The 43,761-nt window shown below is 48.1% G+C and carries 43 protein-coding genes and 3 pseudogenes; 27 read left to right on the forward strand and 19 right to left on the reverse strand.

Translation table 11 applies throughout. The annotated features are described in order from the left end of the window. Positions 1-92 precede the first annotated feature (92 nt). The 14 genes and pseudogenes from V4C51_RS05820 to V4C51_RS05875 all read right to left on the reverse strand — a co-directional run bounded on the left by V4C51_RS05820 (position 93) and on the right by V4C51_RS05875 (position 11,943). The gene (locus V4C51_RS05820; RefSeq protein WP_330925196.1) at positions 93-914 is read right to left on the reverse strand and encodes a hypothetical protein; all 822 of its coding nucleotides are present in this window, start codon (positions 912-914) and stop codon (positions 93-95) included. 122 nt (positions 915-1,036) lie between these two features. Next, on the reverse strand, positions 1,037-1,792 hold the full coding sequence (locus tag V4C51_RS05825; protein ID WP_330925197.1) for an amino acid ABC transporter ATP-binding protein: 756 nt from the start codon (positions 1,790-1,792) through the stop codon (positions 1,037-1,039). Continuing rightward, positions 1,789-2,874 (reverse strand): amino acid ABC transporter permease, encoded by a 1,086-nt coding sequence (locus tag V4C51_RS05830; RefSeq protein ID WP_330925198.1) that lies wholly within the window; start codon positions 2,872-2,874, stop codon positions 1,789-1,791. The genes V4C51_RS05825 and V4C51_RS05830 overlap by 4 nt, the downstream gene beginning before the upstream one ends. A 4-nt stretch (positions 2,875-2,878) precedes the next feature. After that, positions 2,879-4,003 (reverse strand): amino acid ABC transporter permease, encoded by a 1,125-nt coding sequence (locus tag V4C51_RS05835; protein ID WP_330925199.1) that lies wholly within the window; start codon positions 4,001-4,003, stop codon positions 2,879-2,881. 36 nt (positions 4,004-4,039) lie between these two features. Further along, entirely contained in the window at positions 4,040-5,059 is a 1,020-nt protein-coding gene (locus V4C51_RS05840) for an amino acid ABC transporter substrate-binding protein (RefSeq protein WP_330925200.1), read from the reverse strand. A gap of 267 nt (positions 5,060-5,326) precedes the next feature. Further along, positions 5,327-5,623, reverse strand: coding sequence for a hypothetical protein (locus tag V4C51_RS05845; protein ID WP_330925201.1), 297 nt, complete (start codon positions 5,621-5,623; stop codon positions 5,327-5,329). Positions 5,624-5,794: 171 nt separating this feature from the next. Next, positions 5,795-6,067: pseudogene (locus V4C51_RS17905) on the reverse strand (C2H2-type zinc finger protein); the annotation flags it as partial. A gap of 199 nt (positions 6,068-6,266) precedes the next feature. Then, positions 6,267-6,581 carry a hypothetical protein gene (locus tag V4C51_RS05850; RefSeq protein ID WP_330925202.1) on the reverse strand — a complete coding sequence of 105 codons (315 nt, stop codon included), beginning with the start codon at positions 6,579-6,581 and terminating at the stop codon, positions 6,267-6,269. Between the two features lie 186 nt (positions 6,582-6,767). Beyond that, positions 6,768-7,025 (reverse strand): annotated as a pseudogene (locus V4C51_RS17910) (C2H2-type zinc finger protein); the annotation flags it as partial. A 253-nt stretch (positions 7,026-7,278) separates the two neighbouring features. Continuing rightward, a complete protein-coding gene (locus tag V4C51_RS05855) occupies positions 7,279-7,812 on the reverse strand; it encodes a DUF4765 family protein (RefSeq protein ID WP_330925203.1) in 534 nt (177 codons plus the stop codon). A gap of 504 nt (positions 7,813-8,316) precedes the next feature. Next, positions 8,317-9,090 (reverse strand): C2H2-type zinc finger protein, encoded by a 774-nt coding sequence (locus V4C51_RS05860; RefSeq protein WP_330925204.1) that lies wholly within the window; start codon positions 9,088-9,090, stop codon positions 8,317-8,319. Positions 9,091-9,239: 149 nt separating this feature from the next. Beyond that, positions 9,240-10,016 (reverse strand): C2H2-type zinc finger protein, encoded by a 777-nt coding sequence (locus V4C51_RS05865; protein ID WP_330925205.1) that lies wholly within the window; start codon positions 10,014-10,016, stop codon positions 9,240-9,242. Between the two features lie 452 nt (positions 10,017-10,468). Next, positions 10,469-10,990 (reverse strand): C2H2-type zinc finger protein, encoded by a 522-nt coding sequence (locus tag V4C51_RS05870; protein WP_330925206.1) that lies wholly within the window; start codon positions 10,988-10,990, stop codon positions 10,469-10,471. A gap of 209 nt (positions 10,991-11,199) precedes the next feature. Then, positions 11,200-11,943, reverse strand: a complete 744-nt coding sequence (locus tag V4C51_RS05875) for a C2H2-type zinc finger protein (RefSeq protein WP_330925207.1) — start codon at positions 11,941-11,943, stop codon at positions 11,200-11,202. Positions 11,944-12,092: 149 nt separating this feature from the next. On the opposite strand from V4C51_RS05875, the gene V4C51_RS05880 reads away from it, so the two are divergent. From V4C51_RS05880 to V4C51_RS05915, 8 genes are all read left to right on the forward strand, one after another. Next, the gene (locus V4C51_RS05880; RefSeq protein ID WP_330925208.1) at positions 12,093-12,707 is read left to right on the forward strand and encodes a phosphoribosylanthranilate isomerase; all 615 of its coding nucleotides are present in this window, start codon (positions 12,093-12,095) and stop codon (positions 12,705-12,707) included. 35 nt (positions 12,708-12,742) lie between these two features. Beyond that, positions 12,743-13,927, forward strand: a complete 1,185-nt coding sequence (gene trpB / locus V4C51_RS05885; RefSeq protein ID WP_330925238.1) for a tryptophan synthase subunit beta — start codon at positions 12,743-12,745, stop codon at positions 13,925-13,927. A 15-nt stretch (positions 13,928-13,942) separates the two neighbouring features. Further along, on the forward strand, positions 13,943-14,743 hold the full coding sequence (gene trpA, locus V4C51_RS05890; RefSeq protein WP_330925209.1) for a tryptophan synthase subunit alpha: 801 nt from the start codon (positions 13,943-13,945) through the stop codon (positions 14,741-14,743). A gap of 532 nt (positions 14,744-15,275) precedes the next feature. Then, a complete protein-coding gene (gene accD, locus V4C51_RS05895; RefSeq protein ID WP_330925210.1) occupies positions 15,276-16,226 on the forward strand; it encodes an acetyl-CoA carboxylase, carboxyltransferase subunit beta in 951 nt (316 codons plus the stop codon). Next, a complete protein-coding gene (folC, locus tag V4C51_RS05900; protein ID WP_330925211.1) occupies positions 16,223-17,524 on the forward strand; it encodes a bifunctional tetrahydrofolate synthase/dihydrofolate synthase in 1,302 nt (433 codons plus the stop codon). Before accD ends, folC begins: the two co-directional genes overlap by 4 nt. A gap of 23 nt (positions 17,525-17,547) precedes the next feature. Beyond that, the gene (locus V4C51_RS05905; protein ID WP_330925212.1) at positions 17,548-18,051 is read left to right on the forward strand and encodes an SPOR domain-containing protein; all 504 of its coding nucleotides are present in this window, start codon (positions 17,548-17,550) and stop codon (positions 18,049-18,051) included. 89 nt (positions 18,052-18,140) lie between these two features. Further along, entirely contained in the window at positions 18,141-18,689 is a 549-nt protein-coding gene (locus V4C51_RS05910) for a cobalamin adenosyltransferase (RefSeq protein WP_330925213.1), read from the forward strand. 3 nt (positions 18,690-18,692) lie between these two features. Beyond that, positions 18,693-19,298 (forward strand): cob(I)yrinic acid a,c-diamide adenosyltransferase, encoded by a 606-nt coding sequence (locus V4C51_RS05915; protein WP_330925214.1) that lies wholly within the window; start codon positions 18,693-18,695, stop codon positions 19,296-19,298. A gap of 120 nt (positions 19,299-19,418) precedes the next feature. Here the strand turns inward: V4C51_RS05915 and V4C51_RS05920 are convergent, their stop codons facing one another. Beyond that, positions 19,419-21,701, reverse strand: a complete 2,283-nt coding sequence (locus V4C51_RS05920) for a hypothetical protein (protein WP_330925215.1) — start codon at positions 21,699-21,701, stop codon at positions 19,419-19,421. A 41-nt stretch (positions 21,702-21,742) separates the two neighbouring features. Beyond that, positions 21,743-21,928: a hypothetical protein gene (locus V4C51_RS05925; RefSeq protein ID WP_330925216.1), complete on the reverse strand. Its 186-nt coding sequence runs from the start codon at positions 21,926-21,928 to the stop codon at positions 21,743-21,745. Between the two features lie 136 nt (positions 21,929-22,064). Between V4C51_RS05925 and rapA the strand changes: the two genes are divergently transcribed. From rapA to V4C51_RS06005, 16 genes are all read left to right on the forward strand, one after another. After that, complete coding sequence (gene rapA, locus V4C51_RS05930; RefSeq protein ID WP_330925217.1) at positions 22,065-24,944, forward strand: RNA polymerase-associated protein RapA; 2,880 nt, start codon at positions 22,065-22,067, stop codon at positions 24,942-24,944. Between the two features lie 598 nt (positions 24,945-25,542). Further along, positions 25,543-26,385 carry a hypothetical protein gene (locus V4C51_RS05935; RefSeq protein ID WP_330925218.1) on the forward strand — a complete coding sequence of 281 codons (843 nt, stop codon included), beginning with the start codon at positions 25,543-25,545 and terminating at the stop codon, positions 26,383-26,385. 626 nt (positions 26,386-27,011) lie between these two features. Further along, the gene (locus V4C51_RS05940; protein WP_330925219.1) at positions 27,012-27,236 is read left to right on the forward strand and encodes an AbrB/MazE/SpoVT family DNA-binding domain-containing protein; all 225 of its coding nucleotides are present in this window, start codon (positions 27,012-27,014) and stop codon (positions 27,234-27,236) included. Then, on the forward strand, positions 27,196-27,648 hold the full coding sequence (locus V4C51_RS05945; protein ID WP_330925220.1) for a PIN domain-containing protein: 453 nt from the start codon (positions 27,196-27,198) through the stop codon (positions 27,646-27,648). Before V4C51_RS05940 ends, V4C51_RS05945 begins: the two co-directional genes overlap by 41 nt. Positions 27,649-28,403: 755 nt before the next feature. Next, positions 28,404-29,285, forward strand: a complete 882-nt coding sequence (gspC, locus tag V4C51_RS05950) for a type II secretion system protein GspC (protein ID WP_330925221.1) — start codon at positions 28,404-28,406, stop codon at positions 29,283-29,285. 17 nt (positions 29,286-29,302) lie between these two features. Next, a complete protein-coding gene (gene gspD, locus V4C51_RS05955) occupies positions 29,303-31,459 on the forward strand; it encodes a type II secretion system secretin GspD (RefSeq protein ID WP_330925222.1) in 2,157 nt (718 codons plus the stop codon). Continuing rightward, positions 31,437-32,933 carry a type II secretion system ATPase GspE gene (gene gspE / locus V4C51_RS05960; protein ID WP_330925223.1) on the forward strand — a complete coding sequence of 499 codons (1,497 nt, stop codon included), beginning with the start codon at positions 31,437-31,439 and terminating at the stop codon, positions 32,931-32,933. The genes gspD and gspE overlap by 23 nt, the downstream gene beginning before the upstream one ends. Positions 32,934-32,935: 2 nt before the next feature. After that, positions 32,936-34,171, forward strand: a complete 1,236-nt coding sequence (gene gspF, locus V4C51_RS05965; RefSeq protein ID WP_330925224.1) for a type II secretion system inner membrane protein GspF — start codon at positions 32,936-32,938, stop codon at positions 34,169-34,171. Between the two features lie 55 nt (positions 34,172-34,226). After that, positions 34,227-34,673, forward strand: coding sequence for a type II secretion system major pseudopilin GspG (gspG, locus tag V4C51_RS05970; protein ID WP_330925225.1), 447 nt, complete (start codon positions 34,227-34,229; stop codon positions 34,671-34,673). Continuing rightward, positions 34,666-35,280, forward strand: coding sequence for a type II secretion system minor pseudopilin GspH (gene gspH / locus V4C51_RS05975; RefSeq protein WP_330925226.1), 615 nt, complete (start codon positions 34,666-34,668; stop codon positions 35,278-35,280). The genes gspG and gspH overlap by 8 nt, the downstream gene beginning before the upstream one ends. After that, on the forward strand, positions 35,277-35,654 hold the full coding sequence (gspI, locus tag V4C51_RS05980; RefSeq protein WP_330925227.1) for a type II secretion system minor pseudopilin GspI: 378 nt from the start codon (positions 35,277-35,279) through the stop codon (positions 35,652-35,654). The genes gspH and gspI overlap by 4 nt, the downstream gene beginning before the upstream one ends. Then, positions 35,651-36,301, forward strand: coding sequence for a type II secretion system minor pseudopilin GspJ (gene gspJ / locus V4C51_RS05985; protein ID WP_330925228.1), 651 nt, complete (start codon positions 35,651-35,653; stop codon positions 36,299-36,301). Before gspI ends, gspJ begins: the two co-directional genes overlap by 4 nt. Then, positions 36,298-37,296, forward strand: coding sequence for a type II secretion system minor pseudopilin GspK (gspK, locus tag V4C51_RS05990; RefSeq protein WP_330925229.1), 999 nt, complete (start codon positions 36,298-36,300; stop codon positions 37,294-37,296). Before gspJ ends, gspK begins: the two co-directional genes overlap by 4 nt. Further along, on the forward strand, positions 37,293-38,543 hold the full coding sequence (gene gspL / locus V4C51_RS05995) for a type II secretion system protein GspL (protein WP_330925230.1): 1,251 nt from the start codon (positions 37,293-37,295) through the stop codon (positions 38,541-38,543). The genes gspK and gspL overlap by 4 nt, the downstream gene beginning before the upstream one ends. Further along, positions 38,540-39,046 carry a type II secretion system protein M gene (locus V4C51_RS06000; RefSeq protein WP_330925231.1) on the forward strand — a complete coding sequence of 169 codons (507 nt, stop codon included), beginning with the start codon at positions 38,540-38,542 and terminating at the stop codon, positions 39,044-39,046. Before gspL ends, V4C51_RS06000 begins: the two co-directional genes overlap by 4 nt. Before the next feature lies 1 nt (position 39,047). Then, positions 39,048-39,833: a type II secretion system protein N gene (locus tag V4C51_RS06005; RefSeq protein ID WP_330925232.1), complete on the forward strand. Its 786-nt coding sequence runs from the start codon at positions 39,048-39,050 to the stop codon at positions 39,831-39,833. Between the two features lie 88 nt (positions 39,834-39,921). Here the strand turns inward: V4C51_RS06005 and V4C51_RS06010 are convergent, their stop codons facing one another. Further along, complete coding sequence (locus V4C51_RS06010) at positions 39,922-40,449, reverse strand: hypothetical protein (RefSeq protein ID WP_330925233.1); 528 nt, start codon at positions 40,447-40,449, stop codon at positions 39,922-39,924. A gap of 56 nt (positions 40,450-40,505) precedes the next feature. On the opposite strand from V4C51_RS06010, the gene V4C51_RS06015 reads away from it, so the two are divergent. Further along, complete coding sequence (locus V4C51_RS06015; RefSeq protein ID WP_330925234.1) at positions 40,506-40,772, forward strand: helix-turn-helix domain-containing protein; 267 nt, start codon at positions 40,506-40,508, stop codon at positions 40,770-40,772. Here the strand turns inward: V4C51_RS06015 and V4C51_RS06020 are convergent. Next, on the reverse strand, positions 40,769-41,380 hold the full coding sequence (locus V4C51_RS06020) for a Yip1 family protein (protein ID WP_330925235.1): 612 nt from the start codon (positions 41,378-41,380) through the stop codon (positions 40,769-40,771). The two genes, V4C51_RS06015 and V4C51_RS06020, sit on opposite strands and share 4 nt — an antisense overlap. A gap of 321 nt (positions 41,381-41,701) precedes the next feature. Here V4C51_RS06020 and V4C51_RS06025 point away from each other — a divergent pair, with 321 nt between their 5' ends. Beyond that, on the forward strand, positions 41,702-42,589 hold the full coding sequence (locus V4C51_RS06025) for a glucosaminidase domain-containing protein (protein ID WP_330925236.1): 888 nt from the start codon (positions 41,702-41,704) through the stop codon (positions 42,587-42,589). Between the two features lie 613 nt (positions 42,590-43,202). Continuing rightward, positions 43,203-43,376: pseudogene (locus tag V4C51_RS17915) on the forward strand (C2H2-type zinc finger protein); the annotation flags it as partial. 170 nt (positions 43,377-43,546) lie between these two features. Here the strand turns inward: V4C51_RS17915 and V4C51_RS06030 are convergent. After that, the coding region (locus tag V4C51_RS06030; protein WP_330925237.1) for a hypothetical protein at positions 43,547-43,761 on the reverse strand (215 nt) is incomplete at its 5' end.

Genomic DNA, 43,761 nt, shown 5'->3' on the forward strand with positions numbered 1-43,761 from the left:
AGTCCCACTATTCTCCTCACAAAAGCGACTTTTTATCCGCCATTTCTCGCGGTCCTCGCTACGGGCAGACTTTTAAGACTGCTTCTAAGAATTCAGCCAAGGTTCGCTTTTATTTGCCCAGGGTTCGCTTTTATTTGCCCAGGGTTCGCTTTTTTTTGCTCATGATAAAAATCCAAATAGCCGAGCCTTTTCCAGTTTTGTCTATTTCGGGATCTTAGATATTTTTCAAATGTCCAAGGCAGGGTTGTTCTGGCATCCAACGCTAATAAATGGGCACTGGCATCGCCCAACACAGCTTGATAAGCAGAGATCACGAACATGGAGCAAGACATGCCACTAAAAGGAAGACGGCTATTTGTTAATTGAGAAGGCACATTAAGGCCAAACCCTTCATTATCTTCGGTTAAGCCCCTTAAATAGGAAACATATGAACGTGCGCCTGAGCCAAACCGGCTTGAACGGATAGAAGAAGTCGCGGCCGTTAACCAGCTAAAAGCATGGGGAACCGTTGGTATGCTCTTATTGTACGCTTTATCCACCCACTGTGTACCAGGATTATACATTGCCCAAAGCTTGGCGGTCTGCGCGACTTTCTCAGCATAGATCTGGTGATCAGTAGGGTATTTTAACCGATAGACCAAATAGCGAAATTCACTGTATTCGTAGGCCGATATATTGATGGGATTCATTACCAGCGCATTGGAATTTTTTTCACTTACATGGGCTAACCAGGGAATAAAACCTTGCTGATCTAAACTTTCCCCATCTGAACTTTCCCCATCTAAACTTCTGGTAAAATGAGAAACTATAGCCACATGGGAAACACTAACGTCATCTTCATAGTTAGACGCTTTTTTCCAGAATGGCTGATCGTAAAATACAATATCACCGAGTTTAAGTTCACTAAATTTCATTGGTTTCCCCTTGCGACAGCTTCTACATTATTTTCTGTGTTTCATTATAGGGGGCAAATGTCAGTAGTGTCGCAATTTTACTTTTTTTTATTCCTTCCCTTAACATTTATTGATATATATTTTCAAAGTATTTGACCAAGAAATGCTTTTGTTCGCTCCGAGGCTGGTTGAGTGAAAAACAAATCAGGCGAAGCCTCTTCAATGACCTGACCTTCATCCATAAATAAAACCCGGTCAGCGACCGTCCGGGCAAAGTTCATTTCGTGGGTGACGCAGAGCATCGTCATCCCGGCATTTGCCAGCTCTACCATAACATCGAGAACTTCTTTGATCATTTCCGGGTCAAGGGCTGACGTGGGTTCATCAAAGAGCATGACCTTTGGCTTCATGCATAAGCTGCGCGCAATAGCCACCCGTTGTTGTTGACCACCCGATAACTGTCCCGGGTATTTATCGGCCTGCTCGGGAATATTGACTCGCTCCAGATACGCCATTGCCTCCGCTTCTGCCTGCTTCACAGGCACTTTTTTGACCCAGATAGGTGCCAGCGTGCAATTTTGCAGCACGGTTAAATGAGGGAACAGATTAAATTGTTGAAACACCATTCCCACTTGCTGTCGGATTTTTTCTATCTGTTTAATATCCTGTGACAGAGGGCTACCATCAACGTTAATTTCTCCCCCCTGGTGCTCTTCCAATGCATTGATACACCGAATCAGCGTGGATTTGCCCGAGCCCGAGGGGCCGCAGATAACAATTTTCTCACCCTGAGCCACGCTGAGGTTAATATCCCGTAATACATGAAAATCGTCATACCATTTATTCAGCTGATTGATGGTAATAATGGGAGACTGCGTGAGCTGTTGCTGTTTTATCATGACACCTCCTGTTGTTTTTCCAGATGCTGGCTGTAACGAGAAAAAGCAAAGCAAAACACCCAAAAGACAAAACCGACAAACAGGTAACCTTCAACCGCTCTTCCGAGCCACAGGGGATCATTCAGCCCTGCCTGAATAATGGCCAGCGCATCAAACAGCCCGATCACCAAAACAAGGCTTGTGTCTTTAAATAAGGCAATAAAGGTATTTACAATGCCAGGAATGACCAGTCGCAATGCCTGGGGTAAAACAACCAGTAACATCCCCTGCCAGTATCGTAAACCCAGGCTTTGAAACGCTTCCGTCTGCCCTTTGGGGATTGCTTGTAAGCCACCACGTACCACTTCAGCCATATAAGCCGATTGAAAAAGCGCAATCCCGATAAACGCCCTGAGCAGTTTATCGAAGACAATATTTTCTGGCACAAATAATGGCAGCATCACGGAAACCATAAATAGCACCGTAATTAAGGGCACGCCCCGCCAAAGCTCAATAAAGGCAGTACATAACCCGCGAATAACCGGCATGCTTGACCGTCGGCCCAGTGCCAGCAAAACGCCTAAAGGCAGCGATGCCAGCATCCCCCCTATGGCCAGCAGCAGGGTTAACATTAACCCGCCCCACTGGTGAGTATCCACAACCGCTAACCCCAATACGCCCCCCGTGAGCAGCAAGGTACTGACAAATGGCATAACCAGTACACCATATCCCAGCACCCAGCCCCGCCGGGGCATTTTCGGTATAATGAGCCAGGCTATGACCAGGGCCAGTTGCAGAAAAAAAAGATCAACACGCCACTGTTGATCATCGGGATAAAACCCATAGATAAACTGATTCATGCGAGCGGTCACAAACGACCAGCATGCGCCGTCTCCGGTACACTCGGCACTGGATTGTCCGCGCCACTGGGCATCTGTAACAGCCCATTGCCAAAAGGCAGGCAGTGCCCAGGCCAGCATAACAAGAATCAACCCGGTTACCATGACACTGGCAGGACTGTTAAACAGGTTCTGTCTTAACCATCGGGCATACCTGTCAGAGGCAACGGGGCGAGCTCTGGCAGCTATTAACTGTTCAGCCATATACTTACCTCTCAACCAGAGCCATACGGCGGTTATACAAATTCATAAACACAGATACCAGCAAACTCATCGTCAAATAAACAGCCATGGTCATGGCAATGACTTCTACCGCCTGCCCGGTTTGATTGAGCGTCGTCCCGGCAAACACATTGACCAGATCTGGATAACCAATAGCCGTTGCCAGTGACGAGTTTTTGGCCAGGTTAAGGTATTGGTTGGTCAGTGGCGGAATAATCACGCGCATGGCTTGGGGTATTACCACCTTTGATAATATTTTACTGTCTTTTAATCCCAGTGCCTGGGCCGCTTCTGTCTGGCCTTTACTCACGGACTCGATGCCACTGCGGACCACTTCACCTATAAATGCCGCGGTATAGATGCTAAGTGCCAGCAGTAATGCGCACAACTCAGGCAATAACTGAATGCCGCCGGTGAAGTTGAAGCCTTTTAGCACAGGTTTTTCCAGCACAAAACCGTCAGTGGCTAACCAGAAGAGCCAGGGTAATGCCATCAATACCAGCGCTGCAACCCCTTTAAGCAGTTGTCCATGATCTTTCAATGCTGTTTTACGCAAACCCTGCCAAATAATCAGCATGGATAACGTGGCAAGCCCTAACAACCCGAATTGATGAACAGTGATATCAGGAACAAATAAACCGCGAATATTGATAAAGATGCTGTCACCCAGTGCCAGGCTTTGACGGGGTGATGGCAATACTGCCAGGACAGCAAAATACCAAAAGAGTATTTGCAGCAACAACGGAATATTACGGAATACTTCGATATAGGCACCCGCTAATCGTGCCAGCAACCAGTTAGACGACAATCTTGCAATGCCGATAAAAAAACCCAGCACCGTGGCCAGGATAATACCCAGAAAAGAAACCAGCAGCGTATTCAGTAGGCCCACCACAAAGGTGCGGGCAAACGTATGGGATTCGTCGTAGGGCACTAATGACTGAATAATGCCGAATCCTGCCTGCTGGGTTAGAAATCCGAACCCCGTGGTAATACCGCGACTTTCCAGATTGTTCAGCGTATTGTGTATAATCCAGCCACCAGCCAGCAGAAGCAGGGCAATGACTATAACTTGAATGAATAAACCCCTCAGGCGCACGTTTCGCCACATGCGCCCTATCTTAAAGACAGCTCTCATAAGCTGGCCTTATCGAATGGGCGGCGCATATTGCAGGCCGCCGTCACGCCACAATGCATTCTGACCCCGGCTGATTTTCAGTGGGGAGCCATCACCGACGTTATTGCTGAAAACCTCGCCATAATTACCCACCTGCTTAATGACACGGTATGCCCATTGATCATCGAGACCAAGACCAACACCTTTTGGCCCTTCCAATCCTAACAAACGCCTGACAGCCGGGTTGGTGGATTTTTTGTGGCTGTCAATATTACTGGAAGTGATGCCCAATTCTTCTGCATTGAGCATGGCAAACAAGGTCCATTTGACAATGTTGAACCACTGGTCATCCCCCTGACTGACCACCGGACCGAGTGGCTCTTTGGAAATAACTTCAGGCAGAACCACGGCCTCATCGGGTTTTGCCAACCGCAGGCGAAGGGCATACAGTTGAGACTGGTCGGAAGTCAGTACATCACATCGACCGGAATCAAACCCTTTAGCGGTACTGTCTGAGGTATCAAATACCACCGGTTTGAAGCTCATCTTGTTCTGGCGGAAATAGTCGGACAAATTCAGCTCGGAGGTGGTTCCGGCCTGAATACAAATAGAAGCACCGTCTAACTCAAGGGCACTGGTGACACCCAGGTTTTTTTTCACCATAAATCCCTGGCCATCGTAATAACTGACACCGGCAAAATTAAGGCCCAAAGACGCGTCACGTGTTAGCGTCCAGGTGGTATTACGCGACAGCACATCAATTTCACCCGACTGAAGTGCGGTAAAACGCTCTTTGGCGGTTAATGGAATAAATTTGACTTTATTTTCATCACCAAGGGTTGCCGCGGCCACTGCACGACAAACATCTACATCCAGCCCGGACCATTCACCCTCCGAGTCTGGGCTGGAGAAACCGGCCAGCCCGGTGCTGACACCGCAGGTCAGATATTTTCGTTCTTTGACAGAGTCCAGTGTACCGGCCAGTACATTGAAAGAAAGGGCGCCGATCAGTGAACTCGTTACTAGTCCCTGAACACATTTTTTTATCATAATTCAGCCTTTTTTTATAAGTAAATTAACAGCTTGCACAACAATACCGTTAAACTGCATGAAGATGCAACACCTCGAAGTTTAAAGCGGCGTTTTCAGGGTAGTTGTCCCGATAACCAAGTTGAAATAGCCCCAAAAAATCAAGCAGTACTATAAACGCTGCCCCATAAATAATGGGACTATTAAGGTATTGTTCACACACTTTTATGTGCTGCAACCACTGATAAAAGCGTGTGAACACACCCTGAAAGTCGTGAATTGAAGGCGTTAATCTGTTATGTCCGGTAAGTCGAAAAGGTTATATGCCGGGCCGAAATCTATGCTCTCCACACCCACATCACCTTTATAAACAACATATGTTGTTAGAATTTCGTCGTCTTTGCTATCAAACTGAGGCAACATAGGATCAATCTCACGACTTGGGTTGATAGCTGGAGCAACAGATTGTTTTTGCCTGACGGCTGTAACAACTGCCGCTGGATGCCGCTGCTCAGTGACTGTGACACTGGCTGTTGGGGTTGTTATGCTAGAGAAAGTGGTAACAAGTGTATCACTTATTTTCATTTCATGGGTTGTGCAGATGGCGAATTTTCCATCATCTAGCTGTTGTATACTTGTGTTTAAGGCGTTAGAAGAACCGGGACATATCAAACTGTGCCTTTTGAGATTACTCGTTCGCGCATAATTTTTCCCGCAGGTGGGACAGATGTATAATGGCCTGGTACCCGAATGAATTGTCATATGCCTTTTGTAGTTCGACCGCGTCGCAAAAGCTCTATCGCATTCTTCGCATTTGTAAGGTTGCTGGCCTGAACAGCTGTTTATGTGTTTTGCGAGACCGCTGCTATCCGCAAAACCTTTATTGCAGTTGGGGTTGGGGCATTTGTAGGGTTTCTCACCTTTATGAAGTCGCAAGTGAATTGTCAGGCCGGTCGCACGTGTGAATTCTTTCGCGCAAATTGTGCAGATATGTTTTTTCTTAATTTTAGGCACGGCATGTTTAGGCATAATATCACCCTTTTAAGCAGAAACCGCATTTCTAGCTCATGGCCTGAATTTTATAGCGCTTTCCCATTGATAAGTAATCAAAAAAATTGATGTTGGCACAGTGTGATGTTGAGCCCGATAACCTCTATCGGGAGATAGGCACGTTGACGGTGGCGGACGATTTTTTCTTAGATTAGAGCAGTGGCTTTTTACTCGACAGCTACACCTCCGGCATGCCCGGTATCTCGGGAAGGCTATCTTCTGGGTCGAAATCTATGTCACCCATATCCAGATCACCGGTATAAAAAACAGATGTCGTTGGACTATCGTCAATTGGATCATCGAACTGAGGCAACATAGGATCAATCTCTGGGCCTTCAGGCTCTGGGATGACATTTGCGGCAGAAGCGTTTGATTCTTCTTGCTCAACTGTGGTAACTAAAGCCCCTCGATGCTGTTGCGTAGTAACTGTGGCACTGCCCTCAGGGCCTGTTATGCGAGAGAATCTTAAAACAAGACCATGACTTATTGTCACTTTATAGGATGTGCAAACGGCGACCTTCCCATTGTCTAGCGGCTGTAAGGTTGTCTTTATGGGGCTAGACGTAGGAGTACTATCAGGTTTACAGTTTTTTGAACTCTGGTGCCTGGTGAGATGGTGCTTCTGTGAAAACCTTTTCCCGCAGATTAAGCATGCATGAGGTTTAACACCTGTATGGATTCGCATGTGTACTGAGAGATTTCTTGGATCAGTAAAACACTTACCGCACTCGGTGCATTTGTGGGGTTTTTCACCAGTATGGGTTAGCTTGTGTTCTGTGAAACTGTTCCTACGTAAAAACTCTTTCCCGCAAGTTTCGCATTTGTATAATTTAATACCTGCATGGCTGAGCATATGGGTTTTGAGATGGTACGCTCGTGAAAGCGATTTCCCGCAAACTTTGCAGATATGTTGTTTCTTAACGTTAGGTTTAGGCACGACATTCTCCTTTATCGCAGAAAGCGCGTTCCTGGCTAATGCTTTGAATTCCAGAGATATCCCATTAAGCAAAAAATTGATGTGAAGCTGCTTGGGGGAGCATCTCAGTGAGCCAATAACCAAGCGTGATGGCGACGTTACGTCTTGCGCATGACACTTATTTGAGAAACGCTAGATAAATTTTGAAAAAAAGTTTCGATTAAAAACGTCTCTCATCCATGAGACAATCCGTTAAAACAATTATCTGTGTCCGTTATGAAGCATTGATGAAAGAAGGCTCAGGAAACCCTAACGTTCGATCCACCTTCTCAATCACCGTGACTGGCGCTGAGGCATTACAAACCCAACCACCTTCGCTCCCGCTACCTTTTGCCAGATACTGGCTATTGATGAAGACCACAACAAGCCAGTGGCGGAAGCTGAAGCCCAGGTTCGGGTTAGTGGTGAATTCAGGCAGAGAGCTTCCAAAGGCGATTTGCGTTCTCACAGAAGCTTCACCAGGAGGCTTGGTGTCACATTCTGGCGCAATGCCTCCAGCAGAGCCATTCTTTTCAATATGCGCAACCCTCTCTGCTGTCGTGCCTCGCCATAGCACAACGTCAACATCTAATCCCTGGCAGACGGCCTCTGCTACTTCACTTTCACTGGTCGGCTGCGTCAACTTGTACTTGATTGCTTCGTTGAAGTTATCCTCAACGACATTTCTCTGGGAATGGTCCTTTATATTCCCATTCATGTAGTAATTAGGATTTCGCGAGAAATCGGTGGTAAATAATTTACCTGTCATTGCGTTCTCCTGGTCGTCAGGGGAGTACTTCAACGCACGCTTCGCGGCGCCGCCATCAGCCCTGGGAGCCTGTCCGAGAATAGCGCCCGTAGCGAGGATGGCAGAAAATTGAGGATAAAAAGTCGGAAATTTTTAGTGAATAGTGGTTCTATTTGCTAAAAATTTCCGACTTTTTAGACCAATTTGCTGCCACCGCAGTAGGGTAGTCTATTCTCGGACAGCCTCCTAGAAAAAGGGTCTGGAACCTAAGCACGATTCTCACAAGTGCAGACGCCCTCGCGAAATGCATGCTCGGCAGTGCTGGTTTAGTATAGACGGCTTGTCTTTTCTTAACGTTTTTACATGTTGCCGGTTGAGGCTAACCCGGATATTTCATGAACTTCCCTGAAGATCGCGAAGAACCTTGTGGCTCATGAAATAGTGAGGCTTTTCGGGTGCGTGCCGGGTTGTCTGTTATTAAAATGGTAGCGCCTTAGCCTCGACCAGTGGCTTTTTACTCGACAGCTACACCTTCGGCATGCCAGGTATCTCGGGAAGGCTATCTTCTGGGTCGAAATCTATGTCACCCTCTATGTCACCCATATCCAGATCACCGGTATAAAAAACAGATGTCGTCGGACTATCGTCAATTGGATCATCGAACTGAGGCAACATAGGATCAATCTCTGGGTCTTCGGGCTCTGGGATGACATTTGCGGCAGAAGCGTTTGACTCTTCTTGCTCAACCGTGGTAACTTCAGCCCCTCGATGCTGTTGCGTAGTGACTGTGGCACTGCCCTCTGGGCCTGTTATGCGAGAGAATCTTAAAACAAGACCATGACTTATTGTCACTTTATAGGATGTGCAAACGGCCACCTTCCCATTGTCTAGCGGCTGTACGGTTGTCTTTATGGGGCTGGACGCAGGAGTACTATCAGGTCTACAGTTACTTGCCCCCTCCTGGTGATTGATGAGATCCCGCTTACGTGAAAAACATTTCCCGCAGATTGAGCATTGATGTGGTTTAATACCTTCATGGAGTCGTATATGTCTTGAGAGATTGCCCGGCTGGCGAAATCTCCAGCCGCAGTATCTGCATCTGTAGGGTTGTTCACCGGTATGGATTCGTTGGTGTCTGTCTAAATTAGTTTTATCTGCAAATTTTTTCCCACAGGTGGTGCATTTGTAACGTTTAATACCTTCATGGCCCCGCATGTGATTGTTGAAATGGTCCGAACGTGAAAGTGATTTCCCGCAAATAGCGCAGATATATTGTTTCTTAACTTTAGGTTTAGGCACGACATTCTCCTTTCTCGCAGAAAGCGCGTTCCTGGTTAATGGGTTGGATTCTAATGAGCTTTCCCATTAACAAAAAAGTTATTCGAAATTTGGTTGAGTCTGTAGACGTCATTCGTCAATTTGTTGTTATCGTCGTGTATTAGCACAGATTAATTCGTCATATCTGGCATGCCCGGTATCTCAGGAAGGCTATCTTCTGGATCGAAATCTATGTCACCCTCTATGTCACCCATACCCAAATCACCGGTATAAAGAACAGATGTCGTCGGACTATCGTCAATTGGATCATCGAACTGAGACCACATGGGATCAATCTCCGGGTCTTTGAGCCCTGGGGTGACATTTTCAGCAGAAGAGGTTGGTTCTTCTTGCTCAACCGTGGTAACTACAGCCCCTCGATGCTGTTGCGTTGTGACTGTGGCAGTGCCCTCTGAGCTTGTTATGCAGGAGAATCTTAAAACGAGATCATCACTTATTATCACTTTATTGGTTGTGCAAACGGCGACCTCCCCATTGCCTAGCGGCTGTGTGGTTGTCTTTATGGCGCTGGACGAAGGAGTACTATCAGGTATACATTTACTTGACCCCTGGTGATCGATGAGATGGTGTTTACGTGAAAAACATTTCCCGCAGATTGAGCATTGATGTGGTTTAATAGCTGCATGGAGTTTCATGTGTGTTGTGCAATTGCTCCGATCGGCAAATGTCTTGCTGCAGAATTTGCATTTGTAGGGTTTTTGACCGGTATGGGTTCGTAGGTGTTTGCCTAAATTACTGCCTGTTGTAAATTCTTTCCCACAGGTGGTGCATTTGTAACGCTTAATACCTTCATGGCCCCGCATGTGATTGTTGAGAAGATCCCCACGTGAAAGTGATTTCCCGCAAACTTTGCAGATATATTGTTTCTTAACTTTAGGTTTAGGCACGACATTCTCCTTTCTCACAGAAAGCGCGTCCCTGATTAATGGGTTGAATTCTAATGAGCGTTCCCATTAACAAGCAAGCATAAAAATTAATTTTAGCAGGGTGTGATGTCGGGCTTGATCAACGACGCTGAGGTTTCGCTCATCAGTATTTACGGTGGTGAGAAAAAGTTATTCGTCAATGCATTTTGATCGTCGTGTATTGGCACAGATTAATTCGTCATGTCTGGCATGCCCGGTATCTCGGGAAGTCTATCTTCTGGATCGAAATCTATGTCACCTATATCCAGACCACCGGTATAAAAAACAGATGTCGTCGGAACATCGTCAATTTGGTTATTAAACTGAGACCACATAGGATCAATCTCTGGGTCTTCAGGTTCTGGGATGACATTTGCGGCAGAAGCGTTTGATTCTTCTTGCTCAACCGTGGTAACTATAGCCCCTCGATGCTGTTACGTAGTGACTGTGGCAGTGCCCTCTGGGCCTGTTATGCGAGAGAACCTTAAAACAAGACCATGACTTATTGTCACTTTATAGGATGTGCAAACGGCGACCTCCCCATTATCTAGCGGCTGTACGGCTGTCTCTATGGCGTTGGCAGTATCAATACTGCCAGGTATACAGTTTTTTGAGTTCTCGTGCTTGGTGAGATGGTGCTTATGCAAAAACCTTTTCCCGCAGGTTGAGCATTTATGCGGTTTAACACCTGTATGGATTCGCATGTGTGCTAAGAGATTGCTCGGATCGCTAAAACACTTACTGCAGGACGGGCATTGGTAGGGTTTTTGACCGGTATGGATTCGTAGGTGTTTACCTAAATTACTGCCAGTCGTAAATTCTTTCCCACAGGTGGTGCATTTGTAACGCTTAATACCTTCATGGCCCCGCATGTGATTGTTGAGAAGATCCCCACGTGAAAGTGATTTCCCGCAAACTTTGCAGATATATTGTTTCTTAACTTTAGGTTTAGGCACGATATTCTCCTTTCTCTCAGAAAGCGCGTTCCTGATTAATGGGTTGAATTCTAATGAGCGTTCCCATTAACAAGCTAGCATAAAAATTAATTTTGGCAGGGTGTGATATCAGGCTTGATCAACGACGCCGAGGTTTCGCTCATCAGCATCTACGGTGGTGAGAAAAAGTTATTCGTCAATGCGTTTTGATCGTCGCGTATTGGCACAGATTAATTCGTCATATCTGGAATGTCTGGAATGTCCGGTATGTCAGCAAGTATATTTTCTGTGCCGAAATTGATATCACCCGTATAGAAAACAGAGGTTATCGGACTATCGGTATTTTTTGTATCGAACTGAGGCCACATAGGATCAACCGCAGGATCTTTGAGTCCCGGATTGGTATTTATAGTCGCAGGAGGGTTTGGTTGTTTTTGCTCAACCGTTGTCACCACAGCGCCTTGGTGGTGTTGCGTAGTGACTGTGGCACTGGCGTTTGAGCGTGTTATATGAGAGGCAGAGAGAACAAGCGTATCACTTATTTCCACCTCATGGGTTGTGCAAATGGCAACCTCGCCATTGTCCAGCGGCTGAGTGCTTGTGCTGATGGTGCTCGACGAACCACGGCATGTCATACTGTGTTCTTTTTGGTCGTGGAACCGCGCGTAACTTTTCCCGCAGGCACCACATTTGTAATGTTTTTCCGCGGTATGAATGAGCGTATGTCTATTGAGAGTACTTGACTGCGTAAAACTTTTCCCGCAAATATCGCATTGGTGGGGTTTAACCCCTGTATGGGTTCGTTCATGTATTCTGCAGTTGCCCGATTGCGCAAAACCTTTCCCGCAAGTTTGGCATTTGTAGGGTTTTTCCCCTGAATGCAGTCGCATGTGTGCGGTGAGATAGTCTGATCGTAAAAATGTTTTCTCGCAAATAGCGCAAATAAATTGTTTATTCATTTCAGGTTTAGGCACGACATTCACCTTTTTATTAGCGTAATTAGCATAAAGAACATGCTTGGCTGATTATCTACAAGCGTCGGTAATGCATGCTTGGCAGTATTGGTTTAGTATAGATGGCCTGTCTTTTCTTCCGTTTCTTACCATTTTGCCGGTTGAGGCTAATGACTCGAATCAAAATTTGCGGCATCACCTCTGTCACTGACGCGCTGGTCGCCACGGCCAGCGGCGTTGATGCGGTAGGGTTAGTGTTTTACCCAAAAAGTCCACGCTGCGTGACCGTTGAACAGGCCGCTGACATCGCTCAGGCAATGCCGCCTTTTACCACGCTGGTGGGTCTGTTTGTCAATGCCACGGAGCGAACCATTCAACAGGTTTTAGACCATGTGCCCCTCGGTGTTTTGCAATTTCACGGTGACGAGTCAGAAACTCAATGCAATCGCTGGAGCCGTCCTTATATTAAAGTTTTTCGGGTTCGTGCCGGTTTGCCTGTTGCTGAAATGGTAGCGCCTTACGCCTCGGCCAGTGGCTTTTTACTCGACAGCTACACCCCTGGCGTGCCCGGAGGCACCGGTGAAGCCTTTGATTGGGGATTAATTCCTGATAATCTCGGTAAACCCGTTATTCTGGCGGGGGGACTGCATGCTGGCAATGTGCGGTTAGCCATTGAAACCGTCCAACCCTATGGGGTTGATGTCAGCAGCGGCGTGGAAGCCCACCCAGGTCATAAGGACAGTGGTAAAATCAAGGCCTTTATAAAAGCAGTAGGTAGAAACTAGTGGATCAGCGTACACTGCAAGAATCCTTTTACGCCATGCCCGACGATACCGGGCATTTTGGTCAGTTTGGCGGACGCTACGTGGCCGAAACCCTGATAAGCGCCATTGAAGCGCTGGAAAAAACTTACAAAGTACTCTGGCATGACCCTGCCTTCCAAGCTCGCTTTGACCGTGAGCTGAAGCACTATGTGGGACGGCCTTCACCCCTTTATCATGCCGAGCGTTGGTCAAAGACATTAGGCGGTGCGCAAATCTACCTGAAGCGTGAAGACCTTAACCATACAGGTGCCCACAAAATCAACCATGCGCTAGGTCAGGCGCTGCTGGCCAAACATATGGGAAAAACCCGCATTATCGCCGAAACCGGTGCCGGTCAGCACGGTGTTGCCACAGCGACCGTGGCAGCCAGGTTGGGGATGGAATGCCATGTGTACATGGGCGCTAAAGATGTCAAGCGTCAGGCACTGAACGTGTACCGAATGAAACTGCTCGGCGCGGAGGTGATTCCGGTAGAAAGCGGCTCAAAAACCCTTAAGGATGCCATCAATGAGGCGCTGCGTGACTGGGTAACGCACCCTGATGACACCTTCTATATTCTGGGGACGGTTTGTGGACCACACCCATACCCGCAAATGGTGCGTGACTTCCAGAGCATTATTGGCCGGGAAGCGAAAGCACAATGCCTTGAGCAAACGGGGCGCTTGCCTGACGCGCTGGTAGCCTGTGTCGGGGGTGGCTCCAATGCCATGGGGTTGTTTTATGAATTCCTGCAAGACAAGGCGGTCAGACTTTATGGCGTTGAAGCCGGCGGGTTGGGTATTGACAGTGGCAAGCATGCGGCCAGGATGGCCTCAGGCAAACCAGGGGTGCTGCAGGGTAATCGTACATACCTGATGACCGATGAGTCCGGTCAGATTGTCGAGAGCCACTCCGTCTCGGCAGGTCTCGATTACCCGGGCGTCGGTCCTGAGCACAGCTATCTTAAGGATATTGGCCGGGCTGAATACGTGTATGCCACCGACAGTGAGGCGTTGGCAGCATTTCGTGACCTTACCTTGCTGGAAGGAATTATGCCGGCGCTGGAAACCTCCCATGCCCTGGCCTATATAAAAAAGCTGGCGCCAAAAATGCGTTCTGATCAAACCCTGATTGTTAATCTCTCAGGCAGGGGTGACAAGGATATTCATACCGTTGCTGAGATTGATGGCATTACTGTATAAGGAATAGAGACAACCATGCGTATCAAACAGTGTTTTGAAAAGCTGGAAGCCATGCAACGTAAGGCATTGATTCCTTATATTACCGCTGGCGACCCCCACCCGAACCATACTGTGACCATTATGCGTGAATTGGTAGCCAGTGGTGGTGATATTATCGAGCTGGGCTTCCCGTTCTCGGACCCTATGGCCGACGGGCCAGTCATTGCCGAGGCCCATGGGCGGGCCTTGTCACACGGCGTTACATTGCTTGACGTTTTTGCCATGGTAGCACGCTTCCGGGAAACAGATAATGTCACGCCAGTGGTACTAATGGGCTACCTTAACCCTATTGAAATGATGGGCTATGGCGAGTTTGCGGAGCGCGCCAGGGCCGCGGGCGTGGATGGCGTGTTGGTGGTAGACTTGCCGCCGGAAGCAGCGGGTCGCCTGAAAGACGTATTGGCGCATTGCAGGCTCGATATTATCAACCTGATCGCGCCCACTACGCCAGACCAGCGGATCGAGAAAATCTGCGCTATTGCCAGTGGTTATTTATACTATGTCTCTTTGAAAGGGGTAACCGGTTCTGCCAACTTGGATGTGGATGCTGTGTCAAAACGGGTGAAGCATATCAAACGCTTTACGGATTTGCCCGTAGGCGTTGGCTTTGGTATTCGTGATGGCCAGACAGCAGCGACGATTGGTAAGATAGCTGACGGCGTGGTAGTGGGTTCTGTATTGGTATCTGCCCTGGCTGAATATGCTGACAAGGGTGATGCTGTTATTTCTCAGGCAGCCAGGGCGCTGGCTGAAATGCGAACCGCGATGGATACGTAAACGACTATGTAATCTTAGCCCGGATATTTCATAAACTGCCCTTAGAGCCGCAAGGAGCAAGCAAGGCCAGGAGCATGTTTATGAAATATCCGGGTTAGTAGTTATGAAAACTATACCCGTGTCGTCCTTGGGAAGGCGAAGACTTTCTGACGAGGTAGACTCCTCCCTTCGCGATAGCGGGCTGTGGGCGTTTTCTGAAATGCAGCTACCCTGGGAGCCTGTCCGAGAATAGACCGCGCTACTGCGGTTTCGATAAATGGGTCTAAAAATTCCTGCTTCTTCATCAAATAGCCCCGCTATTCTCCTCAGAAGCAGAAATTTTTATCCTCAATTTCTCGCGATCCTCGCTACGGGCGCTATTCTCGAACAGGCTCCTAGGCGGTAAGAAGCAACATTAAGCTGCTTCTAAACGGTATAACATAACCGCCCCCAGAGCACCCTCTGGGGGCGGTTTTTGGCATTATGTTACACATTAAGCATAGAGAATCTGTGTGTCAGGTTCACTGCTTTCCTCAATCAACAGGATTCGCTGATGAGCAACTGGTTAGTCGATAAACTCATCCCCTCATTGTCCCGGGTCGCCAATGGTGAGCGCAGCAGTAATGTGCCGGAGGGGCTCTGGCGAAAGTGTGTCAAGTGTGATTCAGTGCTCTATCGCCCTGAGCTTGAACGTAATCTTGATGTATGCCCCAAATGTCATCACCATATGCGGATTAAAGCACGTGTCCGTCTCGACTACTTTCTGGATAAGGACGGCAGGGAAGAACTGAATGCCGATATGCAGCCTGTGGATAAGCTCCGCTTTAAAGACAGTAAAAAATACCGGGATCGTTTGAGCGCGGCACAAAAAAACAGCGGAGAAAAAGATGCCCTGGTGACGATAAAAGGGACGCTCCAGGGGAGACCGGTGATAACTTGTGCTTTTGAATTCAGTTTTATGGGTGGCTCCATGGGATCGGTTGTGGGCGAGAAATTTGCCTTGGCGGCGGAGCGGAGCCTTGCGCGGAAAATCCCCTTTATCTGCTTTTCTTCCAGTGGTGGCGCACGGATGCAGGAAGCCCTGTTTTCCCTGATGCAGATGGCTAAAACCAGCGCGGTACTGGAGAAAATGAAGCAGGCGGGTATTCCCTACATTTCAGTGATGACAGACCCCTTGTATGGCGGTGTATCTGCCAGTCTGGCCATGCTGGGGGATATCAATATCGCTGAGCCAGAGGCACTGATAGGCTTTGCCGGTCCGCGGGTTATTGAGCAGACGGTTCGTGAAAAGTTGCCTGAAGGCTTTCAACGCAGTGAATTTCTGCTTGAACACGGTGCGCTGGATATGATTGTGGCGCGAAAGGATATGCGAGACACCCTGGCCCGGTTGCTTCGTAAGTTACAGGGTGTGACCGAGGAGGCGGACTCCTGTTTTACAGAAGCAGTCCCGGAGAATCAGGAAGCCCCAAGCCCTGATGAAAACGAGGAAGCCATCAGATCATGAGTAATGTTGTACCAGCTGAAGGCTTTTCAGCCCTGTCGCAGTGGTTGCGCTGGTTGGAGAATACTCACCCTGAGCAGGAAATGGACTTCGGACTGGATCGTATCCGTGTTATTGCTGAAGTGATGGGGTTACTCAGACCGTCCCCCTTTGTCATTACAGTGGCTGGTACTAATGGCAAAGGGTCTACAGCGGCTATTCTGGAAGCTATCTTGCGGGCGAATGGTCATACTGTCGGTGTGTTCACTTCGCCCCACTTCCTACGCTTTAATGAGCGTATTCGCGTGAACGGTGAGGCAGTGGCGGATCAGCCGATTTGTGAGGCTTTCAATGCCATCCATGCCTGTCGCGGGGCCACGGTTTTAACCTACTTTGAAAACGCTTTTCTGGCAGCGCTGTATTGCTTTGCGCTCCAGCCGTTAGACTATCTTATTCTGGAAGTAGGACTCGGTGGCCGGCTCGATGCGGTGAATGTGATTGACCCGGATGTGTCGGTGATGACGACAATTGGACTCGATCATCAGGACTACCTGGGGTATTCCCTGGAGGCCATTGGTAAAGAAAAAGCCGGTATTATGCGCGAGGGGCGGCCAACTATTTATGGTGATCAGTCCATGCCCTTCAGTGTCCTGGAAAAAAGCCTGGCTGTTAAAGCACCGCTTTTTCGTCGGGGGCATGAGTTCAGGGTTGAGCAAAAAGGTGAGCAATGGTTCTGGTCTGGGCAATCGGCTGAGGGTGGGCGTATTGAACACAATGGCCTGCCATTGCCAGCGCTTGAGCTTGACAATGCCGCCACCGCATTACAGGCTCTTCAGTTTTTGCCGATGCCGGTAACAAGAACGTCCATTGAAGCAGGACTTAAAGCCGTGACGCTTGTGGGGCGCGCGCAAAGGCTGCAATGGCGTAATGCCTCCGGGCAATTGATTGATGTCTTACTGGATGTTTCCCATAACCCACAGGCCGTTGAGCGCCTGGCCAACCAGCTAAAGCGTGCTGACGTGACGGGAAAAATACATGCTGTATGGGCAATGTACAGTGACAAAGATCATGTCAGCGTGATTGATTTGTTGTCGGCGCAGATTCATCGCTGGACCATTGCCGCACTTGACTCTCCCCGGGGGTTATCCGTGGCGGCGCTCGGTGGTGCCCTGTCTCGCGCGCAGGCTTTGATTAATACGGCCAGTGATGTGGTCAGTGGTTTTCACCAGGCAGTGAATGAGGCAGAACCGGGAGACCTGGTGCTGGTAGGCGGCTCTTTTATGACGGTAGCTGCCGTGATGTCACTGGTTGAAAAGAACTGAATTAAACGATTTGGGAGTGCAACGTGAGTCAGGGATTGAAGCGACGTCTGATTGGAGCCATTGTCCTGGTGGCCGTGTTGATTATGTCCGCTCCGGCATTATTCCATGGAGGGAATAGTCATCCGTTGATCGTTGCTGACATGGTGCCACCGAACCCGACGCCTGCGGAGCCTGCCATTGTCAAGCAGCTCGACACCCCAGCTGATCCAATCAGCACAGAGGTCATTGCTGAAAAGCCTGTTGCTGACCCCGATGAACAGCCCGGTTTGGATAAGGAAGGGCATTTGAAAGCCTGGTCGTTACAGGTCGCTTCCTTCCTCCAGAAAAAAAATGCGGCGGTTTTGCGGCAAAAGCTCCTGTCAAAAGGGTATAACGCCTACACAAGAAAACAGGTGAGGGAAAAGCGAAGTCCGCTTTATCGTGTTTATGTGGGGCCACAAGCGCGTACTGACGAGTTAAAAGCAGCACAGGCTGATCTTGAGAAAACCATGGGATTAGCAGGGATTATTGTCCGTTACCAGCCATAATAGCGCCAGCCGATTAATGGCAGGCTCGCTATTTGCTGGCGTCGTTCACTTGATCTGACCATTAACGATTTTCATAACCCGAGAAAACCATGCCCTTAAAATATTCCGGTGATATCCGCGAACTGTGCTATCCCTTTATTTACGAGCACTCTCCCCTGTGCGATTTCGAGATCATCACCGATGAACTGTGCGCCACGGTGGGTGGGATTATTTCTGAACTTGAAGGTGAGGACCGCTTTACGGATCTTATTGATTTTCTCACCCTGCTCCAGCCTAAAATCTTCCACCTCAATGCTTCTATCCGGGGTAAACAAGCGGTGTTTGAACAAGACATCCAATGGCTGGCCGGGTATTTTGATCACTATCAACAAGAGATTGACGGCCAGATCAACGGCTTCATTCTCCCAAGGGGCGGGCGAGCGGTTCAACTGCTGCACAGCTGTCGTTCACAATCCAAAAAGGCCATCCGCTTTATGGTCTTTATTGACAAAGAAGGTCACCATGACGTACCCGATGTGTTACACCGGTTTGCCAATAGGCTGTGTAACCTGTTTTTCCAGTTAACCGTTGTGATTAATCGCCGCTCAGGCATTATTGAGCCAGATTACACCAGCAAAAGTTACGGCAAGGGGATATAAACAATGAGCAGTCATAAAGAACCTGACCGCCTGTCTACAATTTACACCCGTACCGGCGATAAAGGCACCACCAGCCTCGGTGAAGGCACCCGTGTCGCCAAAACCCACCCTCGTATTGAGGCCATTGGCGCAGTGGATGAACTCAATAGCTGGGTCGGTATGCTGGTACAGGAACTCAAAGACACTTGCCCTGCTGACGATAAACTGCATAAGCCCATCCAGACACTACAGCATCGGCTCTTTGATGTGGGTGGTGAGCTGGCTATGCCCGGCTATCAAGTAATTCAGGCGCACTTTGTCACTGAACTGGAAACCACCCTTGATGAATTTAATAAAGAGCTGCCACCACTAAAAAACTTTGTCCTGCCTGGCGGCTCACGTTTGGCGTGCCTGTGTCATATGTGCCGCACCGTTTCCCGTCGCGCTGAACGACAGGTGATTGCTGCCAAAGAAGCGGGTGAAGCCATCAATGCGCCGTTATTACAGTTTCTCAACCGGCTTTCTGATTTACTGTTTGTACTGGCCAGGCACGCTGCAAGGCAATGGGAAGGCGAAGTTTTGTGGGAGCAGTCAGAAAAACAAAAAACCGGCAACCGGGCAAACACCTGAAATACCAGACGGTGAATTCGTTAAAAAGCTGTCGCAAACCCTGTTGTGAGCTGCGACCGCCAATGAAGGTCGCCTGCTTTGCGCTTTTTACAAAAGGCCACGAACAGCTTCCAGGAAAATCTACGGGGCAGACAAGCGCTGTTTAATGGCGTCAATTTTATCGCCAAAACCTCTGCTGTGGTAAAAATCCCTCACACTTGTCAGAGAGCCATTTTCTATGTTTTCTATCAGCCATTGGAACAGCGCCTTTCTTTCTGAAAAATCCTTATCATCCGGCAGGGGTATTTTTTCCCAACTCTCAGCAATCTGGCAAAACGTTTCCCACGCCATTGCCTCAACAGCCTTAACCAGGGCGTCACGGTACTCACTTTCGTAATCGTCCCACTCCAGGCTGTTTATTGCCTGGGCTATCTCGTCATCGATGGTTTCTACATTATCAGCATCAAGACGTTGACCTGTTTTTTCTTCGAGCACCCGACAGGCCGCTTTTCGGTAAAGGGCTTTGCTCCACCTTTTTTCTATGCCCTCCACTATTGTATCGGTGGTCATTACCTCCGCTTGCTGCATCGTCATAATGATCACTCTTTCGAGCTTGTCCACAGCCACCCAGTGTGCCTGGTTTGTTTTCGCGGCTTTAAGTGAGACGTCTTTTTTAAAAGAGCCGCGCTCTACTTCTTTGTGGGAAGGGTGCATGTTTGTGGGGGGACGTCCTTTTTCCAGCAACTGCCTGAATGCTTTTTCTTCACGGTCTTCATCAATGGCTCCTGAACTGTTGAGCAAGGGGGGCCCACTAACTTCTGCTTGATTTGCCACTGCCAGCCTGGACAGTGAATTCAGCTCACCTTCTCTGTTTATCAACTCCCCCAAGGCATCCCGGTCTTCATCCCCTTCCTCATCTTCATCAAGAACGCGAGCATAATTCTGATAAACGGCTGTTAGCTCCTCATCATCGGAGTCAGAATCATTCCCTGAAAGCGCTTCGGCATCCTCTAAAGACCCATACCCGCTATCCTCGCCATCAGCGTCACTACCGGAGTCGCTATCCTGTTGAGGTGAAGGGGAAACAGACACCAGAGGTGGCTGAACCCAAGTATCCCCTGCATCAATCAGCTCTTGAAAAAGCCCGCTTATGGGGCGCTGATGACTGAGACCCACAATTGCGGCAGGTTCACTGACCTTCAGGTAGCCAATCCGCTTGCTCGCCATCAGGCAGCGTTCCAGCTCATCTCGCGCCCTGACACTTTTCTCTGGGTTAAGCTGCATCCACCGCTTTACCAGGGCTTCAAGTTGACGGAATTCGGGCGAGGCGGTTTTCAATGTGGGTTGTTTTTTTTGCTGCAGGTGGACTATTCGCGCTTCTACTTTCAATACGGTATCGAGATGTTTTTTCAAGCGACGCTGTTCACCGAGATGAGCAAGCTGCTCTATATCCTCAAAATCTTCCTGCCACGCTGACGCCTTTGGCCTGACTTCCACGGCGGTATCCTGTTTTTTTACGGTCGGTTTTTTTCGGGTATCAGGTGATACATGCCCGTTTTCGTGCCGTGTCCGTTTGATCGGTTCTGGTCGTTTTTTCCGTGGCGGTAAGACTGAATCATTACCATGGCTTTCTCTTTTACCCCTTTTTGGTTGAGTGACCGGCTCTGGGGCCGATACTTTTTGATCATGTCTGAAACGGGCAATGTCATTTTGTTTAGCAAAAGTGATAGCTTCCTGAACGGCCTCACTCGCTGTTAGCTCAACAGAAAGCACACCTCTGTAGGCAACACCCCGATCAGCCTGGCGTCCGTGCATTATTTCAGCGATGCTTCGTTTTTTTTCTCCATGCTTCAGGGTCTCGGGAACCTGCTCAATCGGGATTATCCGACAAAGGTCTTCATGGGTTATACTGTCACCGCCAAGCAACAACGCCGCCAGTTGATCCCTGAGGGCAACACCTTGTTCCGGAGGAATATCCTGCCAGTCAGTGAGCGTGACATACAAGTCTGCCAGGTGGGTTTGCAACAAAGTCTCTTTCTCATGACGTGCGAGGCACCTTGCCTCCATGGCAATAGCCTCTAGTTTCCTTAAAAAACTGACATGCTGAAGTATCGCTTTACGCGTTAAAGGGACAGGTTTATTGCCTGTAAACAAAGCTGGGCAGTGAACAGGCCTTTTTTGCAGCTCAAACCGTTGGTTAGCGCTCACTCTCCGTGCAGGCTCAGGTGCCGCCTTTCTGCCAAGTAAACGCTTTTTATCAAAGAAGGGCTTCCCGTGGGAAGCCAGCCTCGTTTTCGACCCGACAGCAGCCTTTACATACGTGCCTGCCCAGACCCCAACGCCTGAAAAAACCCCCCCACCTTCCTCACGGTGCTTGTGAAATGCTTCTTGCGCGACAACCCCTGGCCTTATTGAACCCCCCATAATTCCCCCCGGACGTATACCAATGGTCAATTCTAACTGCGCTATTGTGCTGACAACCTGAACACTTGCCCTTCATTGCCGCCGTTCAGCTTGCCATGCTCATTACGGTAGCCAGAAAAAGCTATTGAATAATTTGTTAAGCGAACCGTTTTCCCCCAACTATCGGCTGGCGCTAAAAAACCTGCACCAACACGCCACATTAAGCGCCCACGCCAGTCCCATTCCATCCAATCGCCCCCTTCAGGCTTTTTGCCAACATCACCTTATCTGTTACACTTTTCACTTCGGTCATCCCTATGGCGTTATGGCAATGAAATCCGCTAATATAGTCCACTTTTGTCTGGCAAGGTCAGCAGTCAAAACATGACGAGTTTCGTTCCTGGACAGCGCTGGATCAGCGATACTGAAACCGAACAGGGCTTGGGCACCGTGCTCACCCTCGACGGTCGCATGGTCACGCTCTTTTTTCCCGCAACGGGAGAGATGCGCACTTATTCTGTTAATAACTGCCCACTGACACGGGTACAATTTAATCCAGGTGATAAGGTCGAAAGCCATGAAGGCTGGACTATCACTGTTAACCACGTTGCTGAAGATCAGGGTCTTTTAACCTATACCGGTGTGCTCGATGATGGGCAACCCAGAGAGCTACCCGAATCCAGCCTGGGAAACTTTATCCGGTTTAACAAACCTCAGGATCGCCTGCTGGCTGGTCAAATCGACCAGAACAGCAATTATTCTGTGCGTTACAAAACCCTGCGACACAACCATCGCCTGAGACAGTCAGCGGTCAGAGGACTTATTGGCCCCCGGGCCAGCCTGATTCCCCACCAGCTACATATAGCCCGAGAAGTGGCTCACCGCCATGCCCCCAGGGTCATGCTTGCCGACGAAGTCGGTATGGGCAAAACCATTGAAGCGGGCTTGATTGTGCATCAACAGCTAATCAGTGGCCGGGCCTCCCGGGTACTGGTTGTCGTACCGGAAACCCTTCAGCACCAATGGCTGGTAGAGATGCTCCGACGCTTCAACCTGCGCTTCAGCTTGTTTGATGAAGCCCGTTGCAACAGCATGACTGAAGACAACCCCTTTGTCAGCGAGCAGTTGATTCTGTGCAGCCTGAATTTTCTGTGCGACAGCCCTGCCCGGCAAGAGCAGGCTCTGGCCGCTGGATGGGACTTAATGATTGTCGATGAAGCACACCACCTGGTCTGGTCCGATGAAGCACCCAGTACCCAGTACCGCTGTATTGAGAACCTGTCCACGCGGATTCCCGGACTCCTTTTGCTAACAGCAACCCCTGAGCAAATGGGCATTGAAAGCCATTTTGCCCGCCTGCGGCTTCTTGACCCGGACCGTTTCCATAGCCTGGAAGCCTTTAAAGCCGAAGAAAGTGCCTATGAGCCAGTGGCCAATGCTGTGCAGCACTTGCTGGATAACAGCGCACTATCTGAACAGTCCAGAAAAGACCTGACGCACTTTCTTGGCGAAAGCTGCAAGCCTCTATTGACTCAATTTGAGACTGGCACCCCCGAAGAGCAGGCGTCGGCTCAGCATCAGCTGTTAAGTCAGCTGCTTGATCGCCACGGCACTGGACGGGTTTTATTCAGGAATACCCGTACGACTGTGGGTGGATTCCCTGGCCGGGTGGTTCAGGCTTATCCACAACCTTTGCCCGAGCTTTACCAGATTGCCCTGGAAGAAGAGCGCGAAGCTGAGCAGCAGATCCACTTCAGCCTATGCCCTGAGCTGGCCTATCAGGCACACATCACCGTAGATGATATGGACCCCTGGTGGAAGATTGACCCACGGGTCGAATGGCTGATCAACCTGGTCAAATTGCTGAAAAAGCAAAAAGTGCTGGTCATCTGCTCTAAGGCAACCACGGCCCTTGACCTGGAAGATGCCCTGCGTATTCTGTCAGGGATTCCAACGGCAGTGTTCCATGAAAACATGACTATTGTCGAGCGTGACCGTGCCGCCGCATGGTTTGCTGATGAATACGGCGCCCGGATTATGGTGTGTTCGGAAATTGGCAGTGAAGGGCGTAACTTCCAGTTTGCCCATCATCTGGTATTGTTTGACTTGCCCGAACACCCGGACTTGCTCGAACAGCGCATTGGCCGCCTGGACCGGATCGGACAGTCAGAAACCGTTAAGATTCATGTACCGTATATTAAAGAAACAGCACAGTCAGTGTTATACCAATGGTACCACCACGGACTCAATGCCTTTGCTGACACCTGCCCAACAGGCAACAGTGTCCACCAGCATTTCCACGAGACCCTGACCCCTCTGCTGCTTCCTTGTGCTGCCATCAGTGATGCTGATCTACAGCCACTGATTGACGATACACGCAAGACAAACGATGCGTTGAAAGCCCATCTCCACAACGGCCGGGATCGACTGCTCGAGCTTAATTCCCGCGGCCTGTCTTCCAATGAAGATATGATCAACGCTATCAAGGAACAAGAAGAACCCAGGCAGTTAAAGCGCTTCATGGAAAAGCTCTTTGAAAGCTTTGGCGTGGAAGCGGAAGACCACTCAAAACACTGCCTGGTGGTTCGCCCCGGTAGCCATATGGTCACGGCTTTCCCTGAACTGCCTGCTGATGGTGTCACGGTTACCTTCGACAGGGCCATGGCCTTGTCCCGTGAAGACATGCAGTTTTTAACCTGGGAGCATCCCATGGTCAGCGATACCATGGACATCGTGTTAACCAGTGATATGGGTAACACAGCTGTTGCGCTGTTGAAGAACAAGGCATTAAAACCCGGCACCATGATGTTAGAGGCCATTTATGTGGTAGAAGCCAGTGGTGATAAGACGTTGCAACTGGATCGTTATTTGCCAGCCACGCCGGTACGCTGCCTCATTGACCCAGGTATGAATGACCTGGCGCAGAAAGTGGCTTTTGACACCCTCAATGCCCAACTTCACCCGCTAAAAAAAGGCATGGCAAAAAAACTGGTTAAAGCACAGCGAAAGCCCATCCTTAAACTGCTGGACAAAGCAGAAGCCTCCGTCAAGACATCCGTTGAAGGCATTGTTGCTTCTGCCTGCCAGGCACTATTGGCGGATGTTGCTGACGAGATTAAGCGACTGGCAGCGCTGAAAGCCGTTAATCCCAATGTGCGCGATGAAGAGATAGAACATCTTAAACAGCGGGCAGCCGAGGGGTATCAATGCCTGAAAAAGGCCCTGTTGCGACTGGATGCGGTTCGGTTGATGGTGGCGGGGTAACGTGCCAGAAACGTAACCGCCTGCCGTAGTGCAGCGGTTACAGCTTTCAAAACGGCTTCTCAGAAACAGTCTTAAAAGTCTGCCCGTAGCGAGGACTGCGAGAAATGGAGGATAAAAAGTCGCTTTTGTGAGGAAAGCAGGAGCATGACTTTTAAGGCTGCTTCTCATACCAACGGCTTTTTCTAACTGGCGAAATGGGCATGGCAAGGGGGCGCCTGAGGGTAGAAACGGCAAATAAAGCCTGCTGTTGCGAGGCGTTTAAAAATAGTACTTGTGTTCAAATTATCAGCACAATAGCGTAGCTAGGAGCCTGTACGAGAATAGACTGCGCTACTGCGGTTGCGATAAATTGATCAGGCTCCTAGCATAGGCCATTGGTATCAACCCTGTACCCTGAATCCAGATTTAACCGCCGCTTCTTATTCAAAACCTGTACACAGCCAATTCGCCATTAATCAATTGACCCTTAAGAAACAGCACTACTTTACAGAAAACAAGAACAAGCTATAAATAAACCAACGATAAACAATACTGTCGTGATTGCTTTGAGCATATGATTTTATTTTCAAACAAGTAAAGAAAGAAGTAAGGTTGTTCTATGATAAACACTGTTTTCAGCCAGATAAAAAATATGGCCTTACTATTGTTTTCCTTTTGTTTTTTTAACACGCTGAGTGCTGACGATAAGTTCTACACACGTGAAAGCGGTAAAAAAATAATCATAACAACGGAAAAAAACCTGTTTCGTTTTATAAGGGATGAATGGATTATAGATGATCAGGGGGCAATCACATTAATTCCCAAAGGTAGCATACTGGCAATAGCGGTGCCAGCGAAATATGACAAACCTCATTTTTCAAAGAATCCTTTTTCCAGGGCCGCTTATAAAACTGCAATGCTGCCACTGGAAAATCAACGGTGGCCTGGCTGGATAAAACAACCCGAAAGTAACACCGACGGTCAATATGACGTAGATTCAGTCATAGATAATAATGAAGAACGCTTCCTTTTTCTGGAACCCAATAAAATGAGTGAATTATATACCTATAAAAGAAAGAAAGCACTTGAACAAATTCTCTGTATTCTCACGCCATCAAACATCCAATTTGTAAAAAAAGAAACGCGCGGCAATATTTCTTATGGCATATCCACTATAGACCATAGCAGAACCGCCTTTAATACCCTATTGACAAGAACAGTCCATTTATTTGAGGCTTCCTTCAACATAAATGAAAAAGAAACCTGTCAATATCAACTCATTTTTATTATGCCCGTTTATAATGAGAACGGTAAAAATTCTTTTTCAAACCTTTCCCGTAGCTTTTCATTGCTGAATATTCCAGAGTACATGAGCATCACCTGTATACTAATAGGGAAAATTCCCAAAAAAACAGCTCACGAGTCAGCAGAGAGGTTTGACTGGGAAATAACAACAGAGTAGAAAAACAGATAGTACATCTCATTGACTCAACAACCATCGACGTTAATCTCAATCTGTTTGAATGGGCACATTTTCAGAAAAACAAAAGTGGCACCAAGCTCCATACCCTGTACGACTCTCCACCAGGCACACCGGCCTTCTTTGAGCTGACGATGTATACGGGTCTAACCACCGCCCACGCTCCACCGTTAATTTGTTTTTGCAGGTATCAATTTTGCTGGTGCTCATTTTCTCCAAATCCGGGAAAAGAGCTGAAAAAGGCACAGGATACTGACGCTGAAATACGAGGGGAATTGGAGGCTGGTACGGATCAGGAAGGGTTAATTAAGCCGCTTTTGGCTTCTGTCTGTATAAGAAGCAGTCTTAAAAGTCATGCTCCTACTGCGGCTGCGATAAATGGGTCTAAAAAGCCGCTTTTGTTCGTCAAATAGTCCCGCTATTCTCCTCACAAAAGCGACTTTTTATCCTCCATTTCTCGCAGTCCTCGCTACGGGCAGACTTTTAAGACTGCTTCTAAGTGAAAAAGGCAGATAAAGATGAGAAATTTATAAATTATTCCTTACCATTTGAATAAAGTAAAGAATTAGGCTACCTTTACCATGTGTTAAATGTAAAGAGTTGAAGATATGCCTAAAGTCAGTGCCAAGCGGCAAATAACCCTGCCAGCCAACCTATGCAATGAGCTTGATATTCAACCTGGTGATGAAGTAGAAAGCTTTGTTGCTGATGGGCAGCTTACTATTATCAAAAAGGAAAAAGGTGCTGCAAAAGGCATTATGAAGCACATTAAAGTAAAGAGTGATATGACTGATGAAGAATCTTTGCAAAGTGCCCTCCATGATCGCCATTGATAGTAATGTGTTGTTACGCTTCATCCTTGAGGACGATCAGGAGCAGACTGAGCAAGCGGAAAGGTTGATAGAAGGCCGTGAAAAGGTGCTTGTTACTGACACGGTACTGGTGGAAACTTTATGGACTCTCAGAGGTAATAAGTACAGTTTAAATAGGCAAGAAATCTCTGAAACAGTGCTGTCTTTATTCAAACAGCCTAATCTTCAGTTTGAGGATGGTCAAGTGGTCTGGAAGGCGCTGAACGACTACAAGAAATCTAAGACAGTGAAAGGCAAAAGGGCTGACTTTCCTGATGCTCTGATCGTCAACAAGGCTCGTTTTGTGATCGAAAATAAAGGTGAAGCCTTTAAAGGATCATACACCTTTGACAAGGCTGCACAACAACTGCCTGGTGCGAAAAAACCAGAATAATAAGCATTGTGTGGGAAAACAGCTCGCCACAGTGGACCAGCCATAGCACCCCTAACAAGAAAAAACGTACGTCCAACCCCTGTTATCGTTTTGCCGATTATTTTTTAGAAGTTGTTCATGGTCTTTTATGAAAAGCAAAACCCATGAGAAAACCTGCCTGTTTTTCAATTTTCTGAGAGCCAGGTGGTGCTATGTAACGAAGAAAAGCCCAAGGCAGGCGCCTTTTATCGGCAATTGCAGCGCATAAAAGAGTATGAACAGCTTCTTACACCGTGGCCTTTTCCGGGAGCCTGTCGGACTTAAGACAATGTCGGCCTAAAATCCAGAAAGTGCGGCCAGAATTTCCGATCAATTTGCTTAAATAGGTCAACTATTCGCACAAATTGATCGAAAATTCTAACTTGCCCTACTGAATTTTATGCTCGAAAGCATAAGTCCGACAGGCTCCTGGCGACTGAAATAAGTATGGCAAGCTGAACATCAAAAAAGACGAAGTGATGGGTAAAGCCTGCTATTGCGAGGCGTTTCACCGCAGAGTTCCTGTTCAGGCTCTCAGCGTAATAGCCTAGTTAAAACAACTCATTCATGTTAGACAACCAACAATCCCTTACAAAAAAAGAAGGCAGTGAAGTATTTTAACTAAGGTACAAATAAGGCAGAATAGCCAGCTCAAAGGATATAGCTATAAATTATATCAATGAACAAACGACTCGCCGGAATGACTCTGGCAAGAGGACGCAGATAACGGAAACTTGATGCTAGCAAACTTCCAACATCACACGAACAATGCCCGATGGCTTGCGCGCGTCAACCCTTTGCTTCGCACGATAAAAAAAATATCTGGTCAGCAATGGGCTCTTATGGCAACACTGTTTCTGGTTATCATCCTGGCCAGACAACTGGCTGAACTCACTTGGCAGTTAGTCCCGCAGAAACCTGTCCACCCACACTGGCAGGCAACGGTTTCTTCAGTCCCCGGTCCACACTCATCATCTTATGCAAGCCTTAATAATCTGCACCTCTTTGGTCAACCACCTACAGAAAATATCAAGCCACAGATCGCGCCAGAAAACGTTTCAGTCACGCGCCTTGCCGCGCAACTAACCGGTGTCGTTTATAGTGCTGAGCAGTCACACTCTCTGGCCATTATTAAAACCCAGGGCAACGATACAACCTACCGCATAGGTGAGAGCCTCGAAGGCACTCGCGCCAAGGTGTATGAGATTTACCCTGATCGCGTAATACTCCTGAACAATGGCCAGCTTGAATCCCTGTTGATGTACCCCGATGAAGAGAACCAGCAGCCAGGTTACAGCATCCGGCCAACACCACAATCCGTAAAGCAGGCTATCGCCAGGGTTCGCGAAAATCCGGCATTATTATCTGACATCATTCAAATCACGCCTGCATTAGCCAATGGTGCATTAGAAGGCTACCGCATAGCACCTGCGAAAAAACCTGAACTTTTTACACAGCTCGGACTTAAAGCCGGAGATGTGGCTGTTGCGATAAATGGACACGATCTTACCAATCATCGCGAAGCCATGAAAATCATCACCTCCCTGCCAGAGCTTAACACTATTTCCCTGACCATTGAGCGGGAAGGTAAGATCTACCAGATTGACATTGCCTCATGATAAGAAGTAAAGCATTCATGCCAGCCTATTCCCGACTGACCTCAAGCATCAGGGCGATGACCGCTGGAATATGCATCGCCAGCGCCCCAGCTGTGGTTAACGCTGCCGATGAGCCCGTCTCGCCCCCTGCGTATAATCTGAGTCGGCAATATTCTGCCAGTTTCGAGAATGCGGATATCAAAGAATTTATCAACACCGTTAGCCGAAATCTGAATCGCACCATCATTATTTCCCCTGAAGTGCGGGGAACCATTACTGTACGATCTTACGACACATTAAATGAAGAACAGTACTATCAGTTCTTCCTTAGTGTTCTTGACGTATACGGCTTTGCCGCAATCTCAGAGCAAAACGGGGTAATAAAGGTCATACAGGAAAAGGATTCAAAAACATCTGCAATTCCTGTTGGTGATCCAGGTAGTAACAGTAAGGGCGATGAGGTCGAAACCTGGGTAGTACCTGTAAAGAATGTCCCTGTGCGAGAACTCTCACCGCTGCTGCGGCAAATGATTACCTCCACCGGCAGCGTCGTCCATTACGATCCTTCTAATATCCTGTTAATGACAGGCCGTGCCAACAACCTGCAACGCCTGGCTGAGGTGGTTCGCCGCGTTGATAAAGCCGGGCTGGAAAGCACCAGAATTGTGGCATTAAAACATGCCTCCGCGTCAGAAATGGCACACATTCTTCAGACTATTTACTCCGGCAAGGGCAGAAAAAGACCAGGTTCTAACCCGCCTATTATCATCGGCAATGAAAGCAAAAACCAGCTGATTCTCAGTGGCAGTCCCGAGATGCTGCTGCGAATGACGGCGCTGGCGGAACAGTTGGATGCCGAACAGGAGTCGACGGGCAATACCCGTGTCTTTTATCTGAACTATGCCAAAGCCAAAGACTTAAAGCCCGTTCTCGAAAGTGTTGGAAAAAGTGTACAGAACGAAAAAAGTGCCGCTGCCACTAGAGCCTCTGCTCCGGGCTTACAAAATTTCAGTATTGAAATCCACGAAGGCACAAACTCCTTGATAGTGTCTGCGCAACCCGATGTGATGCGGAGTATAGAGGGAGTCATCAAACAACTGGATATCCGTCGGGCACAGGTTATCGTTGAGGCCATGATTGTGGAAGTATCAGAGGGTAATGCCGCAAGTTTGGGTTTTCAATTTGCCAATGAAGATGGTTCAACCATGATGCAGTTTAACAATTTTGGCGCTCCTATAGGAGAGCTTATTTATGCAAACCGAGAGGCAGAAGACAAGAAAGGTACAGTGATAGATGACAATGGGGAAGTACATGAAACAACGGAATCAGGGAATCTGGAACCCCTTGCCAGTGTCTTGAGCAAGATTAGCGGTGCGGCAGTCAGCATCTCTGCTGGTGACTTTACCGCCTTTTTACAGGCTGTAGCGACGGATCAAAATTCTAACGTATTGGCCCGCCCAAGCCTGATGACACTGGACAATCGAAAGGCCACTTTTATGGTGGGAGAAGATGTACCCTTGCTGACAGGCTCTCAGGCTTCGTCTAATGGCAACTCAAACCCTTATCAGACCGTTGAGCGTCACAAGGTCGGCACTATGCTCGAGTTGACCCCACAGATCAATGAAGGCGACTCTGTCATCCTTGATATCAAACAAACAACCTCCGGACTTAATGGTACAACAGATGTTGATGTCAAGATTTCGGAACGGGAAATAACAACAGCTGTTCAAGTGAAAAGCGGCCAGATCATTGCTCTTGGGGGAATGATCCAGGAACAGGTTAACGACAGCGTGTCTAAAATACCCCTGCTTGGTGATATTCCTTTCATTGGACAGCTGTTTCGTTCAACAAACAGCGTGAAATCAAAAACCAACCTGATGGTCTTTATCCGTCCGACCATCGTTCGAGATGATGAGTCACTGACCTCCATAGCTGGACGAAAATACACATTAATGCGTGCGGCACAGCTTGATAAGAGAAGCGAAGGTATTCCCTTGTTACCTGAAGCTGAAACACCTCTGCTACCCGAAGACCCTTCTGATGCTGAAGCCTGGTTTAACACTGCCCGCAAAAAAATGGGGTCAGATTCCCTGCAACAGGCCAACGAACGCATGAACAGTATTGGTGACAAAGAAGAGCAACCTATCATGGGCACCAATGAGGACTCAGCCAATGACACAAGCGCTGCCCAGTGATGCTATAGCGCTGGGAATAGAAATCCCGTTTGCTTATGCCCGCAAGTTTAACCTGTTCCTGACAACTGATGAGCAGGGACAATCCTGCGTATTCACTAAAGGAGAACCGACCCTTGCCGCCCTGATGGAAATCCGTCGGCGGGTAGGTGATCGGCTTATAGTTGAGACACTAGCTGACAATGACTTTGAAAGACGCCTTGAGCTGCACTATCAAAAAGACTCTTCAGTTGCACGACAGTTAATGAACGACATCGGCAATAATGAAGAACTCCATTCGCTGGCAGAAGAACTGCCAGAAAACGAAGACCTGCTGGAGGCTGACAATGGTGCTCCCATTATTCGTCTGATTAATGCCATGCTGGGTGAAGCTATTAAAGAAGGTGCTTCTGATATTCATATTGAGACCTTCGAGAATATACTGCTCGTCCGCTTTCGTATTGATGGGGTTCTGCGGGAAATTCTACGCCCCCAGCGAAAACTGGCTGCGGTACTGGTATCCCGTATCAAAGTGATGGCGAAACTGGATATTGCTGAAAAGCGCTTACCGCAAGATGGTCGTATTTCTCTGAAGCTTGGTGGCCGGGCAGTGGATGTTCGAGTATCCACCCTGCCATCGCGCCACGGCGAACGGATTGTTATGCGGCTGCTCGACCGTAGCAGCGTCCAACTGGATCTATCCAGCCTGGGCATGACCAACAGCATCTGTGACGATATCAGTGAACTGCTGAAAAAACCCCATGGGATCTTATTAGTCACAGGCCCCACCGGCTCGGGTAAAAGTACGACACTTTATGCTGGCATCACCGCTATCAATAGCATTGATCGCAACATCATGACCGTTGAAGACCCCGTGGAGTATGACCTTGAAGGTGTTGGACAAACACAGGTCAACCCCAAGGTCGACATGACCTTTGCCCGTGGACTGCGCGCGATTCTGCGACAAGACCCTGATGTCGTTATGATTGGTGAGATTCGAGACCTGGAGACTGCCGAAATTGCTATACAGGCATCATTAACCGGCCACCTCGTTCTGAGCACGCTGCACACCAATACGGCAGTTGGTGCGGTGACCCGAATGCGAGACATGGGGATTGAGCCATTCCTTCTTGCATCGAGCCTGTTAGGCGTACTGGCACAACGACTGGTTCGTACCCTTTGCGCAGGCTGTCGTCAACCGCGTCAACCACTGGAATCCGAAGTTAAACTGATGAGTCTTAAGCCCCATGAACTCCTATGGAGATCTGATGGCTGTGAGTCTTGCAATTTTACCGGGTACCGTGGCCGAACAGGTATTCATGAGCTGGTGCTTGTCAACGACACTATTCGTCGATTGATACACGATGGTGCATCAGAACAGCTTATAGAAGAAGTTGTCAGAAAGCAGTGTGCCAGTATTCAGTGGGATGGTTTCCGTAAAGTTCGTGATGGCATCACGTCCCTGGAAGAAGTGTTGCGCGTCACCCGGGAGGAATAGCCATGGGTGTGTATACCTATGAAGCCCTTGACAACAAAGGACAGAAGAAAAAAGGGGTACTGGAAGCCGATTCTCCTCGGCAACTTCGTCAAAAACTGCGTGCCGACGGGCTTGCTGCCGTCGCCATTAACGAAGCGGAAGAACAACAGCAAAAATCATCGGGAGAAACCACAACACCTCGAAAGTCGCTGTTTGTCCGCCGTGTTTCTGATTCTGAAGTAGCATTAGTCACCCGTCAGTTAGCGACACTGGTGGCTGCCGGGATTCCATTAGAAGAATGCCTGCGGGCACTTGCTCAGCAAATACAAAAGCCGCATCTGAAATCATTGATTTCATCCGTGCGCTCTCGCGTGCTGGAAGGCCAAACACTGGCTGACAGCATGGCAGCTTACCCCAGGGCTTTTGATACGCTGTACCGTGCGATGGTAGCCGCCGGTGAAAAATCCAGCCACCTTGATACGGTTCTGGAACGGCTGGCGGATTACACGGAACACCGTCAGAAAATCAAAGGCCAGTTAATGCAGGCTATGATTTATCCGGTCATTTTAACACTGGTTGCCATTGGTGTTGTTACCGCTCTGCTTACTACAGTAGTACCCACTGTGATTGAACAGTTTGCCTATATGGGGCAGAAGCTGCCTGCCATGACTCAATGGCTCATTGCCATCAGTGATTTTACCCGCAACTACGGCCTGCATATTGTCGTAAGTATTCTAATATTACTGGTCATACGTCAACGGATGTTAAAAAAAACAGCAATAAGAATACGCCATGACCGATTAATGCTAAAAGCGCCAGTGGCCGGCAATGTGTTCAGTAGCATCGACTGTTCCCGGTTTGCCCGTACCCTGAGCATTCTTACCAGTAGCGCTGTCCCCTTACTGGAAGGTATGAAAATTTCCGCCAATGTCCTCACAAATACCCATATGCGTGATGCCCTGAAACAAGCTGCAGACCTTGTCCGGGAAGGCGCCAGCTTATGGCGTGCCCTGGAGCAAACCCAGCTCTTTTCGCCCATGATGCTGCATATGATTGCCAGTGGTGAAAAATCCGGTGAACTGACTGCCATGCTGAGCAGGGCTGCTGATAACCAGGATCAACAGTTTGAGTCACAGGTTAATATTGCTCTAGGCGTCTTTGGACCTTTATTAATTGTACTAATGGCTGGTGTCGTTTTATTTATCGTCATGGCTATTTTGACGCCAATGCTCGACCTGAACTCCATGGTCGCTGGTTAATGGTTAACCAGAAAATAAACAGGCAATCTTTCAAAACAGACAGGTAACTCTTCCTATGCAACACACTCATAAAAACACGCTAGAATATCAGCAGTCAGGTTTTACCCTGTTAGAAATCATGGTGGTTATCGTGATATTGGGGGTACTGGCCAGTATGGTGGTTCCCAATATTCTTGGCAATAAGGAACAGGCTGACCATCAAAAGGCCGTCAGCGATATCGTGGCGCTGGAAAATGCTATGGATATGTACAAACTTGACAATAGTTCCTACCCATCAACCCAGCAGGGACTGGAAGCACTGGTGAAAAAGCCTTCCGGTTCACCTGAACCTCGCGCTTATCGTGAAAATGGCTACATTCGTCGTTTACCACAAGACCCATGGGGTAATAATTATATCCTGCTAAGCCCCGGTGAAAATGGTCCGATCGATATTTTCTCAGCTGGCCTCGATGGTCAGGCTGGCACCGATGACGATATCGGTAACTGGAATTTGGATGCCTGAAATGATGGTTCAGCCCTGTCAGAAACAATCAAACGTCACAGTCATAAAGCAGACAGGATTTACCCTGCTGGAGATTATGCTGGTGTTGATTTTGATAGGGCTTTCAGCCTCTGCCATTCTCCCGGAACTCTCAGGTAACGATAGCAGTACAGCATTACGAACAGAAGCCAGACGCTTTGCCGCCCTTTTGCATATGGCCCACGAAAAAGCCATCACAACAGGTACAGAGCTTGGCGTTGAGATTAAAAACAATCAGTATACCTTCTTGCGGTGGCAAAAAAATCAGTGGGTACCATTGGTCGGTTACCGTTTATTCAAACCTGTTACCTTAAATGAAGCCTTTAACCTCTCGGTAAACCCCGGCGAAAGTATATGGCGGGGAGCGTTGGAGAGGGAGAACAATCAGCAAATACAAACACTGCTTGATAAAGCCGATGAAGAAAAAAATAACCAGAAAAAACCATCATTGTTTATCTGGTCCAGCGGTGAGTTTTCCCCCGCTGAAATTCATTTCAGCCAACGAACAGGCACTGCGCTGGCATACCGTGTCACTGTCTTTGAAGAAGGCGGTATTACTGTCACTGACAGCACTGGGGCATCCCTATGAGTCCAAGCAGGAAAGTAACCGGGTTTACCTTGATTGAAGTGCTGATGGCCATGGCTGTTCTGGCACTGGCAGGTATTTCAATGCTCGGCCTGTCCAGTGAGAACACTCGAAACTCCGTTATCATAGAAGAAAAAATGCTGGCTAGCTGGGTTGCGGACAACAAGCTTGTGGCGATTCGGCTGTTAAAAAAATGGCCCCCCACACACTGGCAAAAAGAAGAGCAGGAATTGGCTGGCCGGACCTGGTATATACGTTCCCGTAGTGTTAAAACGACACAGGACGATTTTCGCGGCATTGATGTTGAAGTGCGTAAGAGTCCCAACACGGAAAGCCCCCCACTGGTCATTATGCAAACGTATATGGTGCAGGGATGAGCTATCGATACGACAATTCCCATCGCTGGCGCTTCCAGAAGGGCTTTACCCTCATAGAGATGCTGGCAGCCATTGCCATTTTTGCGTTAGTGAGTCTGGCCTCCTGGCAAATTATGCAAAGCCTGCTCCGTAACAGGGACGTTGTTTTGGCACAGCACGAGCGTATGCAGAAACTGCAATATGCCCTGTTAATTATCGAGCAGGATTTTCGGCAGATTATTGACCGTGGCCCACGAGTCAATGGTAAGGTCTCTGAACAAAGCCTGTTTTCCAGTGACACCATGCTCGATACCGATGACCAGGCCATCACATTTGTTCGCGGTGGCTGGCATAACCCCAATAACCGTTTACCGCGCTCGACATTACAGCGGGTCTTTTACCGGTTAAAAGATAATAAACTAGAGCGCCTGCACGACTATGTACTCGATACGGTGGAAAATACAACGCCCGCCAGACGGGTATTACTTGAAGGTGTTACCGGGTTGACGTTTGAATTTTATGCGAAAGGTAAATGGCATAAGCAACTCGGAAAAAATAACGAACTCCCTGAAGCCATTGCTGTAGAACTGGAACTGGAAAACCTGGGTAAAATCAGACGCTTGTTTTTATTGCCTGCCTCCTGGAAAACACAGGAGCCGACCCAATGAGCATTCCTGTCACTCCTGTCAGAAAGCAGCAAGGTATTGCCTTACTGAGTGTTCTTCTTGCACTGACCCTGATGACGTTTCTGGTGACAGAGCTGACATTTTCGTTCAGAACACGCCTGCAAACCGTCACTGGTCGTCAACAACTGGATCAGGCCCGCTGGTATGCTTTGTCCACTGAAGACCTGGCCCGTAAAGTGTTGAAACAAAGCTTTAAAGAAGAACCCGGGGTGACTCACCTTAATCAATACTGGGCGATAAACTCTGAGCCTTTTCCCGTACCCCAGGGTGAGATCCATGGTCACATCATTGACCGTCAGGCCTGCTTTAACCTCAATGCCCTCGCTGGTATACCCGATGGCAATCAGCCTTCACCAGCCATCAAAGCATTTGGGCAACTTCTTGAATACCTGGAAATAGAGGACAGTTACTACATCGCCCACTCGACCCGAAACTGGGTTTCTGAACAATCGACAGGTTTACCCGGTGCGCAAGATAGCGATTATCAGGCATTACCAGTCCCTTACCTGGCAGGCCATACCTTAATGCGCGATGCCTCTGAGTGGCGAGCGGTAATGGGCGTTACAGCCCCTGTGGCTAACCGGGTAATGCCTTATTTGTGCGCCCTGCCAACGGATAAATTAAAGATCAACGTTAACACCGTTTCTGTTAAACAACCGGAGCTGCTAGCTGCCCTGTTTGGTAATAACCTGCCTGTGGATCAGGCACTGAGTATTCTGAAAGACCGTAATGGTATTGACGAAAACAGACGTAAGAAAAAGGTGTGGGAATCCGTTGACGATTTTTTAAAAGACCCCTTACTGGCAAACTTCAATACCAGTGACGCTAAAGACTTACTGACGGTTAATAGCAGCTATTTTGAGGTTCAAGCCACTGCCCGTTATAACAATGCTGAAGTCCGCATGGAAAGCCTGATGTTACGCAATGAAGACAATGAACTGTCGGTGATACGCCGCGCATTTGGAGGCGTAGAATGAAATCTCACCTAATTATCCGTTTACCGGAGCACGCGGAACAACCCGTACACTGGCAGAACTGGCCTGAGCAGACAGATGCCACCGACAACCACGGTATACTCGATAATACCTCACAATTAAATGTCTTGTCTGAAAAAGCGCGGGATACAACCGTTATTGTGCTTGTCCCAGCAGCTCAGGTGACACACCATCAACTGACTGTCAGCGGCAGAATCACGCCTGCAGTGATACAGTCACTGCCCTGGCGACTGGAGGAAGAACTCTGTGAAGATGTTGAAAATCTCCATTTTACCGTGCTCCACCAGCAAAAGCTCAATGGCGATAAAGGCGATAAAGGCGATGAAAATGACAGTCAATTGATAAGCCTGGCACTTGTCGCCAATAGCCAGATGGCACTGTGGCAATCGTGGCTCGAACAAGCAGACCTGAGCTCTCACCAATGGCTACCCGATGCCTTGGCCCTCCCTTGCGAGGGAGATACCTGCACATTGACTGAAATAAATAACAGCATTTTGTTCAAACAAAATACCCTGAACTTTGGTCACTGTGATCCTTCGTGGCTGTCTGTCTGTCTCAACCACCTCAAAGCCAGCAACGAAGACATGGCTATTCAGTCATTGTCCCCCATTGAAAACCCACTGATTACACCCGTAAAACCCACACCAACATCACCATTAGCACCACTGGCGCCTGTTGCTATCAATCAGTCCACTAATCTGCTTCACGGTCAGTGGCAACGAATTTCACCCAGGCTAATGGGGCTTAAACCCTGGCGAAAGGTCGCGGCATTAACAGCAGTTATACTGGTTCTCTCTGCGGGCCAGTCTGTGTTTCAAACTTATCAGTTAGAAAAAAAGGCAGCTGTCTTAAACTTTGAGTCTACAGCAATCTATAAGCAGTTATTTCCTGGCGAACGTGTTCAGGCTGTTGCTGTACAAATGCGTCAAAAGCTGGCGGAATTACAAGACAGCAGTCAACAGACCAATGGACTACTGGATACAATGACTGACTTGCAACCCGTATTTACTGACTTTATCCAACTGAAACCTGTCACTCTTGAGTATGAGAGTCGACAAAACACCCTGAGGATAGAAGCTAAAGCAAAGGACTTTGAAACCTTTACCCGCTTTCGAGACCAATCCACCGAAAAGCTCGGTGGAGAATACACCATTACCCTGGATGCTGTGGAGCGAAGTGATAAAAACACGGTGACAGGCATTCTGGTCATTTCAGGGAAAACAGTATGAGTTCCATCAATGACACCGTCGATACCCTGAAGCAGCGCTGGCAGCAGTTATCCCGGCGTGAACAGATTCTGGCCGCTGCCTCTGTGGCCACTATTGGCCTCTGGTTAATCTGGCAACTGATTATTATGCCCCTTGCTAATCAACAAACTGTGGCTGAAAAACGACTGGCGACCAGTGAACAGCAGTTGCAAAAAATCATTGAGCAAGCCAGTGCTATCGTTACACTGCGTGCCAAAGGGTCAAAGCCCAGGGTATTAATAAACACCCCAATGGATCGAGTTATTAACCAGACAGCACCTGAGTTCAAACTCACTGTTGAACGGGTAAAAACCTTGCAAAATGGCCTGGAGGTTGACATGGGTTCAGCCCAATTTGATCTGTTTATGGCCTGGCTGGTAAAACTTGAACAGGAAGGAGGCATCCGGGTGACTGATTTGCAGGTCAATGCCACGGACACACCAGGACAGGTGGAGATCACCAGGCTGCAGCTGGAGCGAAGCTAGTATGAAGGCATCCCGAAAATCAATCATACTCATAATAGCAACAGGCATCGTCGTTTATATGTACACTTTAGTGGCACGTTTACCTGCTGCCCTGGTCTATCAGTGGGCACACCCTTTTTTAAAAGGAATCACTCTGGAAAGGGTGTCTGGCACGTTGTGGTCAGGGCAGGTTGATCAGATCATGGTTCAGAACACGCCACAGCCCCTCCACCTGCCGAAAACAACCTGGCACATCAACCCTGCTGCATTGCTGACAGGAAAGTTATCAGCACACGTTCAGATGGGTTCCCTTTCCAGCCCGGTAGAAAGTGACGGACTGATTACGTTAAGTGCTGAAGGGCTGACCCTAACAGACTTTCAGGCAGACACCTCTGCATCATGGCTCAGTGGCCTGCTGCCTCACTCAACTATTCCGGGTGAGCTTTCTGCAAGAATTAATCTCTCCATAGATAATCTCAGGATGCAGGGTAACCAGTGCCAGGACCTGGCTGGCAATATAACGGTAACACAAGGACAGTTTACTTCTTCTGTTGGGAACTTTGATCTGGGAACATCCAAAATAGCACTAAGTTGTCAGAGTCAACAGCTAATGGCAATGATCAAGCAATCCTCCCCTGAACTCACGACAGAAGCCTCACTCTCCCTGTCAGCAGAGGGGCGCTATGGCATTAAGGGCACCATCAGCCAAGGTAGTAATACCAGTGATACATTACAACAGGGCCTTAGAATGCTGGGAAGACCTGATGCTGATGGTGATTACCCCATCAATTGGCAAGGGCGTATTTAATCCTGATGATGTCACATAGCTCCAGGAGCCTGTCAGACTTATGCTTTCGAGCATAAAATAATGGACTCGGCTATATTGTCAGGAATTGTCAGGAAACTGCCTGCTTCCTCCTATAGGCGACAATTGTTTTTTTCCAATGACCTCTCATCCAAAACACGGCATAACGTTTATGAAAAAAACTTGCTGTAATCTTTCCCCATGCGCCACACGACCCATCGCTACCGGTGGTGACAGGGCCAAAAACGAAACCAAGACGCACTTTATTTGTCGTAATTACGCCATCAAACGGGCGACGAGCAATCTTAGCTATTTCATTAAAATCCTCCCGACATGAAGTCGCTTCGACATTTGCGGCTGTAAACAGTATCGATAAGGGAAGGACAAAAAAGAGAATTTTTTTTCTCATAAGAAACTCCGATACAAAGCAATGACAGGTGGAGTTACGTAACGTAAATAAGACATGAATTCGACACGCTAAAAACACGAAAGCCTCAGTACAAGCTAACTTTTGAGTACCAAATTCCCAACTTGGCAAAACGGGAGGACGCTCGTTTTCATTGCCAGTGTATTCTGTTCTGTTGATGATTTCTGTCTGCTGTTTAAACAAAAGTGGCATAAAAATCTGATTTCTCAGAATATTAAGCCCGACTTTTTGCTCCCGGCTCTCCCTTGGTGAATTTACTACTATCGTCGTTTATTTCCATCAAAGTGGATACCGTAACTTCCAGGGCCTACAAATTCAGACTGGAGGTGACACCAGAGCAGTATGAACGACTTATGACGCTTTGCGGTACAGCTGGCTTTGTCTGGAATAAAGCATTGAGTATTTGCAATGAAAATGATGATCTGGCAAAACTCAAAGCCAGAAAATCAAAGCAATCCAGTTTGAGAAAGCCATGCTTCAAAAAGCGCAACAAAGATCAAAACAACCGTTCCTAGGAGCCTTGCACATACTCTGGGCCAACGCCCATCCCCCAAAAAATCACCGTGATGATCATCAATGAAACCAGTACCACCAGGCCAATACAAAGAATAGAACTTGCGTACAAAAAACCTTGTTCCCTGGGAATACCCATATAAATGGGCAAGCCAGTGTACAACAACCAGGCGGACACGGAAGCGGCCAGGATGCTGACGCTCATCAATAGCCAAAGGGAAGGGTATAACCCGCAAATGCCAGCAAAAAACAAAGGAAGGGCAGCGTAACTACTAAAGGTAATACAATGAGACAGGTCGGTTTTGGTGTTGAAGGTTTGGCTCATCCACTGGATTGCCCAGCCCATAATAGCGATGCCGGCTAACATGGCCAGCCACGCGAGTATAGCCATTGAGCGGGCGCTATCTTGTGACAGACGGGTAACCATGTCGCTGCCGGGTAGTTGCCAACCTACTGTCGTCGTACCGTAATAGGTGCACAGCGCGGGAATGGCTGCCAGCCAGATCACCCGACCCAGGTACAGGGATAAAATACGCGGCGGTGTGTCTCTGAGAACTGACCATGCTTGTTCAGGTTTCGTCATTAATCCCCAGACATGAGTGAACATCATATGAACTCTCCCTGCCAAGTCTTGGTGAGCTATGGGCAAAAGTCTTCACAATCAAGCAACCTGCATCAGGGGTTTTTGTTTATGGTGTCCGTCGGTGCCGATGATGAGTATTGGTATTGTTAAACTTCCCCGTTACACACTCTACAAGCCTATGGCGTCGTTTATTTGTTATTATGGGCAGCCGCAAGTTTGGTACGTTGTTTCACAATACACAAGGGACGCATACCGGAAACGCCTGCTACCATTAGTTTGTACTCAACCAATCAACTTGTAAAGACCTGAAAAATCTACTGGAAAAATCTACTGAAAGGCGTGACTCGGATGCTGACAAAACTGGATAGTGTGATGTTGTCGATATTGTCGTTGGTTATTGTTGTAAGTCAGGTTAATGATTCTGCCGGGCTGAATAAAAACACTTCCGGGCCACTGGTCGAGAAACCAGCCTGCCAGAATACCCAGAAAGCGCTTAACGTCGCTAAGCAGGCATCACCTCAATCCAGTCAGTTAGCACCTTGCCCCGAATTGCCAGCCAGTAAGCTGCCAGATTTCTCTGGAATTTCCGATGTTCGTGTAAAAAAACAGGCGTTTTTTGACTATATGCTGCCCATCATAGAAGCAAGAAACGCCTCCCTGAAAGAGCTGCGCAAGCGCATCAAGGAGCTGGCTGAAGCAAGTCAGCGCTCACCTGATGACATTAGCTGGCTCAGGGATATTGCCAACGTGTATGAACTGAAAACCGAGGAATACATTTCTAAAGAATTTTTTGATCAGCTACTACAGCGCGTAGATATTATCCCACCGTCTTTGGCTTTAGTTCAGGCCGCCAATGAGTCTGCCTGGGGAACATCCCGTTTTGCACGCGAGGGAAATAACCTTTTTGGTCAGTGGTGCTTCAGTAAAGGGTGTGGACTGGTTCCCAGTGCCCGACCGGCCGGTGAAACCTATGAAGTTAGAAAATTTGATGGTGTTGCCCAATCGGTTCAATCTTATATGCATAACTTGAATACCCAACATCAATATGCCAGTTTAAGGGAAATTCGAGCCAATAAACGTAAAAATCATGAGCCGGTGACAGGCCCAGCCCTGGCCTACGGATTAAGTGCTTACTCCATTCGTGGCCTGGAATATGTGGAAGAGTTACTGGCGATGATTCAGGTGAATAACTTATTGAACCTGGACCATCAGGCAACAACAATAAGTCAAAAATAAGACGCTGTTCAGATCGCTATTATACCAATCGCCTTTTCTAACTACGGTATAACTGACCATTTTCGAGAGCATAAGCTGGTCAATCGACCGGCTTCTCCACACAATTTATTCCAAGCCTCGCAACAGCAATCAACGATATGCTCATAACCATCAAATGCCTTATTGGATAAATCATGCTCTCGCATCCATTCCCACAGCCTTTCTGAACTGTTCAACTCAGGAGCACACGGTGGCAAGTGAAGAAGGCTCAAGTTTCTATATATAATCAGCCATGTGTCGTAGATAATTTGCAAGCTCTGATTTTTTCCGAAAATGCTCCGGCATAGTCGGGAAATCGATTATTTTTGTCATGTTTTTTTTATTCCCCTTAGAACTTAGGCATTGACAAGGTAGGCCGCTTCGCGGCGGCTTTCCTTCCGTGCCAATGAAAAAACTCACCGCTCACCAAAAACACCGTATTATAGTTCTCTTCATTTACGGATATACTAGAATTTAAGCCACTCGCCAGAGATGTGCTGACTGCTAAATAAAAAGTGAGAGGGCCATGCCTAACACTTATACCTGTTATCTTTGCAATAGAGCTTTTTCACAGAATAGCGATTTCACCAGTCACATGCGAATCCATACGGGGGAGAGACCTTACAGCTGCCCCGCCTGCGGGAGAGATTTTTCACGGAGGAGCCATCTCACCAGTCACATGCGAATCCATACGGATCAGAGACCTTACAGCTGCCACGCCTGCGGGAGATCTTTTTCACGGAGTAGCAATCTCACCAGTCACATGCGAACCCATCATATCCGTGAGAGACCTTACAGCCGCCCCACCTACGGGGAAACTTTTTCACGGAGTAGCGATCTCGCCAGTCACATGCGAACCCATACGCCTGCTGCTCTAGAAGAATGTTATATTTGTTGTGAATCATATCATCCAAACTTATTCGTGCAATATCCATGTAATCATAAGATATGCGGAGGGTGCCATAGGTCTCTTCCAAGTCCTAGATGCCCATATTGCCGAGGGCCAGCTATTATTATACCAAGTACAAGCACGGAGCAGTTACCTAATGGACAGATCGCTACCTGTACATCCCATACACTGACAACCAGTCCTGATTTTGTGACCACCGTATCTCGTATAACCACTCCCACCGCCAGCGCGACGGTCACCACAC

Source organism: Candidatus Sororendozoicomonas aggregata (assembly GCF_031528575.1).
In the GTDB taxonomy this organism is placed as follows: domain Bacteria; phylum Pseudomonadota; class Gammaproteobacteria; order Pseudomonadales; family Endozoicomonadaceae; genus Endonucleibacter; species Endonucleibacter aggregata.

Bases quoted from the DNA above. Each gene is read 5' to 3' on its own strand.
- V4C51_RS05935 (WP_330925218.1), top strand. From the start codon at position 25,543: ATGATAAACACTGTTTTCAGCCAGATAAAAAATATGGCCTTACTATTG.
- gspJ (WP_330925228.1), top strand. From the start codon at position 35,651: ATGAGCTATCGATACGACAATTCCCATCGCTGGCGCTTCCAGAAGGGC.
- gspI (WP_330925227.1), top strand. From the start codon at position 35,277: ATGAGTCCAAGCAGGAAAGTAACCGGGTTTACCTTGATTGAAGTGCTG.
- gspH (WP_330925226.1), top strand. From the start codon at position 34,666: ATGCCTGAAATGATGGTTCAGCCCTGTCAGAAACAATCAAACGTCACA.
- accD (WP_330925210.1), top strand. From the start codon at position 15,276: ATGAGCAACTGGTTAGTCGATAAACTCATCCCCTCATTGTCCCGGGTC.
- V4C51_RS06000 (WP_330925231.1), top strand. From the start codon at position 38,540: ATGAGTTCCATCAATGACACCGTCGATACCCTGAAGCAGCGCTGGCAG.
- V4C51_RS05840 (WP_330925200.1), bottom strand. From the start codon at position 5,059: ATGATAAAAAAATGTGTTCAGGGACTAGTAACGAGTTCACTGATCGGC.
- V4C51_RS06020 (WP_330925235.1), bottom strand. From the start codon at position 41,380: ATGATGTTCACTCATGTCTGGGGATTAATGACGAAACCTGAACAAGCA.
- V4C51_RS05880 (WP_330925208.1), top strand. From the start codon at position 12,093: ATGACTCGAATCAAAATTTGCGGCATCACCTCTGTCACTGACGCGCTG.
- V4C51_RS05910 (WP_330925213.1), top strand. From the start codon at position 18,141: ATGCCCTTAAAATATTCCGGTGATATCCGCGAACTGTGCTATCCCTTT.
- V4C51_RS05845 (WP_330925201.1), bottom strand. From the start codon at position 5,623: ATGAAAATAAGTGATACACTTGTTACCACTTTCTCTAGCATAACAACC.
- gspG (WP_330925225.1), top strand. From the start codon at position 34,227: ATGCAACACACTCATAAAAACACGCTAGAATATCAGCAGTCAGGTTTT.
- V4C51_RS05835 (WP_330925199.1), bottom strand. From the start codon at position 4,003: ATGTGGCGAAACGTGCGCCTGAGGGGTTTATTCATTCAAGTTATAGTC.
- V4C51_RS05925 (WP_330925216.1), bottom strand. From the start codon at position 21,928: ATGGAATGGGACTGGCGTGGGCGCTTAATGTGGCGTGTTGGTGCAGGT.
- rapA (WP_330925217.1), top strand. From the start codon at position 22,065: ATGACGAGTTTCGTTCCTGGACAGCGCTGGATCAGCGATACTGAAACC.
- V4C51_RS05820 (WP_330925196.1), bottom strand. From the start codon at position 914: ATGAAATTTAGTGAACTTAAACTCGGTGATATTGTATTTTACGATCAG.
- V4C51_RS05855 (WP_330925203.1), bottom strand. From the start codon at position 7,812: ATGACAGGTAAATTATTTACCACCGATTTCTCGCGAAATCCTAATTAC.
- folC (WP_330925211.1), top strand. From the start codon at position 16,223: ATGAGTAATGTTGTACCAGCTGAAGGCTTTTCAGCCCTGTCGCAGTGG.
- V4C51_RS05830 (WP_330925198.1), bottom strand. From the start codon at position 2,874: ATGGCTGAACAGTTAATAGCTGCCAGAGCTCGCCCCGTTGCCTCTGAC.
- V4C51_RS06025 (WP_330925236.1), top strand. From the start codon at position 41,702: ATGCTGACAAAACTGGATAGTGTGATGTTGTCGATATTGTCGTTGGTT.
- gspC (WP_330925221.1), top strand. From the start codon at position 28,404: ATGCTAGCAAACTTCCAACATCACACGAACAATGCCCGATGGCTTGCG.
- V4C51_RS05945 (WP_330925220.1), top strand. From the start codon at position 27,196: ATGAAGAATCTTTGCAAAGTGCCCTCCATGATCGCCATTGATAGTAAT.
- V4C51_RS05825 (WP_330925197.1), bottom strand. From the start codon at position 1,792: ATGATAAAACAGCAACAGCTCACGCAGTCTCCCATTATTACCATCAAT.
- V4C51_RS06005 (WP_330925232.1), top strand. From the start codon at position 39,048: ATGAAGGCATCCCGAAAATCAATCATACTCATAATAGCAACAGGCATC.
- V4C51_RS05920 (WP_330925215.1), bottom strand. From the start codon at position 21,701: ATGGGGGGTTCAATAAGGCCAGGGGTTGTCGCGCAAGAAGCATTTCAC.
- gspK (WP_330925229.1), top strand. From the start codon at position 36,298: ATGAGCATTCCTGTCACTCCTGTCAGAAAGCAGCAAGGTATTGCCTTA.
- V4C51_RS05915 (WP_330925214.1), top strand. From the start codon at position 18,693: ATGAGCAGTCATAAAGAACCTGACCGCCTGTCTACAATTTACACCCGT.
- gspL (WP_330925230.1), top strand. From the start codon at position 37,293: ATGAAATCTCACCTAATTATCCGTTTACCGGAGCACGCGGAACAACCC.
- gspD (WP_330925222.1), top strand. From the start codon at position 29,303: ATGCCAGCCTATTCCCGACTGACCTCAAGCATCAGGGCGATGACCGCT.
- V4C51_RS05940 (WP_330925219.1), top strand. From the start codon at position 27,012: ATGCCTAAAGTCAGTGCCAAGCGGCAAATAACCCTGCCAGCCAACCTA.
- gspE (WP_330925223.1), top strand. From the start codon at position 31,437: ATGACACAAGCGCTGCCCAGTGATGCTATAGCGCTGGGAATAGAAATC.
- trpA (WP_330925209.1), top strand. From the start codon at position 13,943: ATGCGTATCAAACAGTGTTTTGAAAAGCTGGAAGCCATGCAACGTAAG.
- trpB (WP_330925238.1), top strand. From the start codon at position 12,743: ATGCCCGACGATACCGGGCATTTTGGTCAGTTTGGCGGACGCTACGTG.
- gspF (WP_330925224.1), top strand. From the start codon at position 32,936: ATGGGTGTGTATACCTATGAAGCCCTTGACAACAAAGGACAGAAGAAA.
- V4C51_RS06010 (WP_330925233.1), bottom strand. From the start codon at position 40,449: ATGCCACTTTTGTTTAAACAGCAGACAGAAATCATCAACAGAACAGAA.